Here is a 57671-nt window from a genome sequence, read left to right on the forward strand (position 1 = left end):
CCCGACAGACGTACGTTCTTCTCCCCGTAGGGTGGGGTAAGGATCTATCCTGTCCCCACTTGCCATTGCCTGAGACCAATGCCCCTTCGAAAGGACCGTCAAGACCTGACTCCCGTTTCCCATCGCCTCATATCTGCGAAGCCGCTGTCCTGAAGCGGCAGCTATATCACTTTTTCCTGCCTCAGCAATTGCGCCAGCTTGCGACCGGCCTCCTCCGGGGTATCCCCCTCCACCAGCGTGCAACGCCTCTCGCGCGATGGGGCCGTGAGTCTGACCGTCTCGACCCGGCCAAGTCCGGCCGGTTCCACGCCGAGGTCCGCGAGGCCGAGCACCGTCTGCGGCAGGGCCTTGCCCGCCTTGATGGCCTGCAGGCTCGGGTAGCGCAGGTCGCCCACCTCGCCGGAGACGGTGACCAGCGCCGGCAGCGGCGCCTCCACCACCTCATAGCCGTCGGGCAGTACCCGCTCCACCACCACCCGGCCGTCCGCTATTTCCACCTTCTGGGCCAGGGTGATGGCCGGGATGCCCAGGAGCTGGGCTAGGCCCAGGCCCACCATCCCGGCGTTGGTGTCCGCGGCCTGCCGCCCGCACAGTATGAGGTCGAAGGGGCCCGCCTTTCCGATTGCTGCCGCGAGTAGCCGCGCGGTAGCGAAGGGATCCAGAAGCGCAGCGTCAAGGGCTTCCGCGTCCACCAGGAGGGAGGCGTCTGCCCCGGCGGCTACCGCCTTGAGGATAACCGCCTTGGAGAGCCCTTTTCCCAGCGAGAGCAGGGTAATATTGGCGCCGCTCGTCTCCTTGATGCGGATGGCCGCTTCCAGGGCGTTCTCGTCGAAGGGATTGATCACCGGTGGTATACCGCGCGCGGTGACCCTGCGCTCCTCAGCGTTGATCTCGAAGGAGGAAGGTGGACCTTCGGGGTCGGGGACCTGCTTGGCGCAGACGATGATGTTGATAGCCATGGCACTCTCCCTATTCCTGCATGATTTCCCTGAGCGCGGCGGAGAAGGAGGGGAGCACCTGCCTCCAGTCTCCTACCACGCCGTAATCAGCGACCTTGAAGATGTAGGCGTCGGGGTCCTTGTTGATGGCCACGATCTTTCCCGACTCGCCCATACCGGACAGATGCTGGGTGGAACCGGATATGGCCACTGCGATATAGATGTCGGGGGCGACGACCTTGCCGGTTATGCCCACCTGGCAGGTACTGGCAGCCCAGCCCGAGTCCACGGGCGGGCGGGAAGCGCCCACTGCGCCGCTCAGGATACCGGCGATCTCCGTGAGTTGCGCGAAACCATCCTCGCCGCCCATGCCCCTGCCTCCCGACACCACCACGGGGGCTTCCTCCAGCGGGCACTCCCGGGACTGGAGGACCTCCCTCTCTTTGAGCGACAGCCGGGAGGATGCGGGCACGGCGGTCTCCAGCGGCGTGACCGCCGCGGCGGAGGAAGGCTGCGGCGCTTCGCCCACCCTCGCCCTCACCGTGGCCATGACCTTGGAGGTGCCGACCTTCTGGGTGGCGATGGCGTTGCCGCCGTAGATGGGACGGGTGAGGAGGATGTCTCCGCCGTCCACCTCGAGAGCGACACAGTCGGTCACCAGACCGCAGTCCAGCGAGAACGCCAGACGGGGGAAAAGGTCCTGCCCCAGGGAGGTGTGTCCGGCCAGCAGCACCCGGGGCGGCCGGGATTCCAGGAAAGGGACCAGGGCCCCAACGTAGAGCTCCGGATCGTAACGGGAAAGCGCCGGGTCGTCCAGGAACAGGACCTCATCTGGCCCGTAGAGTGCCAGTTCCTGCGCTGCTTCCCGCACCCCGGCGCCGAGCACGAGGGTGCTGACCCTCTCGCCCAGCCTTGAAGCGAGGTCTCTTCCCAGCCCGATCAGTTCGAGCGTGACTGCTGTCGGTTTTTCCGCCTCTCCAATCTCGGCCAGGATGTAAATGCCTTGCGTGTCCGCCAATGTGATCAAACCTCCTGACGTTCTTTTACCGGGAAGCCTTTATGTATACATAAAACGGCAAACACTTCTCTTTACAAACAGAAGAACACGACCTGTTGCCGCCTACGGATGATGCTAGGACTGAAGCCGCGTTTGAAATATGACTGGCTGTCACATTTTATCAGAGCGATATGCGGCGGTCAATAGATATTTAACATAATCGTATTTTTTGTATGGCGAATCCCTCCGGGCGCTATTCTTCTGGCAGTAAGGGCGTCTTGCTGGTATAAATAGACTGGTGTGCGCGGGACAGGCTCCCCGCGCATGAGCGCTGAAAACACAGACCGTACTAGCGCGAGGCAGTGATGAACGTACTATTCGTACACACCGAACAGGACCCCTATTCACCTGAAAAGCCGCTGGAGATCCTGGAGAGGGTGCAGTTCGGGATATCATATATCTCCTCGGTGCTGAAGCAGGCCGGCCACCGCACCAGGCTGGTCGTGCTGTGCGAGGAGACGGTCGGCACCATCGACGATCATATCGAGGACTTCGACCCCCGCCTAGTCTGTTTCACCTCGGTTTTCACGGAGTACCACATCATCAGCAAGGTGGCGTCGAGGGTGAAGAGGGGCCATCCGGAGCTCTTCACGCTGCTGGGCGGACCCCACGCCACCCTCAAACCCCACGAGTGCCTGGCCGAAGGCACCTTCGACGCGGTCTGCGTGGGAGAGGGTGAATACGCCACCCTCGAGCTGGTAGAGCAGCTGGAGAAAGGCGTCCATCCTTCCGGCATCCCCAACCTGATCCTGGTGCAGCCGGACGGTTCGGTGGAGAGTAACGCGCCCCGGCCGTTCCTGGAGGACCTGGACAGCCTGCCCTTCCCCGACCGCGAGATGTGGGCACCCTGGTGCGCCAACCCCGACTCGCGCCCCTCCGTGCTGGTGGGGAGGGGGTGTCCCTTCAACTGCACCTACTGCTGCAACCACGCCCTGCGCAAGACGGCCTCCGGCAAGTACGTGCGCCTGCGCAGCCCGCATAACGTGGTGCTCGAGCTGAAGGCGATGAAGGAGGCGGAGCCCACCTTCGGCGAGGCCTACCTGGAAGTCGAGACCCTGGGCGTGAACAAGGAATGGGCCATGGATCTCTGTGATGAGCTGCAGGAGTTCAACGCGGGCCTGGAATATCCCATCACCTTCGGCACCAACCTGAGGGTCACGCCAAACGCGGACTACGACGAGCTCTTCGCCGCCCTGGCGAGAGCCAATTTCCGCTTCGTGAACATCGGGCTGGAATCGGGGAGCGAGAGGATAAGGAGAGAGGTCCTGAAGCGGCGCTACTCCAACCAGGACATCATCAGGACAGTGGAGACCGCGAGAAAACACGGGCTGCAGGTGGGAATCTATAATCTCATCGGACTGCCAGGGGAGACGCCGCGCGATTTTCGAGAGACCACGCGGGTGAACCGTGCCTGCCAGCCGGACTGGTTCCTGCTCTCGGTCTTCTACCCGTATCCCGGGACTGAGCTCAGCGACACCTGTTACCGCCTGGGGCTGCTGGACGGACCGGCCGACCCCTACCTGGAGCGCAGGAGGCCAGTGCTGGACATGCCCCAGTTCAGCAAGGGGCAGGTGGGAAGGAGGCGCGACTGGTTCCCCCTGCTCGTTTACGGCGGACACCGCCCCACCAGGGAACTGCTCTGGCTGGTTTCCCTTGCCAAGATATACTCCAACCGCCGTCTGGCGGACCTGCACCGGCGTTTCATGGAGATGTATTACGCGAAAAAGGCGCGCGATTACCGGGATGCACCGGAGATGGTCTTCGCCCGCAGGGAGAGGACGGTCGGAGGCGGGGGGACGGGATAAGCATGGCCGAACACATTCACCAGGTGATCGGTGAGGAGATCAGGAGCATCGCGGGCTATTATTCTGTACTGGAAGAGGGCGTGTTAGAATACAATGGCCGGGAACTGCTGTACCTGGTGCAGATGGCGGCCATCGAGACATCTTGTTGCGGCCGCGGAGGTATGGGGTTCATCCTGGTACCCGGCTACATCAACGCCCTCAAAGCACGGCGGAACGATGACGGCCTGTGGGTATCGGACGTCGAAAGGGTCGAGGGGGAAGAGAATCGCAGGGAGATAACCAGGCTGTTACTTGCGCTCCACCCCGGTTTCCAGCAGGTAAATTTCGCCTGAAGCAATATCGGCTGTTCTTTCAGAGCAAGGTCAAAGGGAAGGGAGGATGGACATGGTCGGTATCACATCATTTGGCGGCTACGTACCCCGCTACCGTCTCAACCGCATGATCGTCTTCGGCAGCATGGGCTGGCTGAACCCGGTGATCATCACCAACGCGCGGGGGGAGAAGGCCGTCGCCAACTTCGACGAGGACTCCATCACCATGGCCGTGGCCGCGGGCATGGACTGCCTCAGGGGCGTTGACCGCTCGAGCATCGACGCGGTCTATTATGCCAGCACCACCGCTCCCTACAGGGAGAGGCAGAACGCCAACATCGTGGCCGGGGCCCTGGGAGCCGGCGAGACGATACGCACCGCGGATTTCGCGGCGTCCCTCAAGTCCGGGACCACGGCACTGCTCTCCGCCCTGGAGTTCGCGGCCGCCAACCCGGGCAGCAAGGCCGTGGTCTGCGCCGCCGACTGCCGCCTGGGAAGGATGGCCTCCACCCAGGAGATGGTCTTCGGCGACGGGGGCGGAGCGCTCATGGTGGGAGACACCGACGTCATCGCCGAGTACAAGGGAAGCCACTCCATTTCATACGATTTCGTGGACCACCTGCGCGGGGCGAGGACCAAGTACGACCGCATGTGGGAGGAGCGGTGGATCCGTGACCTGGGGTACGGCGGTTTCATCCCCGAGGTGGTCAACGGACTGTGCGCGAAGTACGGGCTCAGCCCCGCCGACTTCGACAAGGTCGTCTACCCCTGCTATTACGGCGGGGCGCGCAAGAAGATCAACGCCATGTTCGGCGAGGGAGAGGGCAAAGTCCAGGACGACATGCTGGGGACGGTGGGCGACACTGGCAGCGGCCATCCCCTGCTGATGATGGCGGGGGCACTGGAGACCGCCAAGCCGGGAGAAAAGATCCTGCTCGTATCCTTCGGCAGCGGCTGCGACGCCATGTGGTTCGAGGCCACGGACGCCGTTACCAAGGTACAGGACGGGCGCGGCGTATCGCGCTGGCTGGCCAGGCGCGCCGAACTGGACAACTACCAGAAATACCTGGTGTGGAGGGGCATGGCCCCGCCGGATCTGGGCGTGCGCGGGGAGGTCGACAAAGAGACGCGCTGGTCGCTGGTGTGGCGCAACCATAAGCAGATCCTCGGACTGGTAGGCGGCAAGTGCAAGGCCTGTGGCACCCAGCAGTTCCCGGCGGGACGCATGTGCGCCAACCCCGATTGCGGTGCCGTGGACCAGATGGACGAGGTCTACCTCGCCGACAAGGGAGGGACAATCTTCACCTACACCGGGGACATGCTGGCCGCCTCCCTGAATCCACCGGCCGCATACGGAACGGTATCCTTCAACGGCGGGGGAAGGACAGTCCTCGACTTCACCGACTGCACCGTTGAGGACCTGGCCGTGGGCAACCCCGTCGACTTCAGTTTCCGCATCAAGTTCTACGATCCCAAGCGGGACATCACCAACTACTTCTGGAAGGCGATCCCCGCGGTCGAGGAGGTGAAGTGATATGGCAGAGGGCATCAGGGACAAGGTGGTCATCCTGGGCATGGGATGCACCAGGTTCGGAGAGCGCTGGGACATGAGCGGCGGTGACCTTCTGGTGGAGTCCCTAACCGAAGCCCTGCAGGACGCGGGCATCGAGAAGAAGGACCTGCAGGCGGCATGGCTCGGCGTACACATCGACGAGATCAACATCGGCAAGGGCGGCACCTACGCCAGTACCGCCATGCATCTGCCGCTGATCCCGGTCAGCCGCCTGGACAACTTCTGCGCCTCGGGGACGGAGGCTTTCCGCGGCGCCGCTTACGGCGTAGCCTCGGGGGCTTGCGATATCGCCCTGGCCATCGGGGTGGAGAAGCTCAAGGACACCGGCTACGGCGGACTGCCCGATTCCCCCGCCTTCGGGCAGGAAATGGTCATGATCGGGCCCAACGCCACCGCGCCGGGCATGTTCGCCCAGCTGGCCACGGCCTACGCGGCCAAACACAAGATCTCCATGGACAGGGTGAAGGAAGCCATCACCCATGTCTCCTGGAAGAGCCATCAGAACGGGGCCAAGAACCCCCGCGCCCACCTCCGCAAGGCGGTCACCAAGGAGCAGATCATGGGCTCCCCCATGGTGGCCTATCCCCTGGGGCTCTTCGACTGCTGCGGCGTCTCTGACGGGTCGGCGGCGGCCATCGTCTGCACCCCGGAGATCGCCAAGAAGTTAAAGCCCAACGACCCCCTGGTCAAGGTGAAGGCCCTGCAGGTCGCGGTGAGCTCCGGCGAGGAAGCCATGTACGACAAGTGGGACGGGGCAAGCGTCCTGACCACGCGGGCGGCGTCCAAGCGGGCTTACGAGGAAGCGGGCATCAAGAACCCCCGTGAGGAGATCTCAATGATGGAGGTGCATGACTGCTTCTCCATCACCGAGCTGTGCACCATGGAGGACCTGTGGATATCGCCCGAGGGCGGAGCCCCGGAAGACATCCTCGGCGGATTCTACGACCTGGACGGGCAGATCCCCTGCCAGCCGGACGGCGGCCTGAAGTGCTTCGGGCACCCCATCGGCGCCTCGGGGATCCGCATGATCTTCGAGATGTACAACCAGCTCCTGGGGCGCTGGCCGGAGGACCGGGCGGTAAAGGACCCCAAGTTCGGGCTCACCCACAACCTGGGCGGCGTGCCCAACAACAACGTCTGCTCCATCGCCATCTTCGGCGTGGACTGAGCGAAGTAGAGAAAAAGGGCGCGGCCTGGTCCGCGCCCTTTTTTATTTATGCCACGTTTCCGCTTGCCGACGCCCCGTTCCATAACCCGCCGGTCTGGGCTGCCACGCGCGATCTGTTTCCCGAAGGGTGGTGCCGGGTCTCGAGTCTCGAATCCCAACGCAAAGGGCTTCAGCTATCGCCACAGCGAAACTCCGAGACCCGGCCCCACGTCCCATTACCTCCCACCCAACACCGGGTAGTAATATACTAAGGAATCATCCGGCGGCGAAAGGAAATAAACATGGCCTCGAGGTGGGAGGAGGTGGCGGAGGACTACGACCGCATCTTCCGCAAGGACGCCTATTACTACGACATCCTGGCGATGGTCGCCGACCGCGTGGAGGGGGCGGCCGGCGTCAGGGTCCTCGACCTGGGCTGCGGGACGGGAAACATCGTTGCGCTCCTGAACGAAAGGTACCCCCTGGTGGAGCTCTGCGGGGTCGACCCCGCGGACAACATGGTGGCGCTGGCAACGGACCGTTTCCACGCCGTGCCCAAGGTGCAGATATTGAAGGGGGAAGGCACCAAGATACCGTGTCCATCCGAGAGCTTCGACTACGTCGTCTCCAACCTCGCCCTGCACCACGTCGTGCCCGAGCTGCGCGTGCTCTGCGCGGCGGAGATAGCAAGGGTGCTCAAACCGGGCGGGAGGCTGGTATACTCCGATCTCTTCTGGGACATGCCCGGAGACAGGGAGGACCCCGCGCGCTGCCGCGACATCATCGACAAGATCGTCGCCTACGCGCTCTACAACCTGGAGATAGGGGCGCGCGAGATGATGCTCTTCCTGTTCGAGCAGCTCCCCTTGCACCTGTCGGAGAAGGACGAGTACGTCACGGTGGTCGAGGACTGGCTACAGGCCCTGTCGGAAGGCGGCCTCGCCGGCCTGGAGGTCATCGCCACGCCGCGCCCCGAGTTCGCCTTCAAACTGGTGAGCGGGCACAAACCGCGAGCAAAGGGATCAGGCCTTGTTTCTTGCATGATAGAATAGGATGTCATCAATAAAGCGGCTGGTAGATAGGCGGCAAAATGGAAAGATATGGCATACATACCTGGATATCCGAAAAACATGACCTTACCCCATGGAGGTGGAAATGGACGGGATGGTGAACATGATCGTCTCCACGTACGCCCGCGGACGCATCATCAAGTACTTGAACTGTATGCAGGCTACCTTCGGTACCCTGGAGGGGTACTTGGGAGTGTCTGAGCGCACGGCCCTCACCGCGTCCTGCCCCCTGGAGGGGGGAGGCGCGAGCGAGGGTTCCACCTGCGGCGTGGTCTCCGGCGGATGCCTGGGGATAACCCTGGCTCACCTGGCGGACGTCCTCTCGGGTGAGGCCGGGAAGGGGGAGGCCCTCTACGAGAGGCTGCGCGAATATACGGGCTGGTTCGAGCGGGAGTTCCGCTCCACGCTCTGCCGCGAGCGCTGCGGCGTCGACGTAAAGGAGATAGCGGGTTTCGCCAACTACCTTATCACCGGAAAGGTGGTCACGCGCTGCATAAACCATATCGGCCAGGCAGTGAACCGTCTCATCGAGCTGATGAACCGGCCCCTGGAGGGCGGTGGGGAGACTACGGAACTGGACCGGCGTCTGGCCGGCAGCGGGGGATACTGCGGCGCCGAGGTGCTGCGCGGCGTACGCGCGGACACCGGCTACGGGAGCCTCTTTCTCGAGCAGCTCTCGCTGGGCTTCGACGGCGGTATCGGCCTCTCGGGGGGGCTGTGCGGGGCGCTGGCGGGAGCGCTGCTCCCCATGGGCCTCATATGGGGCATCGACCCCAAGAAGGAAGGACTGGTCGGCACGCTCGTCCCCTTCCTGCGCGGCCACTACAATCTCTACTTCGACCGCCAGGAGCCGGAGCTGTGGGCGGTTGCCAACCCCTTTATGCGCGAGTTCAAGGCCAGGTACGGCTCGCTGGAATGCCGGGACATCGTAGGGCGTTCCTTTACCAGCGGGGGCGAGCTGGCGGAGCACATGGCCGGTTCGGCCACATGCGCGGAGATAAAAGGGTGGTGCCGGGAGCGGACGACGGCGCTCATCACCGCCAACACCGTCTTCTCGAGGTGAGGACGGAGAAGCCGCCGGAAACGGGAGGGAGAGAGATATGAAGAGCAGGGTGCCCGGGATCCTGGGTGTACAGTACCCCGTCCTGCAGGGCGGGATGATCTGGGTCTCCGACGCGGGTCTGGCGGCGGCGGTTTCACAGGCGGGAGGCCTGGGCGTCATCGGCGCCGGGGGTATGGCGGCGGAGACGGTGGAAGAGGAGATCGCGAGGGCCAGGGAACTCACCGACAAGCCCTTCGGCGTGAACATCCCCATCCTCAGCCCGTTCGCCGAAGGCATCTTCGAGGCGGCGGCGCGCATGGGCGTGCCCGTCCTGACCACCTCGGCCGGAAACCCCCGTACCTACACCGACCGCGCCCACGAGGCCGGGATGAGGGTGGTGCATGTGGTGTCCAACGTGCGCATGGCACACAAGGCCCAGGAGGCGGGCGTTGACGTCATCGTGGCCGAGGGCTACGAGGCCGGGGGCCACAATGGATTCGACGAGTTGACCACCATGGTGCTGGTGCCGCAGGTGGTGGACGCCGTGGACGTGCCGGTGGTCGCCGCGGGCGGCATAGGCGACGCGCGTGGCATGGTTGCGGCCTTTGCCCTGGGCGCCGAGGGGGTGCAGCTCGGGACCCGATTCCTGGCCAGCGTGGAGAGCCCGGCCCACCCCCGTTTCAAGGAACTCATCCTGGGTGCCGGAGACTGTTCCACCGTGATCACCGGCCGGTCTTTCGGTCCGGTGCGTGTGCTCAGGAACCAGCTGGCAGAGACGATACTGCAGGCTGAGAGGGAGGGGTGGCCCCCGGAGAAGGTACAGGAGATGATCGGGTCCGGCCGTTCCGTAAAGGCCTGCCTGGAGGGCGACCTGGAAGAGGGCTCCTTCATGAGCGGCCAGGTTGCGGGCATGATCGGGGAAATCAGGAGCGCGGCGCAGATCGTCGCGGAACTGGTCGGAGGATACCGCGAGGTCGCGGCCGGCCTGTCCGATGGAGGAGCATAGGGCTTGAAACTGCACGATACGGCATACACCTCCATCTACGAGAGAGAGGACGAGCACTGGTGGTTCCTGGGACGCCGCAAGGTGCTTGCGGCCCTGCTCGCCGGGGTCGACCCCCCGGGTGACTGGCGCGTGCTCGATGTGGGGTGCGGCACCGGCGGCAACTTCTCGTTCCTGGACGCTTACGGCCACGTGGAGGGTTGCGACTACTCCGAGGAGGCCATCCGTTTCTGCAACCTGCGGGGCACGCACCTGGCGCGCGAGGCCAGCATCTACGAGCTGCCTTACGCGGACGGCTCCTTCGACCTGGTCACCTGCCTGGACGTCATCGAGCACCTGCGCTTCGACCTCCCCGCCTTCCGGGAGCTGCACCGCGTGCTGCGTAAGGGGGGATACCTGCTGGCGACGCTCCCCTTCGGCCCCCATCTCTACAACGATTTCGACTGCCTGGCCGGACACCTGCGCCGCTACACCAAGGCCGAGATGAGGATGCTGCTCGCCGAGGGCGGCTTCGAGCCGCTGCGGCTCACCTGCTACACTTCGCTGGTCCACCCCCTCATCCGTTATTACATGTGGCGGGGGAGCATCACCAGCGGCCGCAACAGGTATACCCAGGGCATGCAGACCCTGATACCTTCGTCGAACCGCGCCCTGACGCTGGCCCAGGACCTCGAGGCGCTCATCGTGTCCCGCTGGGACCTGCGCCGGGGATCGTCGGTGGCCACCCTCGCCGTTAAAAGATAGAGGTCAGCTGACCCCACCGTCGATATCGGAGATGCGGTCCGCCACGTAACGCTGGGCGGAATAGAGGTCGGAGAAGGTCTCGCCGCGAAAGCGGTAGTCGCCGTGGCGTCCCTTGACGCGGATGAGTTCCCTGCCGCTCTTGCGGACCCGCACGCGGTAAAACGTGACCCTTACATAGCCCTGCTCTCCGAGGAACTTCCTCCTCAGAACGATATCCGACATGACCACCTCCTGCTCGCCAACCATAGTATCGTTAAGTGGCCTGCCGCCACTTGAGGCGGACGCAACGGCCGGTGACCGCGGAGACACAGGTTAAAAGTATTAAGCAATAGTTAAGGCATTTACATCCTGGCTGATCCAGTATAGGATTGAAAAGCTGACAGGCTTTTGATCGGGCTAATAACGCTTCGCAGGATGATGGTATCGGGGTACCCGTATACGTAAAGGAGGGAGAGATGGGAGCAACAGAAGAAGCTTATTTCACCCCGGTGGTGCCGATGGACTTCACCTACAACTATCGTGTGGGCCACTATCTTCAGCGCTACCTCGACGGCTTCAAGGAGAAGAAGGTCCTCGGGGCCAAGTGTCCGGAATGCGGACAGGTTGTGGTGCCGCCGCGAAAGTACTGCGGATCATGCAATAAGGTCCGCGAGGAGTTCGTCGAGTTGTCCCAGGAAGGCACGCTGGAGAATTTCACCGTCGGCCACGTAACCCTGGTAAAAGGGAAGTTGAACGAGGTGGAGAGCCCTTACCTCGTCGGGATGATCAAGCTCGACGGGGCGGACAACCTGCTGCTCGCCAGGGTCGAGGGGCTGCCGGTGGGGGAGGCAAAGACGGGCATGCGCCTCAGGGCGGTATGGAAGGACCAGGCCGAGGGGGACTATTCCGACCTCGACCATTTCGAGCCGGTTTAAGGGGGTGAGGGGATTGGATAACAAGGTAGCGATCGTGGGTTTCAGGATGGCCGCCGCGCCGGATATCGAGATCACCCGCGAGCGGCTCGCTTTCAACCTGACCAGGGGGCTCTTCGACGACCTGGGCATCGAGCGGGACGACGTCGGCACCACCATCATCTGCTCCAACGATTTCCTGGACGGGAGGACCATCTCCAACGTCTTCCTCGACCCCCACGTCGGGGCCTATATGAAGGACGAGAGCAAGGTGGAGATGGACGGACTCAACGCCCTGGCCTACGCGGCCATGCGCATCCTCTCCGGCCAGTACGAGACGGCGCTGGTGGCGAGCCTGGGCCTTACTGGCTCGCAGGCAAGCCCCTACCTGCATATCGAATACACCATGGATGCCAGCTACGACCGCCCCATGAAGCTGCTCAACGAGCTCGCGGCGGCGGCCCTGCAGGCGAAGAGTTACCTCGCGGAGCACGGTTACTCCGAGGGGCTGCTGGACGAGGTGGCGGCGAAGGACCTCGCCAATGCCGCCGGCAACCCCAACCAGGCCCGCCGCATGCCCGGCATCACCGCGGAGCAGGTGGCAGCCTCGGCCATGTACTACGAGCCACTGCGCGAGTTGCACTGCTATCCCCCCACCGATGGGGGGTGCATGATGCTGCTGGCGTCCGAGAAGAAGGCCGGGGAGCTTTGCGACAAGCCGGTGTGGATACTGGGCATGGGCCGCAGTACCGACAACTATTATCTGGGTGACCGCGACCTCGCGACCTCGCTTTCGGCTTCCCAGGCGGCCGCGAAGGCCTGCGAGGCGGCGGGCATCAAGGACCCCGCCGGGGAGATCGACTTCGCCGAGATCTCCTCGCTCTTCGCCCACCAGGAACCGCTTTTCGCGGAGGCCATGGGCCTGATGGAGAGCGGAAAGGCGCCCGATGCTTACAGGGCCGGGGATACCGCGATAAACGGCAGGCTCCCCATCAACCCGTCCGGGGGGCCCCTGGGCGGGCACCCCATAAGCTCGACCGGCCTCATCCGGGCCGCGGAAACCGTGCTGCAGCTCCGGGGAGAGGCGGGCGAGAACCAGGTCACGAAGGCGGATGTGGCCCTTGTACACGGGCAGGACGGGTTGTGCGCGCAGCAGAGCGTCGTCTTCGTCCTGGGGACCTGAGGAGGTGGTCTGGATGCGTAACGTCGGGATAATCGGCATAGGATATACACCGGTCTTCGTGAGCAAGAGGAAGGACGTGAATATCCCCGAGATGATCTCGGAGGCGGTGGACGCCGCCTTCGTCAATACCGGCCTCACGCCCGCGGACATCGACGCCATCGTCTTCGGGAACATGCACACCTTCGAGGGGGTGAACCTGCCCCACCTCTGGGCGGCGGAACACATCCGCTCCCTGGGCAAGCCGGTGATGCGCATCGCCACCGGGGGCACCACGGGCATGGCTGCCTTCCACGCCGGCTATTATAACGTGGCTTCCGGGCTGGCGGACGTGGTGATGGTGGTCACCTACGAGAAGCACTCCGAGGGCGATGCCCAGGTGGGCCTCATGGGCATCATCACCCCCGAGCTGATGACCATGCTGTCTGCCGGCATAGACGTCACCGGGGGCAGCGGCATGGGGGCCATCGGGGGCGGCAGCGCGGGGGGCATCTCCTTCCAGGCCTCCTCTTATCTCTATCACTCCGGTGCGGGCATCGAGCACATAGACGCCCAGGCCGCCCTGGAACGACGCAACGCGGCCAAGAACCCCTATGCCCACCTCAAGGACCCCGAGGCCACGGCGGAGAAGATCGCGCAGACGCCGCTGGTGTCGTGGCCCATACGCTTCGGCCATATCTGCCCTACGACGGACGGGGCAACTGTGTGCATCCTGGCCTCCGAGGAGAGGGCGGCCAAATTGGCGGACAAGACGGCCTGGGTGCTCTCGGTGGCCAATTGCGCGTCGGACGCCACCACCGCCAACCTCATCGAGAGCCAGATCACCGACCCCGCTGAGCACCGCCCGGCGGTCATCGCCTCGAGGCAGGCCTACGAGCGGGCGGGCATCGTCGACCCCAAGAAGGAGATCGACTACGTGGAGATCTACAACGGCTTCGCCCACCAGACCCTCATGTACCTGGAGAAGATAGGAATGTGCGAGGTCGGAGAGGCCCACAAACTGCAGGAGGCTGGCGAGCTGGAGATGAGCGGGCGCTGTCCCGTGAACGCCTCCGGCGGCGTGGTCAGCACCAACGCCATCGGCACTTCCGCCCTCAACCGGGTCACCGAGTGCGCCCTGCAGGTCATGGGACAGGCGGGGGAGCACCAGGTGGAGAAGGACGTGCACAAAGCCCTGGCCCACGGGTGGGGCGGTATGATGCAGTACGTGACCATCACCATCCTGGGCGATAAGCCCAAGAAGGGTTAAGGGGGTGCTCATGATGGAAGAAACGCGTGAAGTCCAAGGCACCTGGGACCTCTCTACCCTCAAGTTCCGCATCGAGGGAGTCGGCCTGCGCCGTATGCTGGACGGCATGAAGGAAGGCAAGCTCATCGGGACCAAGTGCCACAAATGCGGCACCGTCTACCTGCCGGGACCCTTTAACTGCCGCAAGTGCCACATCGCCATTAACGAGCCCGCCGAGGTCAGCGACCACGGGGAGATCATGACCTTCACCATCGGCTACGCGGACGTGCGGGGAAACCCCCTGGAAGAGCCCCGCGTCGCCCCGGTGGTGAAGCTGGACGGGTGCGACTCATGGATCATGGGGGTGCTGCAGGGGGTCAAGCCCGAGGATGTCCACGTGGGCATGCGGGTAAAAGTGCAGTGGGCAGAAAACCTGACCGGCTCCCTGCAGGATATGGCGTATTACGTGCCGGAATAGCATGGTGTTCGGGCTCGGGCCCTATTCCGGCCCGAGCCCGGGGCTAACGGTCTGTGCCAGTGGTTCTTTTCCGCCCCGGCGAAAAGGCTGGTCACGTACTGTCGGGTTTCCTGGGCTATGCCCGGGAGGAGGTGATCTCGCCCAGGGCCTGTAGCAGGTAGTCCACGTCGTCGGCGGCGTTCAGGTAGCTGAAGCTGGCGCGCACCGTGCCTCCCGCGAGGGTGCCTATGGTGCTGTGGGCCAGGGGCGAGCAATGCAGCCCGGAGCGGACGCAGATGCCGTACCTCTCGTCCAGGCGCGAGGCCACCTCGGACGAGGTGAAGCCCGCGAGGTTGAGGGAGACCACCCCCACCCTGCTCTCCCATTCAAGGGGCCCGTAGACGGTGGCACCGGGAAGGCGCGCGAGGCCGTCCAGGAAGCGCCGAGTGAGCCCTTCTTCATGGCGGCGGACCTCCCCAACCCCCTTTTCCATGACGAATTGCACCCCTGCGCGCAAGCCCGCCAGGCCAGTGGCGTTGAGGGTCCCGCTCTCGTATCGGTCGGGAAGGAAGTCCGGCTGGGTCGAGCTCTCGGAACGGCTGCCGGTACCCCCGTAGCACAGGGGCTCCACCTCCGCGCCCGGCGCTATATAGAGAACCCCGGTGCCCTGGGGGCCGAATAGTTCCTTGTGCCCGGAGAAGGCCAGGTACTGTATGCCCATGTCCTCCGGGTCCAGCTCGCACCTGCCGGCGGTCTGGGCGGCGTCCAGAAGCAGGGGGATTCCGCGGCTTGCGGCCAGGGAGGCGATGTCTGAAAGGGGCAGCAGGCTCCCGGTGACGTTGGAGGCATGGGTGCAGACGATAAGGCGGGTCTCGGGAAGCAGGGCGGCCCGCAGCGCGGAGACCTGCAGGCTTCCGTCGGGGGAACAGGGCACGATGCTGTAGGAGACGTCCTCACGCCTCGCCATGGCCTCCAGGGGGCGCCATACCGAGTTGTGTTCAAGCGCGGTCATGACCGCGTGCCCCCCTGAACCGAGTACCCCCTGGATGGCGGTGTTCAGCGCCTCGGTGGCGTTCCTGGTGAAGACGATACGTGAGGGGTCCTTGACCTTCAGCAATCCGGCCACGGCATCGCGCGCCAGCAGCACTTCGCGGCCCGCCTGCAGTGACAGGCGGTGGCCGCTGCGGCCGGGATTGCCCCCCGAATCGCGCGCGAAGCGGTCCATGGCCCGATACACCACCTCCGGCTTAGGGAAGGTGGTGGCGGCATTGTCCAGGTACGTGACGCGCAAAGAGGCCTCCTCCTCCGAGGTTCAGAACCGGGACTATGATAACATGCCACGGAACAAGGTAAGAGGGCGGCACGTCAAGAAGTCCTATGGTGCCGAGGCAGCGAAGGCCCAGCTAGACACGGTGCGAGGTAAAGGAAGCGGGCGCCGGAGACGATGTCTTAAGTGACCGCAGGATGCGAGGGAATTGCATGGGTAACAAATCGGCACACAAGCTGCTCGTTCTCTTGGTTGCGGCAGCGCTGCTGCTTGCCGCCTCTTTTGCGTGCGCCCTTCAGGGCGAGGGCAGGGCGCAGGCCCAGGGCACTTTCAACGATATCGGGAGCCAGCCCGCCGAGATACAGGAGGCCATAGGATATGCGGCCGCGGCGGGATATATGCAAGGCTACCCCGACGGAGGCTTCCACCCCGCCGAGGCCACATCCAGGATCGATTGCGCCCGTGCCCTGGTGACCATATCCGACCATGAGGGAGAGGCCGCGGACCCCTCCATAACCTTCACCGACCTGCCCGCGTCCGACCCCAATTTCATCTGGGCGAACCTGGCGGTGAAGTACGGGCTCCTCGACCGTTTAGCGGACGGCTCCTTCGCTCCCGGCCAGGGCGTGCTCTTCGAGCGCGTGGCCATGGGCGCGGCGGCGGCGATGGGCATGGGCGACGCCGCACAGAACGTGAACAGCCTCATCAGCGGCACTCCCTATTACGGCGGGGCCATGGCCGTGTTCATGGACCTCCGCCTCAAGTACCGCTACAGCAAGGTATGGCCGGGATGGACCTATCCCAGGGGAGAGATGGCCCTGACGCTGTACCGAATGGACCACGTGGACAGCTGGCGCCCGTGGTACGTCAGGGACAGCTACAGCGCCGCGCGCTGTGTGCTGCCTCCCGCCACCCCCGGCCAGGCGCAGGCGATGAGCTTCGCATTCGAACGCCTCGGCTGCCCCTATCTCTACGGGGGGGAGCGGGATTCCGAGGGTGGGTTCGACTGTTCGGGCTTCGTCTACAACACCCTCTGTATCCGCATGGGCTACCCCATGATGCGCGTGGCCGATGACCAGGCCCGCGACGACCGCTATCTCTTCGTCCCCAGGGGAGCGCTGCAGCCGGGTGACGCCATATTCTTCTACGACGAGGCCAACGGCAACCCGACCGATTACATCGGTCATGCCGGCATGTACGTGGGCAACGGCCTCTTCATCCACTCCGGCAGCTCCAACGGCGGTATAAGCATCGACTGCCTGGACAACAACGACTACTACGGCACCCACTTCGCGTGGGGCAGAAGGGTGGTGGGTGGCCCGTACAACGACAGGTTCGACACCTACCTCCTGCTCTATAACCCCTCCGGCCAGGAGCTTCCCGTGGACGTACGCTACCTGCGTCCCCAGGCCGCGCCACAGATACAGACCTACGCATTGGCCCCGCATAGCCGCTTCACCGTCCCCGTGGACAACCTCTTCCCCGCCGACGAGGTATCGATGGAAGTCAGCGCGCCGTCGCCGGGAGTGGTGGCGGAGCGGGCCATGTACTTCGACTACGAGGGCTGGGCGGACGGCGGCCATGCCGCGGTGGGGATGGCCCAGGCCACCCTGCACGGCTTTTTCGCGGAGGGCTACACTGGCGACGGTTTCGATACCTGGCTATTGCTGGCCAATCCCGAGGACCGCGTAGCCCAGGTCGAGGTTACCTACCTCCTCGAGGGGGGAGCACCCGTGGTGAAGACCTATGACCTGGCGCCGGCGAGCCGTTTCACCGTCCTGGTCAACGGCGTGGCAGGTATCGCGCCCGGGAACGTGGGCATGAGCTTCCGCTCTCTCAACGGGGTCAAGGTGGCGGCGGAGCGCGCCATGTACTTCAATTACGCCGGCAAGCGCGACGGGCACTGCTCCCAGGCCATAACCGAGACATCGCAGCAGCTCTACCTGGCGGAAGGCTACACGGGGAGTGGCTTCGATACCTGGTTGCTGCTGGCCAACCCGAACACGGCCGCGGCCGAGGTCCAGATCTCCTACCTGGTGCAGGGCGGCCAGAACGTCACTGAGACCAGGACGGTGCCCGCCCAGTCGCGCCTGACCGTCTACGCCGAGGACAAGGTGGTGGACAGCTCCTTCGGCACCACCATAACCTCGCTCAACGGTGTAGGCGTGGTGGCGGAGAGGGCTATGTACTTCGACTACGGCGGGGGGATGCGGGGCGGCCACTGCTCGGCGGCGGTCAAGCAGCCCAGGAACAGCCTGTGCCTGGCCGAGGGCTACACCGGTGGATATTTCGACACCTGGGTCCTCGTGGCCAACCCCAACGGGGGAGACGCCACGGCCCGCCTCACCTTCGCCAGGGAGGACGGGGTCGAGGTGACCAGGGACGTTACCATACCCGCCCTTTCTCGGTTCAGCCTGTGCGTGAACCAGGTCCCGGGGCTGGAGGAGTGCGCCTTCTCCACCCGGGTCGACGCGAACCTGCCGGTATTCGTGGAACGCTCCATGTATTTCTATTACGAGGATTACTCCGGCGGCACCAACTGCCCGGCCCTGCAGGGCCCATCCGAGCACCGTTTCTTCGCCGAGGGTTATACTGGCGGCTAGCGGCGGTCCATGCCGCGGAAAGGAGCGGACCCTCGCCTTGACAGCGCTCAAAGACCGGCCGAGCCTGGAGGAATTCGAGGACCTGGTGGAAGAGGCCCTTGCCGCCTTCCCCGAAGAGTTCCAGCGCCTGGCCTTCGACAATCTAGCCATCGTCGTGGAGGATATCGCCTCACCCGCCGATGCAGACAGCGCGGGTGTGCGGGACCCCATGCACCTGTTGGGGATCTATTCCGGAGTACCTTACACGCAGTGGGGGAGAGACCACTTCGTGCACGCTCCGGACGTCATAAGGATCTACCGCCTGCCAATCCTGTCCGAGGCGCGCACCGATGAGGAGATCCGCGAGAAAGTGCGCAACGTGGTACTTCACGAACTGGGTCACCGCGCCGGCCTGGACGAGAGGAAACTCCGGGACCTCGGCATATATTAGAGCGACCTATCGATGGGGTCAGCCCCTGACATGTGACATTTACTCGATCTGACAAGATTGAAGTAGATACCGCCATTTAAATGTCACATGTCAGGGGCTGACCCCATCAGAGGCTGACCCCGCCGGACAGGGCGGCGCCGAGGGCGCCCACGATCTGCGGGTCCTCGGGGATGGAAAGCGGAAGGCCCAGCCTCTTCTCCAGCAGGGTCGCGAGACAGGGATTGCGCGCCACCCCGCCCGCGAAGACCACCTCCCGCTCTATGCCAACCCTCTTCATCAGGGACACGGAACGGTCGCAGATGGCCTCGTGCAGCCCGCGGGCGATCTCCGGCCGGGGGGTGCCGCGGGCGATGAGCCCGGTCACCTCGGATTCGGCGAAGACCGTGCACATGCTGGAGATCTTCACCTCCGCCTCGGTCTCCAGGGCAATACGCCCCATCTCATCGAGGGACAGTCCCATGGCGGCGGCCATGACCTCGAGGAACTTACCGGTGCCCGCGGCGCAGCGGTCGTTCATCTGGAAGTCGATCACCTTGCCGCCGGGACCCAGGGAGATGGCCTTGGTGTCCTGCCCGCCGATGTCGAGGATGGTGCGGCAGTCGGGAAAGAAGCGGTGGCAGCCCAGGGCGAAGGCCTTGATCTCCGTGATGGTGCGGTCGGCGAAGTTGGCCTGGGCCAGGTGGCGGCCGTATCCAGTGGCCACCAGGACGTCGAAATCCCTTCCCTCCAGGAGCAGGCGGCACTGCTCCAGGGGGTCGAAGGTGGTCTCCACCACCTCGCCGCGCAGGATGTCGCCGCCATCCACCTCCACCAGGGCAATGGTGCGCGAGCCGATATCCAGACCTCCGATGGCCACTGTTTTCTCCAGGCTTTACTCATGGGGGGCGCATGCCCTGCGAGCAGGCAGTTCGCTCCCGGCAGGCTTTCACCAAACGCATGATACCACATGCGCCGGGATCGGGCCGCCTTTACCGGCCTGCCTCCTCTGCATGGAAGCCCGACCGTATAGCTTACAGCTTGTCCTTGCCGCCCACCATCTCGATGAGCGCCTGGACGCGGGTAGAGAGCTGACCTACGTCCTCGGTGCTGTAGTCGGTCTCCAGGTAGAGGAAGGGTATGCCCATCTCCTCCATGTCCTGTTTTACCTTGTAGGCTTCGACGGTATAGGGCCCGCAGAACTGCAGCGCGTAATAGACCACGGCGTCGATGGAATAGTCGCGCACCAGCTCCTTGATGTGCTCGAGCCTCTCGGGGTTGGGGGTGAAGACGGCACAGTCGATGAGCATGTAGCGGTCGGCGATGGCATCGAGCAGCGCGTCCATGTCCGCGGCGCCCTCGTCCACCAGGTGGCGGAAGTAGCGGATGCCGGTACACATCTCGTCCATGGCCACCAGGGCACCGGAGGTCTCGATGATGGACGCCACCTTCCAGTTGGGGATGGCCATGGGGCAGCCGGAGAGCAGGATTCGGGGCCGGTGGGCGCCGCCGATGGATCCCCCGGAAGATTTCCGCTCCTCGAGTTCGCCCGTGAGGGCATCGATCTTCTCCGTCAGCCGCACCGGGTCGTCGTAGAAGGCTATCTGGTTGATGAGCAGGGCATCGCGGCCGGAGATTAACGGCGGGTCGCTCTTGCGCAGTTCGGCCAGGCGCAGCAGGGCCGCGCGCTTGGCGTTGACCACCCTGACCGCCTCGCGCAGGGAATCCTCGGCGATCTTCTTCCCCGTGAGCTCCTCCAGCCGGGAGACCAGGCGTCGCACCTCTTCCCTCCACAGGTTACGGTCCACTTCCGCCTTGCGCTGGGGGAGTTCCATGACGTGGACGGGCTGGAAATCGTTTAATATCTCGTAATACTTCTTCTTGCCGTCGCAGGTGGTCTCGCCCACCAGTAGGTCGCAGGACTCGATGTACGGGCAGACCTTAGCCAGCTTGAAGCCCAGCGAGGACTTGATGAGGGAACATATATTGCGGGGGAGGTATTTCTCGGCCTCCTCCGCCGCGACCTGGGCCCCGGCACAGAGCCCAACGCAGATGCCGCCGGCGGCGATGACCAGCTCCTCCGGTACGTAGGTACAGAAGGTACCCACCACCACGCCACCTGACTTGCGGTGGTCTACGAGTTCCTTGACCCGCAGCCCGTGGATCTCCGAGAACACGAAATCGAAGTACTCCATTCCGGCCGGGCGTCCCTCCTGGCTCAGGATCGCCTCGCCATAGAGCGGCGGCAATACCTCCAGCAGGCCTTCGTGGGCCGCCAGGTCAAGTCCCAGTTCCTCCCACATCCCGTGATAATCGGCCATGTTCCCTCCTGTTCCTGTTTGCTGCTACAACCAGCGTGAGCGGTAAGGCTCGATGCCCGCGAAAACGACGCCGCCCGCATCCAGCGCCACGCGAGCCTCGTCACCCAGTGCGGGCTCTATGCGCAGGGAGATGCCGCAGTCGACGCTGAACTCCCTGGGCGTGTTGATGACCGAGTGCTCTATACCCGCGTCCTTGAGAACTTTTTCGCCCCTCAAAGCCTGGTGGGTGGATTCGAAGAAGATGACGAGGCAATTGTCAGCAACCATAATATTTAATAATAGTAAATATTCAATAAACTTATCATGCCCATAATACACGGCACCGCGGGGGTTGGCAACGGTATCTTTGGTCACGTGTCCCGGCGCGTCATCGCACAAACGATGCATGCCCGCGGGGATGGCCGGGCGCTATCCCCGCCCCGGGATCTATCGATAACGCCGGTCCCAGGGGCCGGGAAGGTAACCGCGCTCTATGTGTGCGGTCATGAGAGGACAGCAGAGGGAACAGGGGAGGTGTACGGGGCTTTTCTCGCCTATTCTCCTACTTCGCAGGGGACGTTGATCAATCTGTCCATCATGGGAAGGTCGAGGAAGAGCTTCCTTGTCTCCTCGTCGGAGAAGAGGATGAGGTCGACAAAGCCCCCATAGATATGGCGGCTTTCGTCCTCAATGGGCTTTCCCATGTATAATCTTTCGATCTCATCTTCGCTGTACATCGGCCTCAACGTTTCTCTTTAGTAAAACATACTTCGTTATCATAGTAATATTCACTAAACCGCGTGTCAAGTTATTCCACTTGACATAGAATATCACGCTCACCTGCGCAAACGTTCCGCTACGCCTCGCCTTATGCCTACCCCGCTGCGGCCACGAGCAGCGGCATCCGGGGAAGTTCCGGAGACTTCTGCGGTTCCTCCGTTCCGAGGGGCGGTGACTCCTTGCCATGGCGGTCTTCACCGTGGAGGTTCCTCTCCTCGAACGGCTTTCCCAGGTACATGCACTCCACCTCATGATCGCTGTACATCGTGTTCACCCCGTTTCATATAGAATAACAATTTCTAAGTTAAGAGTAATATAGAGAAACTTTTCTGTCAACAGTCATGATTGGGTATGAAGATAGAACAATTGTTATTTTCCAGATATGCAAGGTTATAGTATTTTCCCGGATCACGGTCTATTCTATACAATAGAGAAAACAACGTTTCCGAGGGGGTGGAGCATGGAGGACATCGGGGGTAAGTTAAAGGAGCTGAGGCAGAGCAGGAAGCTCTCCATCCGGAAAGTATCCGAGGCGACGGGATTCTCCATCTCCTTTCTGAGCAAGCTGGAGAACGGCAAGAGCAGCATCACCATTAAGAACCTCATCAAGTTGACGAACTTCTACGGCGTGACCCTTGCCGACATCTTCTCGGACGAGACGGCGCGCAAGATCGCCTTCCGCAAGGAGGAGAGGAAGAAGGTCGACAGCCCGGAATCACTGACCCTGGAACTCCTCGTGGACGAGACGGGTGTCGAAATGGAACCCCTGCTGGGAACCTTCAAGGCGCACGCCAGATATATCGACCCCATAGAGCACGGCGGGGAGGAGTTCGCCATGGTACTGAAGGGCGAGTTCCGTTTCGAGCTTGGCAGCACCGCCCATCACCTGCGGGAGGGCGACTGCGTCTACTTCCAGGGGGCGCAGTCACACGGCTGGGAGAACCTCTCGGGTGAAGAGGGCAGCCTGCTCATGGTCATCACCCCGCCCAGCGTCTGAGCGCTCACGCCCCGGCACCATGCGCGAGTACCGCGTGGAGGCGGTCTCTGCGGTGCCGCCGGATGCCGTCACATATCCACGTGGCCTTCACCACCGGATTTTACCGTGCTGGAACCGACGGGACAGCTCACCCCGTTTAACCCCGGCTCTCGCAGGTAAGAATGGTATTCGGAAGACGGGGGCCGCAGGATGGCCCGACATCCCGCGGTGGCCAGGAGCCAGGAGGTAAACCATGGTGGAGGAAACGGCGGTAGAGGAGAACGGGGCGGTCTTCAGGAAGCTGCGCATCTTCAACGGCGTGGTCGGCGCTGTCCTGCTGCTGGAAGGGATCCTCATGCTCCTCCTGAGCAACGACAGCACCCTTCCCATGACCACGAATTACCTCAAGAGCGATCCCTTCACGGGCGGGTCCCTGCTACCCCCGGACTTTATCGCCAACGTGAGGCTGGGTCCACTGGTGGCGGCCTTCCTGCTCCTCAGCGGACTGGCCCTGCTCCTGCTCACTCTGCCGCGCATCAATGGGTGGTACGTGAAGAACTTGAAGAAAGGCGCCAACTATGCGCGCTGGATGGAGTATTCCATCACCTCATCGCTGATGCTCGTGGTCATCGCCATGCTCTCGGGCATGTTCGACCTGAACAGCCTCATCCTGCTCTTCTTCCTCAACATGACAATGATCCTCTTCGGCTGGATGATGGAGCTACACAACCAGACCACGCGGAAGACCGACTGGACCGCCTTCTACTTCGGCTGCCTGGCGGGGATCGTGCCCTGGGTGGTGATCGCACTCTACTTCTTCTCGGCCGTGGCCGAGCCCGGCGCCCAGGTGCCCACCTTCGTCTATTTCATCCTCCCCATCCTCTTCGTGTTCTTCAATATCTTCGCCATCAACATGGTGCTGCAGTACAAGATGGTGGGGAAGTGGGGCGATTACCTCTATGGGGAGCGGGTCTACATCATCCTCAGCCTGCTGGCCAAGTCGGCCCTGGCCTGGCAGGTATTCGCCGGCACCCTGCGCGGTTCCTAAGCGCGGGGATCGTCTGGCCTGGTATGCGAAGAGAGAAGGCGGCCCCCGTCGAGGGGCCGCCCTTCATCAACAAACACCTAGTGCTTGTTGATGAACTCCACGCAGCGGTCGATGATGAGCCGCTTGTCGTTGTCGAGGGTGGCCACGTGGTAGGAGTCCTCAAGCCACACGATCTCCCTGTCGGTGGAGCTGACGTGCTCGAGGATATACGGCCCGTTGGCGGTGGACACCACGTGGTCCTCGCGGGAGGAGAAGATGAGGATGGGGGCGGTGATCCTGGCGATGTCCGCCTTGACGGCCTTCATAAGCTTGTACAGTTCCGCGGCGGCGGGCACCGGCACTTTTTCGTAGCAAGCTTCCTTGGCGGCAGGGTCCTTGATGTCGCTCCCGACTCCCGGGATGGTCTTGAGCACGTATTTCGCGATGGGGGTCAGCGGCAGCATGGGATTGAGCTTGGAGACGGCGGCGTTGATCGGCATGAGGCCGGCCACCTTGTCCGCGTAGCGTTCCCCCAGATAGCAGGTGATGGTGCCGCCCATGGAGAGCCCGGTCACGAAGACCTTATCGCAGCGTCCCAGCAGTTCCTGCAGGCCCTTCTCCGCCTCGCCGGTCCACTCCTCCCATTTGCGCGTGCTCATGTCCTGCACCGAGGTGCCGTGGCCGGGCAGGCGCGGCCCCAACACCGTGAAACCCGCTTCCGCCAACCCCTTGCCCAGGGGCAGCACGCTCTGGGTGCAGCCGGTGAAGCCGTGCACCACCAGCACCCCCGTCTTGCCGCCGTCGAAAGAAAACGGCTCGGCATCAGGCCATACTTCCTCCGCCATGGTAGCCTCCTTATTCCACGTCGCAGGCCATGTCCTCGCGAGCCCAGTCCAGGCTGCGTTCCACGGCCCTCTTCCAGTCCCTGCGCATCGACGCCACGCGCTCGGCCGCGGCCGGATCGGGCAGGGCCTCGCGGTCCAGTTTCCACCGCTCCTCTATCTCTTCCGTGCTCTTCCAAAAACCCGTCGCCAGCCCGGCCAGCAGCGCCGCCCCCAGCGAGGTGGTCTCGGAGATGACCGGGCGGCGCACCGGGACCCCCAGGAGGTCCGCCTGGTACTGCAGCAGCATGTCCATGACGCTGGCTCCGCCGTCCACGCGCAGCTCCCGCAGGGGGATGCCCGTCTCCTCCCGCATGACCTCCACCACGTCCATGGTCTGCAGGGCCATGGACTCGATGACGGCACGGGCGATATGCGGCCTTCCCGTCCCGCGCGTCATGCCGATGAGCAGGGCACGGGCCTCAGGGTCCCAGTACGGTGCCCCCAGCCCGACCAGGGCAGGCACGAAATAGACCCCTCCCGTGTTCTCAACCTGCGCGGCCAGCTCGTCGATGTCTGAAGCCCTGTCTATTATCTTCAGGCCGTCGCGCAGCCAGTTGACGGCGGCGCCGGTGATGAAGATGGAGCCCTCCATGGCGTAGGTTACCTGCCCCTCCATGGACCAGGCGACGGTGGTCAGCATGCCTTTCTCAGAGAAACGGGGCTCGCCCCCGATGTTCATGAGCACGAAGCTGCCCGTGCCGTAGGTGTTCTTGGTCATACCTGGGCGGAAACAGGCCTGCCCGAAGAGGGCGGCTTGCTGGTCACCGGCGACCCCGGCGATGGGCGCCGTGATGCCCAGGAAGGCCTGGGGGTCCGTGTCCCCGAAAATGCCGCAGGACTCCCTGACCTCGGGCAGCATGGACATGGGCACCGCGCACATCCCGGCCAGCTCTGGGTCCCAGGCGAGGTCGCGGATGTTGAAGAGCAGGGTGCGGCTGGCGTTGGAGACGTCGGTGGCGTGCACGCGGCCCCCGGTGAGCCGGTAGATGAGCCAGGAGTCGATGGTGCCGAAACAGAGCTCCCCCGCCTCGGCGCGCCTGGCTATCCCGGGCTCGTTCTCCATCACCCAGGTCAGCTTGGTGCCGGAAAAGTAGGGGTCGAGCACCAGGCCGGTCTTGGCGCGCACCTTCTCCTCGAGACCATCGTCGACGCAGCGGCGGCAGATGTCGGCGCTGCGCCTGCACTGCCAGACGATGGCCCTGCGCACCGGCTCGCCGGTGGCGCGATCCCAGATCACCGTGGTCTCCCGCTGGTTGGTGATGCCCACCGCGGCGACGTCCGCGGCGGTCGCGCCCGCCGCGTCGAGGGCCTGGCGCGCCGCCTCGCAGGTACGCTCCCATATCTCCAGGGCGTCATGCTCCACCCAGCCTGGTTGGGGGTAATGCTGGGCGAACTCCAGGGATACGCTGGAGAGGGGCTGCTGGTCGCGCCCGAAACACATGCACTTGGTCCCGGTCGTGCCCTCGTCGATGGCAAGGACGATCACTCGCCGCCTCCTCGTCTCGGGGGCTTCAGCCTATTCCACGCCGGGAAGGTCGCCGTTCCCCGGGCCTTCCTCGTAGTCCTCCTGGAGCTGCTCGTCCTCGAAGTCCAGGCTCTCCTGTGGCGCGGGTTCCTCCTCCGCCTTGCCGCCCGCGGCTTCCGCCCTGCGGTCTATGAAACGGCGCTCGCGCCCCTTGGTGTCGAGGCCCAGGCGGTCCAGGAGGCGCGGCAGGCTGTGGAAGACGACCCCGGTCGGTGCCACCTCCACTTCCCGCTGCAGCAGGTCCCGCAGTTCCTTCTCCAGGTAGCGCTTTGATATTCCCTCGGCCGGAGAGACGTGGAGGTACAGCTCGTCCAGGTCGAAGGGGTCGTCGTTGTGCTTGCGCAACTCCAGTTGCCACTCCAGGACGTCCTTGTGGCCGGACAGCAGGGGGTAGAAGGCATTGAGGTCCACCAGGGTGCCCTTGAGCTTGGTCAGCTCGAACTCCTTGTAGTCTGAGGTGCGGGCGATCTCCAGTCCCAGGCGGGGCAGGGAACGGCCGCAGTACGGGCAGGGGGCCAGGTCCAGGCCTCCCTTTACCATGTCCCCGGTGCGGAAGCGCAACAGCACGCTCCCCCTCCAGTCCAGGGTGCTGTAGACTATCTCGCCGTCTTCCCCCGCGTCCATCCGGTTGCCACTCTCGGGGTCGATGATCTCCACGATCTCCATGTCCGGGAAGAGGTGGTAGCCGGAGCTCTCCTCTTTGGAGAGGGCTGAAGCCCGGCACTCGCTCCATGCCACTCTCCCCTCGGTGAAACCGTAAGTCGAGACCACCGCGGCTTTCTCCGCTCCCACCTTGCGCAACAGTTCGAGCATCTTCCCCTTGAGCCCGGCGGGCAGACCGTCGCCGCCCATGATCAGGGTATGGAGCCCGGAGAAGTCGCGCCGGTCGTTGGCCGCAAGGCGCAGGAGGTGGTAGGCATAGCTGGGGGTCGCCGCGAGTACCGTGGCCTTGAGGCGCTCCACCGCCTCCAGGATGCGGTAGGTGCCCAGGATCCTTCCGCCCCCCGTATGCAGGGCCGGCACCCCCGCCGCCTCGGCGGCGAAGTAAGTCATCCAGAACGCCAGGTGCGGCGCGAAGGGGAAGGCGTTGATGAGCATGTCCTCGCGCTCGAGCTCCAGCAGTTCGAAGAGCCTTCTCCCTGCCTCCCGCATACGCCGCAGGTCGTAGCCGGTGTAGAGGATGGGGGTGGGCAGCGCGGTGCGGCCGATGGTGAAGTGATAATGGACGGGCAGGAACTCGTCGTCGATATACTGGGCATAGCCCTTCTTGCCGCGGGTGAACCTCATATAGCGCTGCTTCAATTGCTGGGATGCTTTCACCTCGAAGCCGGGCCGTGACGGCGGGCGCAGCACGATGGAGTAGGGGATATCGGGGTCCTCGGGCAGGGGGGCGATATCCGCCTTGGTGGTGAAGGGGATGCAGGACAGGTCCTTTATCGTCTTGATCACGCCCGGCTTGATGCGGTTGTAGTCGAGGAGTTCGCGATAGTACGGGCTGTATGGATAGACCAGCTCCCGGATGAAGCGGACCAGGTGCTGCTCCTGGGCGGCCTGGTATTGTCTGACCGGCAGATGGTCCCAGAGTGTCTTCGGCATATGCGATCTTCCCCTCCCGTATGATGCGCCGCCTACATGAAATACAGGATGACTTGAGCCCGGTTCCTGATAATCGATAGTATCACGAAAACGAGGGGATATGCAGCACCAGGGTCGCAGCCGCCGCAGGCGCCGTTTCCGCCCGCGGTGGTCTCCAAAGGAAGAGGGGTGCGGCCCCCCGCACCCCTTAAGAGATACCTTCACCCGCCGATGCCGCGGGCTCCAGTGCTTCAGGTGGCCCCGCAGGGCAAGGGTCTGCAGCCCTCGGAACAATGAGCCACCCGTGGAACCGTGAAACGCTTCATCTGAGCACCTCCTTTTCGCGGTCAGCTCTTGCTTTTCGAAATATCATCAGGTCACCGGCCCGCTCCTCCCCGGGCAGGCCTCCATGTAACCCATCATCAGGAAAGGTTTCCTCCTCAATTGACTTTATAACATATCTCGCATTCACCGACGACGCCGTTCTTTCGCACCTCCTGTAGGCTAGCCTTGCGATTGGAGACGCGCGAGATAGAAAAGAGGCCCGTGGGGACGATGGGGCAGAGCGTCGGTTCGCCCTCGGCCTTGAGCAGCTCGTTGCCGTGGCAGATATGGCACCCCTTGACCTCGATACTCAAGTCCGCTCCTTCACCCTTGACGTTTACGGAATCGCAGAAGCGGAGTTCATCCTGGAGGTAGTCCTCCAGGGCACGGTTGAACCGGTCGCCCTCGAGCTTGACCCCGGTCCTGGCGCGGAACTCCTCCGCCCACTCGGAACCTATCTTCGATTTCAGTTTCTCGACCTCCTTGGCGTTCGCCTTTACCACAGCCCGGTGATATCTCTTGAAGAACTCCCGGTCCATCTCCTCCATCTCTTTCCTCCTTCGGTCAGACCATCTTCACGGCGCCCAGCTCGCAGGCATGGGAGCAGTCGCCGCACAGACGGCATTTCTCCAGATCTATGGCGATCCTGCATTTTTCTCCCGAGCCGTTGCCGCCCGGTATGATATTAAAGGCGCCGTGCTTGCAGAACCTTGCCGCCTTGCAGTCGGTGCAACGCTCTGCGATATCGCACCTGTCCCTGTCTATCCACGGCATCTTGCTTCGCATTGTGATCTCCTCATATACCTATGGGGGTATATTACCCCGCTCTGGTCTGGTTATACGATGATTTATATCACCGGGCACAGTGCCCCGGTAAGCAGTACTGCCAGATGCGGGGTTTAATCGTGTTCGAAATGTGGTACATTGAAGTATAAGAGGCAAAGAAGATCAACTCCCGAGAGCGAGCGAGATTGCGGGGATCTCCGCGGCATATGCTGAGATAGGCTCTTCTCGGGAGTTGTCTTTTACGCTCTAGCCCTCCAGGTGTTCGGGCTCGATACATTGTCCGGCCCGGCGACAAGGCTGATCGTCGTCGCAAGCTCCTCCGAGCACCTTGCTCGCCGGGCAGGTAGCAGTGCAGGAGCTGTTCGCCCGAACACCTGTCGTCCCGCGCCGTGGTTATTGTTTAAGACAACCGGGCGGACGATTTACCGCATCATTCACCTCAATGCGCGCGCTGCGACCGGCTATGGGTAGTTCTCCGGACCGGTGCCGCCTAGAGGGCGGAGCGGAGGATGCCGACCAGGTCCTCCAGGACGGTGTCGCGGGGGTTGGAGGAGCGCAGGCGGGTGTTGAGGAAGGCATCGGCGGCGAGGGTCTCCAGGCTCGTCTCCGCTACCCCGGCTTCCTTTAGGCCGGCGGGGATGGGTAGGCTGGAGACCAGCTCCGCAACGGCGGCGGCGGCCTCCCCGGCCGCGCGTGGGGCGGGAAGCCCGGTCACATCACGGCCCATGGCCAAGGCCAGCTCCCGGAAGAGCTCCGGACAGGCCTCCAGGTTGAAGCGCATGACCTGCTCCAGCAGGAGGGCGTTGGCCTTGCCGTGATGCACGCCGAAATGGGAGCCGACGGCGTGGGCGAGGGCGTGGGCCACCCCGAGACCGGCGGAGGTAAAGGCCATCCCCGCCAGGAAGGAGGCCATGGACATGCCGCGACGCGCATCCGCGTCCGAGCTGTCTGCGCACGCCCTCTCCAGGTTAGCGAAGACGAGCTGCGTCGCCTTGAGCGAGAGCGCCCGCGTGGGCTCCCAAGCGCGCCGCGCCACGAAGGACTCCACGGCATGGGTCAGGGCATCCATCCCCGTCGCCGCCGTCAGCTCGGGGGGCATGGACAGGGTTAGCTCCGGGTCGATGACGGCCAGTACCGGGTAGAGGTTCTGGCTGACGATGGACATCTTCTGGCGGCGTTTACCGCCCGTTATCACTGCGGCCCAGGTCACTTCGCTGCCCGTGCCGGAGGTGGTGGGCACGCAGATCAGGGGAGCGGAGCGGCGCGGGATGCGTCCCACGCCGTCCCAGGAAGAGACATCCCCCTCGTTGTTCATCCGCGCCGCGATGACCTTGGCGGCGTCCATGGGACTACCGCCCCCCAGGCCGATGATGAAGTCGCACGCGTGCTCCCTGCAGAAGGCCACGCCTTTTTCCACTGTCTCCACGCCGGGATCCGATTCCACCTCGGCGAAGTGTGAGATCGCGATCCCCACGCCCCCCAGCGCCGCACCAATGGCCTCCACGGCGGCGCCGCGAGAGGTGGGGCCGGACCCGGTGACCAGCAATGCGTGCTTGCCGAAGTTCCTGGCGAAGGCGGCGATCTCCCGCAGGCTACCTTCACCGAACACCACCTGGACGGGGAAGCGATAGGTATTGGTGGCCAAACTCATCCCCCCTCGCTCTTATTGTGGGATTTATCGACGTCGCCAGGGCATAAGTTTAACTGCCGGGAAGGGCGGGAGTCGCACCCCCTCGAATATTCTATTGTCAAGATCGTCACCGGCGTCCATCGGGCCGGTGCCGTCTGCGCGGGCAGCGCGTGGTGGCAGCCCCGGGCCAGCACCAGATAGGATGAAAAGAGCGGTTCAGCCGATTATTGGGGCACACTGGGGAGGTGAGCGGAGGTTGAACGGAAAGGATGTGTCATCCGCCCTCAACGCATCTCTGCTCCTCGATGGCGAGGACAGGATCCTCGAAGGCAACCGGGACGCCGAGGCATTCCTGGAGAAACCCCTGGAGGAAGTGCGCAAGGTCCCCCTGTACAAGGCGAACCCTCCCCTGTATTCCGCCCTCAAGGAGCTGCTCGCCAAGACCAAGCGAGGTCGCGGGGTGGAAGACTATGCCATGGCCTACAAGGTAGGCAAACGCCTCATGCGCCTGAACATAAACATGTCTCCATATCCCCTGGAGGCCCTGGGCACCACCGGCACACTGGTGACCATAAGTAGCGTTGGGATACGCCCGGCGCCGGAAATCCGTGCGCCCCGGGAGGAAGCGCTGCCGGAGCCCGCACCCGAGGAAACCCTGGGACTTCCCCAGCTCCTGGGGATACTTACGGAGCCGGCTTTCACCCTCGACCTCGACGCCAATTTCACCTATGCCAACCCGCCCATGTGTGGCTTGCTCGGCCACGAGCAGGACGAGCTGTTGGGCAGGCCCCTCTCCTTCTTCATGCTGCGGGACGAAGCCAAGCGGTCCCTGGAGTCCCTGGTGGAGGCGGCCCGCGCCGCTCCCTGGAGGGGCGAACTCGAGTTTCACCGCGGTGACGGCACCAGTTCGTTCATCGCGGTGACCATAACCGCGCTCAAGACGACCCGTGGGAAAGTGAACCGGCTCCTTGGCATCGGGCGCGACCACACCACCGAAGCGCGTCTACGCCGGGAGAGGGAAGACGAGCTGCTGAGGATGTGGAGCATGCTCGAGCGGGTGGGCTCGGCGCTGGTCTGCTTCACGCCCGATCTACGCGTAACGCTCCTCAGCCATAGCGCGGAGGAGGCGCTCGCGACCAGCAGCGACCGCGCCATCGGCACACCCCTGCCCGACCTCTTTCCCGCGGACGTGCGGCCGGAGGTGACCACCTTCCTGGAACGCGCCGTCGGGGGCGAGGAGGTCAAGGACGCCATGGTGGAGGCGGGAAAGAAGATGGAGCGGCGCTCGCTCTTTTTGAGCGTCAAGCCCGCGGTGGTCCAGAACGGCCGTACGCGCGAATACATGGCCATCCTGCGCGAGGCGGCGCGTGAGCTGTCGGAGATGGAGGAGGCGGAAGCGCTGCTCAGGGTGGCGAAGAGGAAAGAAAGGGTCCTGGAGCTCGCCTTGAGCGCCACGGACCTCCCCGCTTTCACGGAGCAGCTCCTGCGGGGACTGCAGGATGAGTTCGGAAGCACAGCCGCGGTGCTGTACACGGTCGAGAGGGGCCAGGCATCACTGCGCGCGCGGCTCGGCCTGGAAGATGCGGAGGCGAAACCCCTGTCCACCTTGAAGCTGCGCCCCGGACATGCCAGGCTCTGCGGGATGCTGGTGAGGCTCAAGGTCGAGATCCACGGCGGCGTACCCAGAAAGGGATGGGATGAAGTCCATTCGTTCATAGAGAAGGCCGATGCCGTGCTCCCCATCCTGAGGGAGAGAAGGTGGCGCAACCTCATCGTCTTCCCGTTGCGCAGGGACGGGGAGGCCGTGGGGGCGATCGGCCTCGTCGACTGCGATCCCGCCAAGGTCGATATGGTCGAGGACGCTGCATTTACCGCCATCGGCGAAGCGGCTGCGGTTGCCGTGGGGGCTTTCGAGGGTAAAGGCGCCGGGGATGCCGTAGAGGGTGCGACGGGTTGGGAGCCCGCGGTTCCCGTGACGCCCGCCGCCGCGGCCACGCCGGAAGCTCGAAGGGAAGCTGCTACTCGGCCAGAGCAGATATCCGCCGCGGATGCGGGTGGGGTAGCGGCGTCGGGTCCGGGGCCGGAGCGGGGAGAGACCCGAGAGCCCGATCTGGCGACGGCGCCGGCAAGGGGGAAGGAGCACGACTATTTCGAGATCGCCAGGGAGCACAAGGAGGGCGAGTCCCCCGACAACCTGGCCCTCTTCGGCGAATCGACCATGGAACGCACCATGCCCTCCCCCAAGGGCATCGACCTGGTGGCCTTGCTCTGGGAGATAAAGGACTATTTCGGCAGGGGAGACCGCAAGGGAGAGATCTTCCTCGAGATAGAGGACGACCTTCCCAAGCTGCATACGGACAAGCGCCTGCTGCGCGAGACGCTGCTGCAACTCATCGACAACGCCCGCAAGTTCTCGCCTCCCGACACCCCGGTGATCCTGGGGGCGGAGAGGTGGGGGGACGAGGTCCTGCTGCGCGTGGAGGACCAGGGGGCGGGCATCTCGGCGCAGCTGGTTGAGGAGATCATGCGCTGGGACCCGGAGGAGGCGGGGGATGAGGGCAAGCCGAGGATCGAGGTGGGCGGGCTCTACCTCTGCCGCAAGTACGTGGCGGCCATGGGCGGTGACTTCTCCATCAAGGGCAAGCAGGGCGAGGGCACCACCGCCTTCGTGAGGCTGCGCGTGCTGCCGTTCATCGGGGAGGCCCCGTGATCCCGGAGGTAAGGATACTCGGGGTCTGCGGCAGCCCGGTAAAGGGGGGCAACGCCGAGGCGCTGCTGGAAAAGGCCCTGCGCAGCCAGGACGCCGCGGAGGGCGTGAGCTGGGAGATAGCCTCCCTCGCCCGCGCGGACGTGCGGGACTGCATCCACTGCAACTGGTGCCTGCGCAAACAGGAGGGCGAGCGCCGCTGCGCCCAGGACGATGGCATGACCGCCCTGTACCCCCGCGTGGAGGCCGCCGATGTGCTCATCTTCGCCTCCCCGGTCTATTTCGGACGCCTTTCGGGCCACCTTGCCGCCTTCATCGACCGCCTGCGCCCGTACGTTCACGGCAACGTCTCCAGGGGCATGCTGCGCAACAAGGTGGGGGGGTCCATGGTCGTGGCCTGGTTCCGCATGGCGGGTCTGGAGATGGCCCTCATCACTATGAACCAGTTCTTCTACGCCGTGAACATGGTCATCGCCTCGTCGGAGATGGGGCTGCAGGGCGGCTCCTCCTTCTCCTCCCTGGGGGGAATGGGGATGCGCGACGGCGACGACCGGCTGCTGGTGCTCCGGGACGACCTGGGGATAGCCAGCGCCACCTCCACCGTGGCCCGCGCCGTGGAGCTGGCCCGCATCGTCAAGGCCGGCACCGCCGCCCTCTCTTAGAGGTCAGGCCCTGTCCCTTGCATACCCCGGTACATAATGGTAAATATTACCAAAGACAAGCTCTCTTAACAGGCTTCATGGCGATCCCATTCTTGTAATCGTCCGTTTATGCGGTCGTATTAAACAGGGGGTCGCTTCCTCTTGACGGGGGGACCCCCCCGTATTAATATAAGACCAACCGGTCGGTCTAAGAGCAAAGGTGCAGCATGGCCAGGTCTTTGGGGATCAGGAAGAACCCGGTCAAGGACGAACGGGAGGCGGCCTTCAAGCAGGCTGCCCTCAAGGTCTTCTCCTCCAAGGGGTACCACAAGACCACCATGTCGGAGATCGCCATGGAGGCCGGTTTCGGTAAGGGCACCCTCTACTGGTACTGGAGCTCCAAGGAGGAACTATACTTCGCCCTGGTCGAGGAATCACACAGAGAGTTCGTAGCCCTGGTTGCGGCAGCTGCACAGAGGGACGGCAACGCCCTCGAAAAACTGCTGTGGCTGGGCAACCAGGTCACCGACCTCCATTACCAGCACCGCGACTACACCAAGCTCTCCTGGAAGATGCGCGCCGAGGAGGCGGAGGCCTTCTCCCCCCAGTACGTGGAGCGGCTCCACAGCAACAGCGCGGAGATCAAGGAGAAGCTCGAGGAGATAATGTCCCAGGGCATTGAGGAGGGCCTGCTGCCGCAGGTCGATTCGTACTATCTCGCGTGCATGCTGCTGGGGCTCATGGAAGGCATGGAGATACAGTGGCTCGAGGATCCGGACTCCTTCGATCTGCGCACCGCCATGCGGATAGCGCTGCAGCTCTCCGGGTTGCTGGTGAAGAATGTAGAGGAGCCGGCGGGGAAGGAATGATGATATACCTGTTGGTCTGGGGGATGTGGAAAACACGCCGTTCGAGGAACGGATGAAATAGATATCAAGAGACGAGAAGCTCATATGCGTGGTTTATCCAGGAAGTAACAGGAGGTAGGAGAGATGTCCAGACTGGTTGTCTTAGGCGGTTGCGGAGCGGTGGGGAGTACGGCGATGCGCTACCTCGCCCCTACCGATTACTACGATGAGATCGTGGTGGCGGACAAGGATATCGCGGCGGCACGCGAGCTCGCGGCCGAACTCGGCGAGGGCAAGGTGAAGGCTTTCGAGCTCAACGCCGACGATCCCCAGAACCTGAAAGAGGCCATGGCCGGCGCCGATGTCATCCTCAACTGCGTGGGCCCCTTTTACAAGTACGGACCGCCCATCCTCGAGGCGGCCGTCGCGGCGGGCATAGACTACGTGGATATATGCGACGACATGGACGCCACCGAGATCATGCTGGAGATGGACGGCAAGGCGAAAGAGGCCGGCATATCCGCCCTCATCGGTATGGGCAGCTCCCCTGGCATGGCCAACGTGCTGGTGAAGCTCACGGCGGAGACCCTCCTGGACAAGGTGGACTCCGTGGATATCTACCATGCCCACGGCGGAGAGGACGTGGAGGGGCCGGCGGTGATCAAGCACCGCTTCCATTCCATGGAGATCGACATCCCCATGTTCCTGGACGGCGAGTACAAGACGGTGCGGCTCTTCGAGGAGAGCGGCCGGGCCCTGGAGGAGGAGACCGACTTCCGCGACGTGGGCACCTACCCCGTTTACGGCTATCCCCACCCCGAGACCATCACCCTCCCCAAGTACATCAAGGGCGTGAAGCGCGTGACCAACCTCGGGCTGGTCATCCCCGTCTCCTACGCCAACCTCATCAAGGACATGGTGAGGTTGGGGGTTACCTCCGACGAGCCCCTGGAGGTGCAGGGGCAGCAGATAATCCCCCGCGAGTTCGCGGTGGCCTTCGTCATCTCCCGCCGCGACGGCCTGCTCAAGGAGGCCGGCATCGACTTCGCGCGCGGCTGCCTGAAGATAGTGGTCAAGGGGGAGAAGGACGGGGAGGCGTCGACCTACGTCTTCCAGATGTCCTCCAGCGGCATGGGCATGGGCGAGGGCACCGGCATCCCGGCCGCCATGGGCGCCATCATGATGGGCCAGGGCAAGATAACCCTCAAGGGCGCCTTCCCTCCCGAGGCGGCGGTCAACCCCGCGGACATGATCCAGCTGGCGGGAGTGCTCATCAAGTCCTCCGGCAAGGGAGACAGCGCCCCCATCTATATCGAGCAGATCGACGCAGACGGCAAGGTCAACGTAATAGACCTCAAACTCTAGGGCGGCGGCCGCGGGCGTAGAATAGGGGAGGCGGACAGATAAAGACGCGTTTCCCGGCAGGGAGCACGTCCGAGAGGAGAGGACTGGTGCTTTAAATGGGCGATAATAGATTCATCGTCAGCCATGACGTGGGTACGGGCGGCAGCAAGGCCGTGCTAACCGACCTCGCCGGCAATATAATCGCATCCAGCTTTGAACCCTACCCGGTCTCTTACCCGCAGCCCAACTGGGCCGAACAGGACCCGCGCGACTGGTGGAACGCGGTGGCCGTGAGCACGCAGCGCGTCATCAAGGAGAGCAAGATAAGCCCCCGCCAGGTCGCCGGGACCGCCTTCGCCACCCAGATGCTGGGCGTGCTCCCGGTGGACGCGTCCGGGAACCCCCTGCGCCCCGCCATCATCTGGCTGGACAGCCGCGCCGACGAACAGGCCGCGCGGCTGGTGCGGCGCTTCGGTGGATCCCGCGTGATCATGACCCTGGCGGGGGCGGTGCCCTCGGGCAAGGACGTCATTTGCAAGGTGCTGTGGATCAAGGAGAAGGAGCCGCGTATCTGGGAGGACACCCACAAGATCCTTGACGTCAACGGCTACCTGGTCTACCGCGCCACCGGCAACATGATCATCGACCATACCGGCGCGGGGGTCACCGGGTTCCTCAAGAACAAGACCCGCGATTGGGACCCCCTCTTCGCGAAACTGCTCGGCGTGCCCCTGGAGAAGATGCCCGACGTGAAGAGCTCAGTCGAGATCGTCGGCCTGCTCACCAAGGAAGCCGCGGCCGACATGGGCCTTGAGGCGGGGACACCGGTGGTCGGGGGCATGGGCGACGTGCCCGCGGCGGCCACCGGTTCCGGCGCCCTGGAGGACGGCGACGCCCACATCTACCTGGGCACCTCGGGCTGGCTGGTCATCTCCACCTCGAAGGTGAAGAACCTGGGCAAGAACGGCATCGCCACCGTGGTCTCCGCCGACCCGGAGATGTTCATCATGATCGGGGAGACGGAGACGGCCGGCGCTTGCCTGAAGTGGTTCGCGGAGAACTTCGCCACCGCGGAGGAGACGGAGAGGGCCCGGCGGGCGGGGGGCGAGATGGCCATCTTCCCCGTCCTGGACGAGGTGGTGGAGGGGGTGGAGACCGGCTCCAAGCGCCTGCTCTTCACGCCCTGGATGTTCGGCGAGCGCGCCCCCATCACCGACACCACCCTGCGCGCGGCCTACGTCAACCTCTCACTCGAACACAAGCGAGAACACCTGCTGCGCGCCATCTACGAGGGGGTGGCCTTCAACTTCCGCTGGCTTGTAGACGCGGTGGGCAAGGCGGGATTCGGATGCCGCACCCTGCGCGCCATCGGCGGCGGGGCCCGCTCGGACGTGTGGATGCAGATAATGGCCGACGTCACCCGGCGCGAGGTGGAGGCGGTCCAGACCCCGCAGGAGGCGGGGGCCGTGGGCTGCGCCATGGCGGTGGCGGTGGCCTTGAAGGAATATACGAGCTACCGGGAGCTGAAGAAGGTGGTGGGGGTGCGCAGGACCTTCGAGCCCGACCCGGCCTGCTGCACCGAGTACGAGGAACTATACAACGTGTTCCGCTGCCTGCACGGCAACCTCACCGGCGTCTGCCGCATGCTCAACGAGCCGGGGCACGCCTGCAAGGCGGATATCTAGGAAGTCAAGGAGGAGAGAGATGCTGGATTACGAAGCACAACCGAAGGCGATACCCGAGAGCATTGACTACGGCGACTTCATCATCGCCACCTATTACGCGGCCCTGCCGCGGGACATGATCATGTACTACCTGGCGCCCTTCCTGGCCATCGAGCAGTCCACGGGCACCTGGACCGCCGTCCCCGGTGAGACACCCGAGGTGAGGGCCAAGCACGTGGCCAAGGTGGTGGGCATCCACGAGGTGCCCTTCTTCGAGTTCGAGGTGCCCAGGGAAGTGGAGGAGCGCACCTACGTGGTGCAGGTGGCCTACCCCTTCCGCAACATCGAGCACCAGATACCCATGCTGCTCACCGCCGTGGTGGGCAACATCTCCATGGGCGGCAAGATCAAGCTGCTCGACCTGCATTTCCCCAAGCGGTACACGGAGGGGTTCGGCGGCCCAAAGTTCGGCATCGACGGCATCTACGAAGCCCTGGGTATCAAGGAGCGCCGCCCCCTCGTCAACAACATGATCAAGCCCTGCACCGGCTACTCCTGCGAGGTGGGCGAGAAGCTCTTCTACGAGGTGGCCCGCGGCGGATGCGACGTAATCAAGGACGACGAGCTCATCGCGGACATGGCCTTCAACCGCTGCGAGGACCGGGTGAGGGCGTACATGGCCATGGAGAAGAGGGCCTACGAGGAGACGGGCGAGCACACCCTGTACATGGTGAACATCTCCGACAACCTGCCCAAGATGTTCGAGACCGCCAAGCGGGTGGTTGACGCCGGGGCCAACGCCATCATGGTCAACTACCTGGCCGTGGGGCTGCCGGCCCTGCAGGCGCTGGCCGAGGACCCGGACATCAACGTCCCCATCATGGCCCACATGGACTGCGCCGGGGCGCTCTACGAGTCGCCCATCTCGGGCATCGCGTCCCACTTGGTGCTGGGCAAGCTGCCCCGCCTGGCGGGGGCGGACGTGGTCGTCTTCCCGGCTCCCTACGGCAAGGCGCCCTACCTCAAGGACCGCTTCGTGTACACGGCGGACGTCATGCACTATCCCATGCACGACATCAAGCCCATGATGCCCATGCCCTCCGGCGGCATCACCCCGGACATGGTCCCGGTGTGCGTGGCGGACATCGGCCCGGACATCATGATCGGCTCGGGTGGCGGCATCCACGCCCATCCCATGGGTCCCACCGCGGGGGCCATCGCCTTCCGCCAGGCAATCGAGGCCACCAAGTGCGGCATCCCCATCCACGAATACGCCAAGGACCACCAGGAACTGGGAGTGGCGCTGGGACTGTGGGAAGGCACCTTCTCCGAGACCACCGCGGCGTGCGGCCTGGATGAGACGATCGAGTCGATAGCGGAACACTGAGAAAAAGCGGACTCGCGACCTGCTTCCGCTACACCGTCGCACCTCGCTTATGCGATGCAGGCTGTCGGGCGTGGTTGTTCAGACTATGTGTGCCTACTTCTTGTCGAGTTTCTCCAGCCGCAGGGCTTTGAAGCCGAAGTAGACCACGGCCAGGATGATCATGAAGTTGATGAGCACGCCGATGAAGTGGCCGTAGTTGAAGACGGCGTCTCCGATGGTGAAGGTGAGGGTGTCCAGGCTGCCCTGCCCGAGGATGGCGCCGATGATCGGGTTGATGAGGTCGTTGACGAAGGCAGAGACCACGACGGCGGTGGCGGTGCCGATGATGAAGCCGATGGCCAGACCCACCACGCCCTGTTTCCTGAGGAAATCGACAAAGCCCGCCAGGCCCTTCTTCTTCTCCTTCTCAGCCGCCGCCTTTTCCGCCTCGTCCGCATAGGGATAGCCGCAGGTAGGACAGGCTGGCGCGAGTTCCGAGACGTCTTTGCCACAGTCCGGACACTTGGTCAAAGGCATGGGATCCCCTCCTTATAAAGAAATCAGAAATATTTCAGGTGACATTCTATCTTATAGCCGTATGCGATGGAAGAACTTGGGGCCGTATCTTCGACCTTCAATCCCCGTGCAACGTGCGATCAGGGTGTTGCCTCTGCTTGGGGACAGAAGATCTAAGATACGACCCCTGCAGGGCTCCTATAAAGCCAGGCGTTCCTCCGCCTCCGGCAGGATCAACTGGCTTCTGGGCACGTACATGGTCATCATGCTCCTGCCGGGAGCGACCTCCCGTATCCGCCGCGATATCGCGTGCTCGCCCAGGGTGAGCCGGGCGCCGCCCGGCCTGAAGCTCCTCCCCAGGGAGGCGGCGATGCCGTTCACCTGGGTGCGCAGCAGCTCCCGCTCCTTCACCGAGAAGAGGGTGTAGTCGAAGTAGGTCTTCATGCGCGCCGGGTTCTTCTTCACCTCGAGGGTGAGGATATGCTCCCCCTTCTCGCCCAGGGTGCACTTGACCCAGTCCGGGTCCTCGCTGAAATCGATGTCCGCGATGAACTTGGGGAACCCCCAGATATCGATGCCCGCGCGCAGCCCCACCTCGGAGGTTAGCGGGAGCTGCCAGATGAAGGCCTGGAAGGAGAGGGAGGCGGTCATGCGCAGCACCGGCAGGAGCGGCGGATTGAAGCGTGGCTGGTAGCGAACGGGCACCATGATGATGAACTCCCTGTAGGGTCCGATGGTGGTATCGCGATAGTCCGCCGCCATGAACCCGAGCAGTCCTTTGCCGGGGTATACCTCCGCAGGCACCAGCTTGGAGGAGGGCAGGAGCTCCTTCAGCTTGAGGGTCGGGGCGGTGAACACGCCCACGGCGGCGAAGACCTCGTGGTAGAGTATGGGCACATCGCAGGTGCCCCCGGTTATCTCCACCGCGTGCTGCTCGACATCCTCGAGGAATTTGCTCTCCATAGCGCCCTCCTATAGCCAGTCAGCCACCGCCGGCACCTCCACCTTCTTCTGCCTGCATTATAATGATTTGCCCGCCCGGTGGAAAAGGTAAACCCGCCGCGCACCCCGCTCAGTATTTGACCAGGGTGCCGTTCCTGCGGGCGTAATGCACGGCGAGTCGGAAGAGGACGAGGCTCAAGGGTATGAGCACCACGGTGATGATCCCCAGGGCCAGGAACTCCTGCCACAGCGTGGAGAAGCCCTCGCCCTTGAGCAGCGCCCCGCGGATGCCCTGCAGGGACCAGGTGATGGGCAGCAGGTAGGAGAAGAAGCGCAGCCATGCCGGGAGGACGGAGACGGGATAGAAGACGCCACCTAGGAAGATGGACAGGCTGCTCACCGCCATGTTGATGGGGTCGCCGCGCTTGAATACGATGATGAAGCTCGCGGAGATGATGCCCAGGGAGGCATAGGAGGCGATGGTCAGGACGAGCAGGAGCAGGGCGGCGGGATAGTTCGCCCCTGCGAAGGAGACGCCGAAGAAGACGCCCACCACCAGGAAGGCCAGCACCGAGACGGAGGTGAAGATGAAACGCCAGATGGAGGAGGAGAGGATGATGGTGGCAAGGGAGGTGGGGGTGGACATCATCGCCTCCAGGGTCCCCATGAGCTGTTCCTCCCGCACGCTCTCGGCAAAGGAACCCAGCCCGGTGCGGAGGTACATGGCCATGGCTATGCCCACCAGGGCGAAGGAGAAGTAGTCGTCGGCGGTGTCGTATACGGCGGCGGGGTCCACGATCTTGCCCAGGAAATAGAAGACGGCGACGGCGAAGACCACGCTCGCCAGTGAGAGGAGGAAGTTGAAGCGGTAGCTCGTCTCCATGAAGAAGTCGCGCCGCAGGAACGCGCGGGCTTTTCTCATGGCCGGACGCCCCCCTCCGCCGCATCATCCCGCCGCACCAGCTCCACGAAAACGTCGCCCAGGCCGGCGCCCTCTCCCAACTCGCGGCCGGCCAGCTCCATCAGCCCCGCCAGGGTACCCAGGTAGAGCAGGCGGCCACGATGGAGCAGGGCCACGTCATCACACAGGCGCTCCGCCTCGTCCATGTCCTGGGTGGCCAGCAGCACCGTCTTCCCCATGGCGCCCACCAATTCGCTGCGGACGAAATCCTGCAGGGGGTAGGCGGCGTCGGGGGAGAGGGAACGGGTGGGTTCGTCCATGAGCAGGACCTCCGGGTCGTGGAGAAGGGCGCGCGCCACCGCCGCCTTCTGCCTCATGCCGGTGGAATAGTCCGAGAAGGGGACGTCCAGGTATTCCCGTATTCCCGTGAGTTCGCCAAGCTCCTCGATACGCCGGTCGGCCGCGGCGCGGTCCAGGTCGTGCAGGGCCGCGAAGAACTCCAGGTTGCGGCGGCCGGAGAGGCGCCAGTAGAAGCTGCGCTCCTCGCTCATCACCATCCCCATGCGCCGGCGGATCTCCCGGCCGCGATGGAGGGGGTCCTCGCCCAATACGCGCACCGCGCCGGAGGTGGGCAGGAGCAGGCTGTAGCAGATCTTGATCAGGGTGGTCTTTCCCGCCCCGTTGGTGCCCAGCAGCCCGCAGATACTGCCCCGACGCACGCCGAAGCTCACACCGTCCAGGGCCCGGACGCTGCCCTGTTTCCACGAAGGCAGGAAGAAGGAGCGCCATCCCCGCGGCGCCCGCGGGTAGTCCTTCACCAGTTCGGTAACGGTGAGCGCGGATTCGGGTTCATCGACTTGAACGGACAAACCGGGCGTCCCTCTCTTCCAGAGTGCGAACAACACGACAAGGCTACTCTAATCTACTACAACTCTAAGCGATAACCTTCCGGTCGATGCCGAAGCATAGGATCTCCCTCCCTGTTCACCCAGGTGTGGGTAGTGTCCCGCGGGCTTCATGCCCATAAGAAAAGAGGCGGATGATCCGCCTCTTCCCGGTAGCTCGACCAGTGAGCCGTTCCCACTAAACGACTACATTATAACATGGCCGTCGGAGATCCATGTCCTTTCCTCTCGTTATACTGGCCAGAGGATGGTGGGCCCCCGGTAGCTCAGCGGGTAGAGCAGCGTTCCCACTAAGCGTTGGTCGAGGGTTCGAATCCCTCCCGGGGGACCACACCCAAACCTTTGGAAACCGAAAGGTCCATTGACAGGGATGGTGATCCTGGAGGAACTACGGTGGAAGAAGGGGGGCAGGTACCCACCATCCTATTCGCAATGATTAGAGGCGTTTCGCGAGCGAGGAAAAGGGCGACAGAGCGGAATACTCCACCAGGGTGGCCATGGCGCGCGAGGTGGTTTCGACGCCCAGCTCCTCGACGGCGGCGGGCGGGTTGAGCCCCGCGGCCACCAGCATGCCGACGCGGTCTCTGCCGGGGGGCACTTCCATCAGGGGTTGCCCCGGCCTTCCCAGCTGCACCATCTCGCACAGGCGCGACCCCTTCATCTCCTCCAGGAGGGAAGACGCGGCATCCAGCGCGGAGGCCGGTATGAGCCGGAAGGAGGCGCAGATGCGCCCCGCGCCTCCCGCAGCCGCCGCGTGCACGCTGGTCATCCTGCCCTTGATGAAGATCTCGACGGGGTCGAGGGTGGAGCCGGAGTATGAGATGATCTCCGTGAAACGGCTCGGCCTGCCGCCCCTCAACTCCAGCAGGCCGCCGAAGCTGGAATCCACGGGGATGCCGTGGCGCAGGAAGATGGAGTTGAGGGTGACGCTGCATACCGTCCCCCAGCCAACCGCGCCCTCCGGTATCTCCTGCCCTCCCACGCGCTCACCCGGCCCGGCGCGCAGCACCAGGTCCGACAGGCACAACCCGGCCTCGAAAGCGGGACGCATGGCCTGTATCGCCTGGACCTCCTGCTCGCGGGGGAAAAGGGTCACGTTGATGACCAGGCGTCCCGAGCGGGAGGAGAGGTCGAAATCGGCCTGGCATGCGAGGTCGTCTATGCGCGCGTTCACGAAACCGATGCGGTCCACGGCGAGGGCGCTGTCGATCTCGTCTAGGCCACGCTGGGTGAGCACCCTGCCGCTCCTGCCCACCAGGCGCGTGTAACCCCGCTCGTCCAGGTGCAGGAGGTGATAGCGGACGGTGCGTTCGTTGAGGTCGAAGCCGCGCAGGGCAAGCTCCCGGGAGAGCGCCCGCGCTCCCAGTGGACCTCCGGCCTCGCGCAGGATCTCCAGGATGGCCAGGGTCTTTCTTTCAAGCGCTGCGTTGCTGTTGCCCATAACGGCAATAATTCTCCTAACTATACGTTGACTATATAACATAAATCGGGTTAAATAGGCAATAGGTAACCTATAACCTACAAAGAATGACGGAAGATAAAAGAAAAGGTATGTGAACTACGCGCTCGCTGCATTAAAATTCTTTCGTTATCCGTGACCTCTTGATAGGACAGGTGATTCGCGTGATGAGGATAGTGCCGCGGGAGGAGTACTGCATCGGGTGCCGCCTGTGCGAGGTCCACTGCATCGTGCAGCACTCCAGGAGCAAGGACATCATCAAGGCCTTTAAGAAAGAGAAGCGTCCGGTAAAAAGGGTCGAGGTCGAGGAGGAGGGGCATGTCTCCTTCGCCCTGCAATGCCGCCACTGCGACGATGCGCCCTGCGTCACCGCCTGCCTGTCGGGGGCCATGCAGAGGGACCCGGAGACCGGCGTGGTGACCAACGATACCGAACGCTGCGTGGGATGCTGGACCTGTATCCTGGTCTGCCCCTTTGCGGCGGTGCGCCGTGACGAGGGGGAGAGGAAGGTGGTGGGCAAGTGTGACTTCTGCCCCGACCTGGACACCCCGGCCTGTGTGGCCAACTGCCCCAACGAAGCCCTGATCATGGTGGAGGAGTAGAGATGCTCACGTACGATTACGCCATCGTGGGGAACTCGGCCGCGGCCATCAACGCCGTCGAGTCCATCCGAGCCCGGGACGCCGCGGGCAGCATCGGCCTCTTCTGCGAGGAGAAGTACCGCTGCTACTCGCGCCCGCTCATCTCCTACCTGGTGGCGGGAGATATCGATACAAAAGGGATGTATTACCGGCCCGGCACTTTCTATAGGAGGATGGGCGTCGACTTCCACCCCGGCGAGCGCGTCACCTCCGTTTCCAGCTCGAAGAGGACCATCACCACCGCTGGAAGGGAGAGGATAAAGTGGGGGAGCCTCTTGCTGGCCACCGGGTTCACCCCGTTCATCCCCCCCATCGAAGGCCTGGACGAGGTGGAGCATATCACCTTCATCTCTTGGGATGACGCGAGGGACATGCTCAGGCTGACCGCGAAACCCGTCCGCGCCCTGGTGGTCGGGGCCGGCCTCATCGGCATGAAGGCGGCGGAAGCCCTGCACGCACGCGGGGCCCGGGTCACGGTAGTCGAGAAGCTGGACCGCGTCTTGCCCCTAGCCCTGGATGACAGGGCCTCGGAGCTGGTCGCCGAGCGCTGCGGCGAGGCTGACATAGAGATACTGACGGGGTCGAGCGTGGCTCTGCTGCACGGCAGGGGGGGGCACGGGGGCACGGCCGTACTGGACGACGGGGCCGAGATGGAATTCGACCTCCTGGTCATGGCGGTAGGGGTCAGGCCGCGCACCGAGCTGGCGGAGGCCATGGGCCTTCCCTGCGAGCGCGGGATCGAAGTGGACGAATACCAGCGTACGAAGGTAAGGGACATATACGCGGCTGGAGACGCCGTGGCGGCCATGGACATCGTGCTGGGGAGGCCGTCCATCAATGCCCTTTGGCCGGTGGCCGCGCTGCAGGGTAAATACGCCGGCATGAACATGGCCGGGGACGAGAGGGCCTATCCTGGCTGCAACTCCATGAACGCGGTGGAGTTCTTCGGCCTGCCGGTGCTGTCGGCGGGAATCGTCAATCCCCCCGCGCAGGGCTACCAGGTCATCGTGCGCCAGGACGAGGACGGATACCGCAAGGCGGTGCTGCAGGGTGACGTGCTGGTGGGCATGCTCATGGCGGGGAGGATCGAGCGGGCCGGCATCCTCACCAGCCTCATCCAGGAGAGGGCTAACGTGAGGCGGGTAAGGAACTCCCTGCTCGACGAGGGCTTCGGCCATATACATCTCCCCCGCGCGGTGAGGAGAGAGCGGATCGAGGAAGCCGTGGCCGGCCTCAAGGCGGCCGGAGCGGACAGAGGCCGGGGGGAGTGAGATCATGCTGAGAGGTGTGCACATAAGGGACGACAAGGATTTCTCCGGCTGCTCCATATTCGGGATGATGAACGCCGCCGGCGTGAAGTTCACCGGGGAGCCCATGATCACCGCCATCGCCAACATGAAGGAGCGCAGCAACGGGCTGGGAGGCGGCTTTGCCGCCTACGGCATCTATCCGGAGTACGCCGATCTCTACTGCTTCCAGATGATGTACTCGGACGAGGCGGGCAGGCTGGATGCGGAGGGGTTCCTCCAGGCCAACTTCGTCATCGAGCAGGCCGAGGTCATACCGACCTCCGCGTGTGAGGGGGTCAGCGACGCTCCGCTGCTGCGGCGCTATTTCGTGCAGCCGCGCGAGAACCCGGCCCTCGCCTGCGAGCTGGAGGACCTGGACGATTTCGTGGTGCAGGCGGTCATGCATATAAACGCGGAGATCGACGGCGCCTTCGCCTTCTCCAGCGGCAAGAACATGGGCGTGTTCAAGGGCGTGGGCTTTCCCGAGGACATAGGCCGCTTCTTTCGACTGGACGAATACGAGGGCTACATCTGGGTGGCCCACGGCAGGTTCCCCACCAACACCCAGGCTTGGTGGGGCGGCGCTCACCCCTTCAATATCCTTGACTGGTCGGTGGTGCATAACGGCGAGATCTCCTCCTATGGCATCAACCAGCGCCACCTGGAGATGTACGGGTACAAGTGCACGCTCTTCACCGACACCGAGGTCATCGCCTACGCGGTGGACCTGCTGGTGCGCCGCCACGGGCTGTCCATAGCGGACATGGCCAGAGTGCTGGCGGCCCCGCTGTGGGAGGACATCGACCGCATGCCGCCGCGGGAGAGGGAACTGCACTCCGCCCTGCGGCAGACCTACGGTTCACTGCTGCTCAACGGGCCTTTCAGCATCATCGTCTCCAACATGTCACAGATGGTCGGCCTCACCGACCGTATCAGGTTGCGGCCCCTGGTGGCGGGGCGCAACGGCGAATGGATGTACCTGTCCTCCGAGGAGGCCCCCATGCACCTGGTCGACGATGCCATCGATGACACCTGGATCCCGTCGGGCGGTGAGCCCATCATATTCCAGCTCGAGAAGACCGACGCGAGCCGGGAAAGAGAGAGCGTATCGAGCGCGGCCGCGCCGGCCTGAGCTCCTGGAGGTGTGCATAGGAATGAAGAGCTATATCATACCCGAGTTCCTGGTGGACAGGGACGACCACCGCTGCATCCGCTGCGAGGTCTGCGTGCGCCAGTGCGGTTTCGACGTGCACTACTACGACGAGGAAGATGATGAGGTCTACGTCGATGAGAACAAGTGCGTAGGGTGTCTGCGCTGCGTCACCCTCTGCCCCACCAACGCCCTTGTGGTGCGCGAGAACCCCACCCAGGTGCCCGGCAACGCCAACTGGAACCGTGAGGTGCTCCATAACATCTACAAGCAGGCGGAGACGGGGGGCGTGCTGCTCACCGGCATGGGGTGCGACAAGGACTACCGTAACTACTGGGACCGCATCACCCTCGACGCCAGCCAGGTGACCAACCCCTCCATCGATCCCCTGCGCGAGCCCATGGAGCTGCGCACCTATCTGGGGGCAAAGCCGGACGCACTAAAGATAGGCGGCAGGAAGGGAAAGGCATCCCTGCAGACCGCCCTGTCCCCGCAGCTGCGCATGGAGACACCCATGATGTTCTCGGCCATCTCCTACGGCGCCATCAGCTACAACACCTGCGAGTGCCTGGCCAGGGCGGCCACGGAGATGGGCACTTACTACAACACCGGCGAGGGAGGCCTCCACCGCGACCTCTACAGGTACGGAGACCATACCATCTGCCAGGTGGCTTCGGGGCGATTCGGCGTGCACGCCGATTACCTGGAGGTGGCTGCCGCCCTGGAGATAAAGATCGGGCAGGGCGCCAAGCCCGGCATTGGCGGGCACCTTCCCGGGGAGAAGGTGAGCGCGGAGATATCGCGTACGCGCATGATCCCGGAGGGGACGGACGCCCTTTCGCCCGCCCCCCATCACGACATCTATTCCATCGAGGACCTGGCGCAGCTCATCTACGCCCTCAAGGAGGCCACCCACTGGGAGAAGCCGGTCTCGGTGAAGATAGCCGCCGTGCACAACTCCGCCGCCATCGCCTCGGGCATCGTGCGCGCGGGAGCGGATATCGTGGCCATCGACGGCATCCGGGGGGGCACTGGCGCGGCGCCGACCATGATCCGCGACAACGTGGGCATCCCCATCGAGCTGGCGCTGGCTTCCGTGGATTCCCGCCTGCGCGATGAGGGCATCCGCAACCGGGCCAGCATCGTGATCGCGGGAGGGATACGCTCCTCGGCGGACGTGGTCAAGGCCATCGCGCTGGGCGCGGATGCTGTGTATATCGGCACCGCCGCCCTAGTCGCCCTGGGGTGCCACGTGTGCCAGAAATGCTATACCGGCACGTGCAACTGGGGCATCGCGACCCAGGACCCCTACCTGACCAAGCGCCTCAACCCCGAGGTGGGGACCAGGCGGCTGGTCAACCTGCTCACGGGGTGGTCCCACGAGATCATGGAGATCCTGGGGGGCATGGGGATCAACGCCATCGAGAGCCTGCGCGGCAACCGCCTGCGGTTGCGCGGCGTCGGCCTCACCCAGGAGGAACTGGACATCCTGGGGATAAAGCACGCAGGAGCATGAGGGAAGAGAAATGTTAAATATCTGGAAAAAGGAACCGATAAAGCGGGAGCGGAGTCGAAAATAATCTGAGAAGGGAAAACCCATCGCGGCGGAGAAATAGCCACATGGAGGAAGAAGTAATGCGAGCAAAGGGGATGTTGCGTCTATGAAGATCGAAGTGGATCACCACGCTGGCCTGCCGGGAGTGTTCAGGCGCAGGGACGACATGGTGGAGATCGACGCCGGCCAGCTCCATTACCGGGAGCTGAACAACATGGTCAAGGGCGCGGTGGCCGAGGGCGCCGAGGAGATCGTGCTGGAAAACATCTACGGCCAGCGTTACATAGGGTCCGGGATCCGGAAGCCGGTAAGGATAGTCGTGCACGGCGTGCCGGGGAACGACCTGGGCGCATTCATGGACGGCCCGAAGATCACCGTGGAGCGCAACGCCCAGGACGGCGTGGGCAACACCATGAACAGCGGGGTCATCGTGGTGCACGGGCGGGCCGGCGATATCGTGGCCATGGGCATGCGCGGCGGAAAGATATTCATTAAAGACAGCGTGGGCTACCGCGCGGCCATCCATATGAAGGAATACCGCAAGCACAAGCCGGTGCTGGTCATCGGCGGCCAGCCCCAGGACTTCCTGGGGGAGTACATGGCTGGTGGAGTGGTGGTCGCGCTGGGCCTGAACGGCAATGGCAACGGAGCGAAGTTCACCGCGAAGCATATCGGAACGGGGATGCACGGCGGCCTCATCTTCCTCCGCGGCGAGGTGGAGGAGTATCAGCTGGGCAAGGAGGCGGCTTGCGCTCCCGCGGGAGAAGAGGACATCGCCCTCATCCGGCAGTACGTGGAGGAGTACACACAACTTTTCGGCGGCGATGTCGAGGACATACTGGGTTCCCGCTTCGTCAAGCTATGGCCCAAGTCGTCCCGTCCCTTCGGTGGTTTGTACGCTTACTGAGACAGGTTAGAATAGAAAAGGCTTGTGTGAGCCGGCGCAGGCCGGCTCTTTTATTGATCCGGCCATGCAGGCAGATCCGCCCGCGGCGAGCGCGGAAACCCGGCACAGGCAGTCGCCGGACGCGGTGCTGGAGCGAGGAAGGAGATCGATCCTCAGCCCGGGGTGCTGGCATGAAAGTATTCCTGCAGTGTGACGAGGACAGAAAGGAATATTTCCAGGATATCCTGGAAACCGACTTCACGCTGGACACGCTGCCCGTTGGTGGGTTCGGGGGGCCCGTAGCCGGGGACGTGGTCTTCGCGGACCTGGCCACTCGTACCGAAGATTGGCGCGGCCGCCTGGACGCGCTGCGGCGCGAGCTCGGCGACGAGGTCAGGCTCATGGCGGTGCTGCGCTTCGAGCAGATCCGCGCCCTGGACAGCGGTATACCCCTGGATGATTTCGTCGCCGACGGGGTCACGGGCGAGGAGATAAGGGCGCGCCTGCGCCTTTTATGCGGTGGCGACAAGACGCCAACCGTTCCCGTGGGAGAACTTGAACTCGACGAAGACCGCTACGAGGTGAGGGTGGGGGGTGCGCAGGTCGACCTCACCTTCAAGGAGTTCGAGCTGCTGCGCTTTCTCATGTCCAGGCCCGGTAAGGTCTTCACCCGCGAGATGCTCCTCGAGCAGGTGTGGGGATATGACTACTTCGGAGGCGCCCGCACCGTCGACGTGCACGTCCGCCGCATCCGTTCCAAGATCGAGCGCGAAGGCCATGTCTATATCCGCACCATCCGGGGCGTGGGCTATATTTTCGAGCATGTCCCACCATCCTGATTCTGGAACCCAGGGGGTTTTCCGAAGCTGCGGGCTGACAGGACACCCGCCCTGGGCATCATCAGATGCGGCCCGCCTTAATATGCCCGAAACACGATAGCCACGGGAAATTAACCTTGCGGCAAAACACCCGAAACAGCTGCCTTCTAGACTGTAGCCATCAGAAACGCTACATGGTGACAGAAGGAGGTCATGATCATGAACCCGGCTACGAGGAGGTGGGGGCCGCTCGTTTTGGGAGTGCTGCTCTGCTTCGTACTCCTGCTCGTCCTTGGCGGGGCTCCGAGGGCCGCAGCCGATGCCAGCGGCGGCGAGACCGGCGATGGACAGGATCTAGGGGATTCCGACCTGGCCGAGGAGGTCGGGCACAACAAGATCGCCATCAACTTCATGTGGGTGTTTCTCGGGGCCATCCTGGTCTTCTTCATGCAGGCCGGGTTCGCCATGGTGGAGACCGGCTTCACGCAGGAGCGCAACGCCGTACACGTGATGATGACCAACTTCACCATCTTCGCCGTCGGGACCATCGGTTATTTCCTGGTAGGCTACGCCCTCATGTTCGGCGGAGTCGGATCCCTTGCCACGTTGGGAGGTGCCGAGATCCTCAACGCCAAACTCGAGGTGGCCAAAGGATGGTCGATCCTCGGCTTCAAGGGCTTCGCTCTCGCAGGAAGCGGGGTCTACGATGTCGGCATCTTCATGTTCTTCCTCTTCCAGGTGGTTTTCATGGACACCGCGGCAACTATCGTTACCGGTTCCATGGCCGAGCGCTGGAAGTTCAAGGCCTTCCTGGTCTACGGACTGTTCATGTCCATGTTCCTCTACCCGGTATTTGGGCACTGGGTCTGGGGGGGCGGTTGGCTTTCCCAACTCGGTTCGAATATCGGGTTGGGGCATGGTTTCGTTGACTTTGCCGGTTCTTCGGTCGTGCATGCGGTGGGTGGGATATGCGCCCTGGCAGGCGCGATGGTCATCGGCCCGCGCATCGGGCGTTTCGACCGGGACGGAAAACCGCGCGCCATACCGGGACATAACGTGCCCATGGCCATAGTCGGTGTGATCATCCTCGTCTTCGGCTGGTTCGGCTTCAACTCCGCCAGTACCTTGTCTGGGGGGGATCTGAGGATGGCGGTGGTGGCGGTGAATACCCTGTTGGCCGCCTGTGCCGGTTGCCTTACGGCCATGTTCTTCATGTGGAAGAAGTACGGCAAGCCCGACCCCTCCATGACCGCCAACGGCATGCTGGCGGGACTGGTGGCCATCACGGCTCCATGCGCCTTCGTCCCCGCGTGGGCGGCGCTGGTCATCGGGGTGGTTGCCGGTCTTGTGGTGTGCTTCGGCGTGTTCGCCCTGGAGAGATGGGGGATAGATGACCCGGTCGGGGCGGTCGCGGTGCACGGCTTCAATGGCCTGTGGGGGGTTCTGGCCGTGGGGTTGTTCGCAGATGGCACCTACGGCCTCGGTCTCAATGGCGTGGAGGGCGCGGTGAAGGGACTGTTCTTCGGCGATGCCGGCCAACTGGCGGCCCAGGCTATCGGTGCGGTGGCCTGCGCGGCATTTGTCTTCACGTTCTCCTATGCATTCTTCCGCATTCAGGACCGCGTGCAGGGAATCCGGGTTTCCCCCCAGGAAGAGGTGGACGGACTGGACGTGCACGAGATGGGTATCTCGGCATACATACACGATGGGCAGATGCGCCCGCCCCTCGCGATACCCATGCTGTCCTCCGCCGATCAGGACGTCACGGATTGGGTTGAAGCTGGATGAAAAAGGTGGAGGCATTGATAAGGCCGGAGCGTATGGAGCCCGTAATGGACGAGCTGCGCGAGCTGGGTTACCCGGGACTGACCATCACCGAAGTCAGGGGACACGGCAAGCAGAAAGGGCTCCTGCAGAGATGGCGGGGCGCTGAATACCACGTGGAGTTCCTGCCCAAGATAAAGATCGAGGCGGTTGTCCTCGACGAGGATCTGGGGAAAGTGGTCGGTGCCGTGGTGAGCGCTGCACGCACCGGCTCCATCGGAGACGGCAAGGTCTTCGTTCACGATGTGGCTGACGTAGTGCGCATCCGCACCGGAGAGTCGGGTCAGACCGCCGTCTGAACCGGAGAGCGTTTAACACGGTCGAAACACAACCGTAATGGCGATTTAACGGAGCCATAAAACCCCGGAAACATACCTCTTATAGGCTTATGGGACAGGATATCGAGAGACCGGAAAAACACGGGCAGGTGGAAGAGCATGAAGTTGATAGATCCGCCATATGTATGCAGGGCAAGCGAAGCTCATAAGGGGGGTGAAGCTACTTGAAGAAGCTGTTGCTGGTATTGGGCATCGTGGCCGTGCTGCTGGCGCTCTTCACCGTCCCCGCACTGGCCGAGGGGGAGGGGGACACCAGGATCGCGGAGAGTGTCGCCACCTCGCTGGATACGGTCTGGGTGTTGATAGCCGCGGCACTCGTCTTTTTCATGCAGGCCGGTTTCTTTTTCCTGGAAGGTGGGCTGACCAGGTCGAAAAACGTCGCCAACGCCATGCTCAAGGGAGCCATGGACTTCTGCCTCGGAGCGCTCGTCTTCTGGATGATCGGCTTCGCTTTCATGTTCGGCCTGGACCGCGGCGGTTTCGTGGGGTCCAGCGGGTTCTTCACCAACATGGCCAGCTCGGACTGGAACGGCCTGCCCCTCTATGTTTTTCTGCTCTTCCAGATAGCCTTCGCGGGGGCCGCCGCCACCATCCTGGCGGGTGGAATCGCCGAGCGCTTCAAGTTCAGCTCCTATTGCATCGCCACCATCGTTATCACGGGGGTTATCTACCCGGTGGTAGGGCACTGGATATGGGCCGAGGGAGGATGGCTGTACGAACTGGGCATGCTGGACTTCGCCGGGTCGACGGTGGTACACACCGTCGGGGGGATCTGCGCCTTGGTGGGCGCCTGGATGGTTGGGCCGCGCATCGGAAAATACAATGAAGATGGCACGCCGAATGCCATCCCCGGCCACAACATCCCCATGGCCGCCCTGGGCACTTTTATCCTCTGGTTGGGCTGGTATGGCTTCAACCCCGGCAGTACCCTTAAGGCTTCGCCGGCCATCGCCACCATCGCCATGACCACCACCCTGGCCGCGGCCGCAGGCGGAAGTGTGGCCATGTTCATCACCTGGATCCGTTACGGCAAACCCGACGTCAGCATGTCCTTCAACGGCACCCTGGCCGGACTGGTGGCGGTGACGGCGGGGTGCGCCTATATCAGTATGGCCAGCGCCCTGATCATCGGCGTCGTCGCTGGTGTGCTGGTGGTGTTCGCGGTGGAATTCATCGACCGCAAGCTGAAGGTGGACGACCCCGTGGGCGCCGTATCCGTGCATGCCGTGAACGGCATCTGGGGAACCATGGCCGTGGGCCTGTTTGCCCAGGCCTCCTTCGGGGAAGCGAACGGGGTTGCGGCGGTCAATGGCCTCTTCTTCGGTGGGGGAGTGGTCCAGCTCGGCAAACAACTCCTGGGGATTGCCTCCGTGGTGTCATGGGTGGCGGTTACCGCCTTCATCCTGTTCTTCGTCCTTAAAAAGACCATAGGCATCAGAGTTGACGAGGAGGGCCAGAGGGAAGGCCTGGACATAAGCGAACACAACCTGGAAGCATACCCGGACTTCCAACCCGCGATATACGAGAAGGGAGTGATATAGCATGAAGAAAGTGGAGGCGTTGATCCGGCCCGAGCGCCTGGAGACGGTCATGGACGAGTTGCGCAAGCTGGGCTACCCGGGCGTTACCATCACAGAGGTCAAGGGGCATGGCAAGCAGAAGGGCATCACCCACAGGTGGAGGGGAGCCGAGTACCGTGTGGAGTTCCTGCCCAAGATCAAGGTCGAGGCGGTGGTATTGGATGAGGACATGGGCAGGGTGGCCGGTGCTGTGGTCAGGGCCGCCCGCACCGGGTCTATCGGCGACGGCAAGGTCTTCATCTACGATGTGATGGATGCGGTGCGCATCCGCACTGGGGAGTCGGGGTTCAACGCGATTTAACACGGATTTAACAATGCGGAAAAGGAGCGGAAACACGGCCGTTAGAGAATCGGGGACGAGGGTATAGATAGTAGAGATAGGCTCGAGACCAAGGAGGAGAGACCATGACGACCAAGGACAAGGAATATGTCCTCAAAACGGCCCGGGAGAACGACGTGCGTTTCATCCGGCTGTGGTTCACCGACATACTAGGGTTCCTCAAGAGCTTCGCCATCACCATCAGCGAGCTGGAGGAGGCCCTGGAGGACGGGATGGGATTCGACGGGTCGTCCATCGAGGGGTACGCCCGCATCGACGAGAGCGACATGATGGCGATGCCCGACCCCAGCACTTTCGTAATCCTGCCATGGAGGCCGCGTGAACACAACGCCGTCGGGCGCATGTTCTGCGACATCTTGAAGCCGGGCGGCGAACCCTATGACAAGGACCCCCGCTACGTGCTCAAAAAGAACCTGGCCCGGGCCGCAGAGAAGGGGTATACGTACTACGTCGGGCCGGAACTGGAGTACTTCTACTTCAAGTCGCCGGATTCCACGGAAGTACTGGACCGGGGCGGCTACTTCGACCTCACCCCCCTGGACGTGGCCAGCGACCTGCGCCGCGACACCGTTATCGCCCTGGAGGAACTGGGCATAGGGGTGGAGTACAGCCACCATGAAGTCGGCCCCAGCCAGCACGAGATCGACATGCGATATACCGATGCGTTGACCATGGCCGACAACGCCATGACCTTCCGCCTTGTGGTCAAGGAGATAGCGCTTCTGAACGGGGTCTATGCCACCTTCATGCCCAAGCCGCTCTTCGGTCACAACGGCAGCGGCATGCATACGCACATGTCGCTCTTCGAGGGAGATAGAAACGCTTTCTATGATCCCGGGGACAAGAACCACCTCTCGGATACGGCCAAGAAGTTCATCGCCGGGCTGCTGAGACACGCCCCGGAGATCACCCTGGTGTGCAACCAGTGGGTGAACTCCTACAAGAGGCTGGTGCCGGGGTACGAGGCCCCCGTCTACCTCTCCTGGGCGGTGCGCAACCGTTCCGACCTGGTGCGCGTGCCCGAATACAAGCCGGGCAAGGAGAAGGCCACGCGAATCGAGTTCCGCTCGCCGGACCCCTCCTGCAACCCCTACCTCGCCTTCGCCTGCATGCTCGCCGCAGGCCTGGAAGGTATCGAGAAAGGGTACGAGCTGGCCGATTCCGTCGAGCGCAACGTCTACGAGATGGACGAGGAGGAGAGGAGGGAGCTGGGCATCGAGCAGCTCCCGGAGGACCTCTGGGAAGCCATCCAGAGGGCGGAGGGCAGTGAGCTGCTGCGCAGGTGCCTGGGGGATGAAGTCTTCGCATCACTCATCGAGAACAAGAAGATAGAGTGGGAGCGTTACCGCGCACAGGTCACCGAGTGGGAGATGCAGAACTACCTGCCCTTACTCTAAAGTCTAAGGGGTCAGGTCTTGTTTATTGGATACTCCGGTATGTCAGCGGTTATCGTACCTATGCCCGTTTGTATGCAGCAGGTTTACGCTACTTACCATATTATGGGATACAAAAAACAAGACCTGACCCCATGACCAGGATAGGATCTCGATATGAGGATCGCACTGGCCCAGATCAACACCGCCGTGGGCGACCTCGACGGCAACCGAGAGCTGGTGGTGGAGAGGCTGCGCACCGCGGAGGTCCAGGGGGCCGACCTGGTGTGCTTTCCCGAACTCGCTTTGAGCGGGTATCCGCCCGAGGACCTGCTCCTCAAACGGGATTTCCTGGATGCGTGCGCGCGGAGCCTGGATGAGCTGGCGCGTGAAGTGGGGGACACCGCGGTCCTGGTGGGGACCCCCGAGATGTGCGAGGATGTCTTCAACGCCGCCGCTGTCCTCTACCGTGGCGAAGTGGTAGCCATATACCGTAAAAGGTATCTCCCCAATTACGGCGTCTTCGACGAGAACCGCTACTTTGCCGCCGGCGAGGAAGGCCTGGTGGTAAAGGTAGGCGGCGTCAGGGTGGGCGTGACTATCTGCGAGGACATCTGGTATCCAGGGGGTCCCCTGGAGACGGAGGTGGCGTTTGGTGGAGCCGAGCTGGTGGTCAACCTCTCCGCCTCCCCGTTTCACCGCGGTAAGCACAGGGCCAGGGAGAAGCTGGTGGAGGCGAGGTCCATCGACGCCATGGCCATGGTGGCCTACGTGAACTGCGTCGGGGGCCAGGACGAACTGGTTTTTGACGGTGGCTCCATGGTCTGGCATCCCTGGAAAGGAAAGCTCGCCTCCTCGCCCCTTTTCGAGGAGGACATCCTCCTGCTGGACGTGGATACCACCGGCTTGTGGGCGCACAGGATGACCGAGCCCCTGCACAGATATGCGAGACGGGGCGCTCTCCGTGGACCGATGCGGGTCCTAGAGCTGGGCGGACAAGAGGGTCAGCCGGCAGGAGAGCGTCCTTTAATCCCAAGTGCCGCGGAGACCATTTCGAAGGAGGAGGAGGTCCTGAGGGCCCTGTTCCTGGGGTTGCGCGACTACGTGCGCAAGAACGGTTTCACCGATGTGGTCTTCGGGCTCTCGGGGGGGATCGACTCGGCGCTCACCGCGGCGATCGCCGCCATGTCCCTAGGCCCGGAGCGCGTCCACGGCGTATTTCTCCCCTCCAGGTTCACCTCGGCCGTCTCTCGCGAAGGCGCGGAGAAGCTGGTCTCATCCCTGGGTATTTCGCTGGAGATATATGACATCGACGAGTTACTGGAGACCTATACCGATCAAGCGGGAGACAGCCTGCGGGGGCCCGGGCAGAGCGTGGCCATGGAAAACCTCCAGGCACGCATCCGGGGCAACCTGCTCATGAACATCTCCAACAGCCGGGGCTGGCTGGTGCTGGCCACCGGCAACAAGAGCGAGTTCTCCATGGGCTACTGCACCCTCTACGGGGACATGGCCGGCGGTTACGCGATCATCAAGGACCTGCTCAAAAGCGAGGTCTATCGCATCTCCCGCCACATCAACGAGAGGGAGGGGAGAGAGGTCATCCCCGCCGTCATCCTCGAAAGGGAGCCCTCCGCCGAGCTCAGGGAAGACCAGAGGGACACCGATTCCCTTCCGCCCTACGAGACCCTCGACCCCATCCTCGAGGACTATATCGAGAACGGACTCAGCATCGGAGAGATGGCCGCCAGGGGTTACGACCTGGAACTGGTGCGGGAAGTGGTCCGCCGCGTGGACGCCAACGAGTACAAGCGCCGGCAGGCCCCGGTGGGGATCAAGATCAGCCCCCGGGCCTTCGGGCGCGACTGGCGCCTCCCCATCTCGGTTCAGCGCCGCTAAACTCTTTCGTCTGGGGGTCAGTCACCCATGTCGCGCGGCCGCGACACCACCGAGGACGAAAATGCTAGTCGCTATTTTCAGGGCAGGTCTTGTTTCTTGGATACTCCGGTATGTGAAGCGAGGTTATTCACAAAAGCCCTGTTGCGAACGGCAGCTT

The 57671-nt window shown here is 63.4% G+C and carries 54 protein-coding genes and 1 tRNA gene; 35 read left to right on the forward strand and 20 right to left on the reverse strand.

What is annotated here, in order from left to right:
- Nucleotides 1–161: 161 nt before the first annotated feature.
- Complete coding sequence (locus tag AB1384_13535) at nt 162–959, reverse strand: electron transfer flavoprotein subunit beta/FixA family protein (protein ID MEW6555293.1); 798 nt, start codon at nt 957–959, stop codon at nt 162–164.
- Between the two features lie 10 nt (nt 960–969).
- Nucleotides 970–1956, reverse strand: coding sequence for an electron transfer flavoprotein subunit alpha/FixB family protein (locus AB1384_13540; protein ID MEW6555294.1), 987 nt, complete (start codon nt 1954–1956; stop codon nt 970–972).
- A 344-nt stretch (nt 1957–2300) separates the two neighbouring features.
- On the opposite strand from AB1384_13540, the gene AB1384_13545 reads away from it, so the two are divergent.
- The 8 genes from AB1384_13545 to AB1384_13580 all read left to right on the forward strand — a co-directional run bounded on the left by AB1384_13545 (nt 2301) and on the right by AB1384_13580 (nt 10690).
- The gene (locus tag AB1384_13545) at nt 2301–3800 is read left to right on the forward strand and encodes a radical SAM protein (protein MEW6555295.1); all 1500 of its coding nucleotides are present in this window, start codon (nt 2301–2303) and stop codon (nt 3798–3800) included.
- Between the two features lie 2 nt (nt 3801–3802).
- A complete protein-coding gene (locus tag AB1384_13550) occupies nt 3803–4132 on the forward strand; it encodes a hypothetical protein (GenBank protein ID MEW6555296.1) in 330 nt (109 codons plus the stop codon).
- A gap of 52 nt (nt 4133–4184) precedes the next feature.
- A complete protein-coding gene (locus AB1384_13555; GenBank protein MEW6555297.1) occupies nt 4185–5645 on the forward strand; it encodes a zinc ribbon domain-containing protein in 1461 nt (486 codons plus the stop codon).
- Nucleotide 5646: 1 nt separating this feature from the next.
- Nucleotides 5647–6852 (forward strand): acetyl-CoA acetyltransferase, encoded by a 1206-nt coding sequence (locus AB1384_13560; GenBank protein MEW6555298.1) that lies wholly within the window; start codon nt 5647–5649, stop codon nt 6850–6852.
- A 281-nt stretch (nt 6853–7133) separates the two neighbouring features.
- Nucleotides 7134–7883, forward strand: coding sequence for a class I SAM-dependent methyltransferase (locus tag AB1384_13565; protein ID MEW6555299.1), 750 nt, complete (start codon nt 7134–7136; stop codon nt 7881–7883).
- 103 nt (nt 7884–7986) lie between these two features.
- Complete coding sequence (locus AB1384_13570; GenBank protein ID MEW6555300.1) at nt 7987–8964, forward strand: C-GCAxxG-C-C family protein; 978 nt, start codon at nt 7987–7989, stop codon at nt 8962–8964.
- A gap of 37 nt (nt 8965–9001) precedes the next feature.
- Nucleotides 9002–9949 carry a nitronate monooxygenase gene (locus tag AB1384_13575; protein MEW6555301.1) on the forward strand — a complete coding sequence of 316 codons (948 nt, stop codon included), beginning with the start codon at nt 9002–9004 and terminating at the stop codon, nt 9947–9949.
- A gap of 3 nt (nt 9950–9952) precedes the next feature.
- Nucleotides 9953–10690 carry a class I SAM-dependent methyltransferase gene (locus AB1384_13580; protein MEW6555302.1) on the forward strand — a complete coding sequence of 246 codons (738 nt, stop codon included), beginning with the start codon at nt 9953–9955 and terminating at the stop codon, nt 10688–10690.
- A gap of 3 nt (nt 10691–10693) precedes the next feature.
- Here the strand turns inward: AB1384_13580 and AB1384_13585 are convergent, their stop codons facing one another.
- Nucleotides 10694–10912, reverse strand: coding sequence for a hypothetical protein (locus AB1384_13585; protein ID MEW6555303.1), 219 nt, complete (start codon nt 10910–10912; stop codon nt 10694–10696).
- Between the two features lie 233 nt (nt 10913–11145).
- Between AB1384_13585 and AB1384_13590 the strand changes: the two genes are divergently transcribed.
- Genes AB1384_13590 through AB1384_13605 form a run of 4 tightly spaced genes read left to right on the forward strand, consistent with a single transcriptional unit; the run spans nt 11146 to nt 14466 of the window.
- Complete coding sequence (locus tag AB1384_13590) at nt 11146–11604, forward strand: Zn-ribbon domain-containing OB-fold protein (GenBank protein MEW6555304.1); 459 nt, start codon at nt 11146–11148, stop codon at nt 11602–11604.
- A 13-nt stretch (nt 11605–11617) separates the two neighbouring features.
- The gene (locus AB1384_13595) at nt 11618–12763 is read left to right on the forward strand and encodes a thiolase family protein (GenBank protein MEW6555305.1); all 1146 of its coding nucleotides are present in this window, start codon (nt 11618–11620) and stop codon (nt 12761–12763) included.
- A gap of 13 nt (nt 12764–12776) precedes the next feature.
- Nucleotides 12777–14009 carry a hypothetical protein gene (locus AB1384_13600; GenBank protein MEW6555306.1) on the forward strand — a complete coding sequence of 411 codons (1233 nt, stop codon included), beginning with the start codon at nt 12777–12779 and terminating at the stop codon, nt 14007–14009.
- A gap of 10 nt (nt 14010–14019) precedes the next feature.
- Nucleotides 14020–14466, forward strand: coding sequence for a Zn-ribbon domain-containing OB-fold protein (locus AB1384_13605; GenBank protein ID MEW6555307.1), 447 nt, complete (start codon nt 14020–14022; stop codon nt 14464–14466).
- Nucleotides 14467–14581: 115 nt separating this feature from the next.
- Here AB1384_13605 and AB1384_13610 read toward each other — a convergent pair whose 3' ends face one another.
- On the reverse strand, nt 14582–15736 hold the full coding sequence (locus AB1384_13610) for an aminotransferase class V-fold PLP-dependent enzyme (protein ID MEW6555308.1): 1155 nt from the start codon (nt 15734–15736) through the stop codon (nt 14582–14584).
- 188 nt (nt 15737–15924) lie between these two features.
- On the opposite strand from AB1384_13610, the gene AB1384_13615 reads away from it, so the two are divergent.
- A complete protein-coding gene (locus tag AB1384_13615; protein MEW6555309.1) occupies nt 15925–18315 on the forward strand; it encodes a C40 family peptidase in 2391 nt (796 codons plus the stop codon).
- A gap of 37 nt (nt 18316–18352) precedes the next feature.
- Nucleotides 18353–18745, forward strand: coding sequence for a metallopeptidase family protein (locus AB1384_13620; protein ID MEW6555310.1), 393 nt, complete (start codon nt 18353–18355; stop codon nt 18743–18745).
- Nucleotides 18746–18851: 106 nt separating this feature from the next.
- Here the strand turns inward: AB1384_13620 and AB1384_13625 are convergent, their stop codons facing one another.
- The 5 genes from AB1384_13625 to AB1384_13645 all read right to left on the reverse strand — a co-directional run bounded on the left by AB1384_13625 (nt 18852) and on the right by AB1384_13645 (nt 22066).
- A complete protein-coding gene (locus AB1384_13625) occupies nt 18852–19601 on the reverse strand; it encodes an acyl-CoA dehydratase activase (protein ID MEW6555311.1) in 750 nt (249 codons plus the stop codon).
- A 154-nt stretch (nt 19602–19755) separates the two neighbouring features.
- Entirely contained in the window at nt 19756–21042 is a 1287-nt protein-coding gene (locus AB1384_13630; GenBank protein ID MEW6555312.1) for a double-cubane-cluster-containing anaerobic reductase, read from the reverse strand.
- 24 nt (nt 21043–21066) lie between these two features.
- Nucleotides 21067–21309, reverse strand: coding sequence for a DUF3343 domain-containing protein (locus AB1384_13635; GenBank protein MEW6555313.1), 243 nt, complete (start codon nt 21307–21309; stop codon nt 21067–21069).
- A 266-nt stretch (nt 21310–21575) separates the two neighbouring features.
- Nucleotides 21576–21758 (reverse strand): hypothetical protein, encoded by a 183-nt coding sequence (locus AB1384_13640; GenBank protein ID MEW6555314.1) that lies wholly within the window; start codon nt 21756–21758, stop codon nt 21576–21578.
- Between the two features lie 137 nt (nt 21759–21895).
- Nucleotides 21896–22066, reverse strand: coding sequence for a hypothetical protein (locus tag AB1384_13645; GenBank protein ID MEW6555315.1), 171 nt, complete (start codon nt 22064–22066; stop codon nt 21896–21898).
- Between the two features lie 195 nt (nt 22067–22261).
- Between AB1384_13645 and AB1384_13650 the strand changes: the two genes are divergently transcribed.
- Both AB1384_13650 and heR read left to right on the forward strand, forming a co-directional pair.
- The gene (locus AB1384_13650; protein MEW6555316.1) at nt 22262–22798 is read left to right on the forward strand and encodes an XRE family transcriptional regulator; all 537 of its coding nucleotides are present in this window, start codon (nt 22262–22264) and stop codon (nt 22796–22798) included.
- A 232-nt stretch (nt 22799–23030) separates the two neighbouring features.
- Complete coding sequence (heR, locus tag AB1384_13655; GenBank protein ID MEW6555317.1) at nt 23031–23825, forward strand: heliorhodopsin HeR; 795 nt, start codon at nt 23031–23033, stop codon at nt 23823–23825.
- A gap of 77 nt (nt 23826–23902) precedes the next feature.
- Here heR and AB1384_13660 read toward each other — a convergent pair whose 3' ends face one another.
- From AB1384_13660 to AB1384_13685, 6 genes are all read right to left on the reverse strand, one after another.
- Nucleotides 23903–24649, reverse strand: a complete 747-nt coding sequence (locus AB1384_13660; GenBank protein MEW6555318.1) for an alpha/beta fold hydrolase — start codon at nt 24647–24649, stop codon at nt 23903–23905.
- Nucleotides 24650–24659: 10 nt separating this feature from the next.
- On the reverse strand, nt 24660–26174 hold the full coding sequence (gene glpK, locus AB1384_13665; protein ID MEW6555319.1) for a glycerol kinase GlpK: 1515 nt from the start codon (nt 26172–26174) through the stop codon (nt 24660–24662).
- Nucleotides 26175–26204: 30 nt separating this feature from the next.
- Nucleotides 26205–27809, reverse strand: a complete 1605-nt coding sequence (locus AB1384_13670; GenBank protein ID MEW6555320.1) for an AMP-binding protein — start codon at nt 27807–27809, stop codon at nt 26205–26207.
- A 419-nt stretch (nt 27810–28228) separates the two neighbouring features.
- Nucleotides 28229–28660, reverse strand: a complete 432-nt coding sequence (locus tag AB1384_13675) for a hypothetical protein (GenBank protein MEW6555321.1) — start codon at nt 28658–28660, stop codon at nt 28229–28231.
- Nucleotides 28661–28676: 16 nt separating this feature from the next.
- On the reverse strand, nt 28677–28898 hold the full coding sequence (locus tag AB1384_13680; protein ID MEW6555322.1) for a 4Fe-4S ferredoxin: 222 nt from the start codon (nt 28896–28898) through the stop codon (nt 28677–28679).
- A 490-nt stretch (nt 28899–29388) separates the two neighbouring features.
- On the reverse strand, nt 29389–30543 hold the full coding sequence (locus AB1384_13685) for an iron-containing alcohol dehydrogenase (GenBank protein ID MEW6555323.1): 1155 nt from the start codon (nt 30541–30543) through the stop codon (nt 29389–29391).
- A 241-nt stretch (nt 30544–30784) separates the two neighbouring features.
- Between AB1384_13685 and AB1384_13690 the strand changes: the two genes are divergently transcribed.
- From AB1384_13690 to AB1384_13715, 6 genes are all read left to right on the forward strand, one after another.
- The gene (locus AB1384_13690) at nt 30785–33238 is read left to right on the forward strand and encodes a PAS domain-containing protein (protein ID MEW6555324.1); all 2454 of its coding nucleotides are present in this window, start codon (nt 30785–30787) and stop codon (nt 33236–33238) included.
- A complete protein-coding gene (locus AB1384_13695) occupies nt 33235–33897 on the forward strand; it encodes a flavodoxin family protein (protein MEW6555325.1) in 663 nt (220 codons plus the stop codon). Before AB1384_13690 ends, AB1384_13695 begins: the two co-directional genes overlap by 4 nt.
- Before the next feature lie 206 nt (nt 33898–34103).
- A complete protein-coding gene (locus tag AB1384_13700) occupies nt 34104–34745 on the forward strand; it encodes a TetR/AcrR family transcriptional regulator (protein MEW6555326.1) in 642 nt (213 codons plus the stop codon).
- A gap of 123 nt (nt 34746–34868) precedes the next feature.
- On the forward strand, nt 34869–36089 hold the full coding sequence (locus AB1384_13705; protein ID MEW6555327.1) for a saccharopine dehydrogenase NADP-binding domain-containing protein: 1221 nt from the start codon (nt 34869–34871) through the stop codon (nt 36087–36089).
- A gap of 95 nt (nt 36090–36184) precedes the next feature.
- Nucleotides 36185–37753: an FGGY-family carbohydrate kinase gene (locus AB1384_13710; GenBank protein ID MEW6555328.1), complete on the forward strand. Its 1569-nt coding sequence runs from the start codon at nt 36185–36187 to the stop codon at nt 37751–37753.
- Between the two features lie 19 nt (nt 37754–37772).
- Nucleotides 37773–39119, forward strand: a complete 1347-nt coding sequence (locus AB1384_13715) for a RuBisCO large subunit C-terminal-like domain-containing protein (protein MEW6555329.1) — start codon at nt 37773–37775, stop codon at nt 39117–39119.
- 93 nt (nt 39120–39212) lie between these two features.
- On the opposite strand, the gene AB1384_13720 is transcribed toward AB1384_13715, so the two are convergent.
- The 4 genes from AB1384_13720 to AB1384_13735 form a co-directional block, all read right to left on the reverse strand.
- On the reverse strand, nt 39213–39635 hold the full coding sequence (locus tag AB1384_13720) for an MscL family protein (GenBank protein MEW6555330.1): 423 nt from the start codon (nt 39633–39635) through the stop codon (nt 39213–39215).
- A gap of 177 nt (nt 39636–39812) precedes the next feature.
- The gene (locus AB1384_13725) at nt 39813–40577 is read right to left on the reverse strand and encodes an acetoacetate decarboxylase family protein (protein ID MEW6555331.1); all 765 of its coding nucleotides are present in this window, start codon (nt 40575–40577) and stop codon (nt 39813–39815) included.
- 109 nt (nt 40578–40686) lie between these two features.
- Complete coding sequence (locus tag AB1384_13730; protein MEW6555332.1) at nt 40687–41478, reverse strand: ABC transporter permease; 792 nt, start codon at nt 41476–41478, stop codon at nt 40687–40689.
- A complete protein-coding gene (locus AB1384_13735; GenBank protein ID MEW6555333.1) occupies nt 41475–42326 on the reverse strand; it encodes an ABC transporter ATP-binding protein in 852 nt (283 codons plus the stop codon). Before AB1384_13735 ends, AB1384_13730 begins: the two co-directional genes overlap by 4 nt.
- 291 nt (nt 42327–42617) lie before the next feature.
- Here AB1384_13735 and AB1384_13740 point away from each other — a divergent pair.
- Nucleotides 42618–42693 (forward strand) — tRNA-Ser (locus tag AB1384_13740).
- A 105-nt stretch (nt 42694–42798) separates the two neighbouring features.
- Here the strand turns inward: AB1384_13740 and AB1384_13745 are convergent.
- Nucleotides 42799–43803 (reverse strand): NrpR regulatory domain-containing protein, encoded by a 1005-nt coding sequence (locus tag AB1384_13745; protein MEW6555334.1) that lies wholly within the window; start codon nt 43801–43803, stop codon nt 42799–42801.
- Between the two features lie 182 nt (nt 43804–43985).
- On the opposite strand from AB1384_13745, the gene AB1384_13750 reads away from it, so the two are divergent.
- The 12 genes from AB1384_13750 (at nt 43986) to AB1384_13805 (ending at nt 57514) form a co-directional block, all read left to right on the forward strand.
- Nucleotides 43986–44423: a 4Fe-4S dicluster domain-containing protein gene (locus tag AB1384_13750; protein MEW6555335.1), complete on the forward strand. Its 438-nt coding sequence runs from the start codon at nt 43986–43988 to the stop codon at nt 44421–44423.
- Between the two features lie 2 nt (nt 44424–44425).
- Complete coding sequence (locus AB1384_13755; protein ID MEW6555336.1) at nt 44426–45733, forward strand: FAD-dependent oxidoreductase; 1308 nt, start codon at nt 44426–44428, stop codon at nt 45731–45733.
- A gap of 4 nt (nt 45734–45737) precedes the next feature.
- Complete coding sequence (locus tag AB1384_13760; protein ID MEW6555337.1) at nt 45738–46883, forward strand: glutamine amidotransferase family protein; 1146 nt, start codon at nt 45738–45740, stop codon at nt 46881–46883.
- A 22-nt stretch (nt 46884–46905) separates the two neighbouring features.
- The gene (locus AB1384_13765) at nt 46906–48417 is read left to right on the forward strand and encodes a glutamate synthase-related protein (GenBank protein MEW6555338.1); all 1512 of its coding nucleotides are present in this window, start codon (nt 46906–46908) and stop codon (nt 48415–48417) included.
- Between the two features lie 205 nt (nt 48418–48622).
- Nucleotides 48623–49363: a hypothetical protein gene (locus AB1384_13770; protein ID MEW6555339.1), complete on the forward strand. Its 741-nt coding sequence runs from the start codon at nt 48623–48625 to the stop codon at nt 49361–49363.
- Nucleotides 49364–49533: 170 nt separating this feature from the next.
- Nucleotides 49534–50181 carry a winged helix-turn-helix domain-containing protein gene (locus tag AB1384_13775; protein MEW6555340.1) on the forward strand — a complete coding sequence of 216 codons (648 nt, stop codon included), beginning with the start codon at nt 49534–49536 and terminating at the stop codon, nt 50179–50181.
- 198 nt (nt 50182–50379) lie between these two features.
- The gene (locus tag AB1384_13780) at nt 50380–51948 is read left to right on the forward strand and encodes an ammonium transporter (GenBank protein ID MEW6555341.1); all 1569 of its coding nucleotides are present in this window, start codon (nt 50380–50382) and stop codon (nt 51946–51948) included.
- The gene (locus tag AB1384_13785; GenBank protein MEW6555342.1) at nt 51945–52283 is read left to right on the forward strand and encodes a P-II family nitrogen regulator; all 339 of its coding nucleotides are present in this window, start codon (nt 51945–51947) and stop codon (nt 52281–52283) included. Before AB1384_13780 ends, AB1384_13785 begins: the two co-directional genes overlap by 4 nt.
- A gap of 242 nt (nt 52284–52525) precedes the next feature.
- Nucleotides 52526–53863 (forward strand): ammonium transporter, encoded by a 1338-nt coding sequence (locus AB1384_13790; GenBank protein MEW6555343.1) that lies wholly within the window; start codon nt 52526–52528, stop codon nt 53861–53863.
- 1 nt (nt 53864) lies between these two features.
- A complete protein-coding gene (locus tag AB1384_13795) occupies nt 53865–54203 on the forward strand; it encodes a P-II family nitrogen regulator (GenBank protein MEW6555344.1) in 339 nt (112 codons plus the stop codon).
- A 104-nt stretch (nt 54204–54307) separates the two neighbouring features.
- Entirely contained in the window at nt 54308–55639 is a 1332-nt protein-coding gene (locus AB1384_13800; protein MEW6555345.1) for a glutamine synthetase family protein, read from the forward strand.
- Nucleotides 55640–55792: 153 nt separating this feature from the next.
- Nucleotides 55793–57514, forward strand: a complete 1722-nt coding sequence (locus AB1384_13805; protein ID MEW6555346.1) for an NAD+ synthase — start codon at nt 55793–55795, stop codon at nt 57512–57514.
- Nucleotides 57515–57671 lie beyond the last annotated feature (157 nt).

The organism is Actinomycetota bacterium (genome assembly GCA_040757835.1).
In the GTDB taxonomy this organism is placed as follows: Bacteria; Actinomycetota; Geothermincolia; order Geothermincolales; family RBG-13-55-18; genus SURF-21.

What these genes read in the sequence shown, in the direction of transcription:
- AB1384_13680 (MEW6555322.1), bottom strand. Translation starts at nt 28,898, where the DNA reads ATGCGAAGCAAGATGCCGTGGATAGACAGGGACAGGTGCGATATCGCA.
- AB1384_13775 (MEW6555340.1), top strand. Translation starts at nt 49,534, where the DNA reads ATGAAAGTATTCCTGCAGTGTGACGAGGACAGAAAGGAATATTTCCAG.
- AB1384_13760 (MEW6555337.1), top strand. Translation starts at nt 45,738, where the DNA reads ATGCTGAGAGGTGTGCACATAAGGGACGACAAGGATTTCTCCGGCTGC.
- AB1384_13805 (MEW6555346.1), top strand. Translation starts at nt 55,793, where the DNA reads ATGAGGATCGCACTGGCCCAGATCAACACCGCCGTGGGCGACCTCGAC.
- AB1384_13550 (MEW6555296.1), top strand. Translation starts at nt 3,803, where the DNA reads ATGGCCGAACACATTCACCAGGTGATCGGTGAGGAGATCAGGAGCATC.
- AB1384_13795 (MEW6555344.1), top strand. Translation starts at nt 53,865, where the DNA reads ATGAAGAAAGTGGAGGCGTTGATCCGGCCCGAGCGCCTGGAGACGGTC.
- AB1384_13570 (MEW6555300.1), top strand. Translation starts at nt 7,987, where the DNA reads ATGGACGGGATGGTGAACATGATCGTCTCCACGTACGCCCGCGGACGC.
- AB1384_13640 (MEW6555314.1), bottom strand. Translation starts at nt 21,758, where the DNA reads ATGTACAGCGAAGATGAGATCGAAAGATTATACATGGGAAAGCCCATT.
- AB1384_13635 (MEW6555313.1), bottom strand. Translation starts at nt 21,309, where the DNA reads ATGGTTGCTGACAATTGCCTCGTCATCTTCTTCGAATCCACCCACCAG.
- AB1384_13605 (MEW6555307.1), top strand. Translation starts at nt 14,020, where the DNA reads ATGATGGAAGAAACGCGTGAAGTCCAAGGCACCTGGGACCTCTCTACC.
- AB1384_13630 (MEW6555312.1), bottom strand. Translation starts at nt 21,042, where the DNA reads ATGGCCGATTATCACGGGATGTGGGAGGAACTGGGACTTGACCTGGCG.
- AB1384_13785 (MEW6555342.1), top strand. Translation starts at nt 51,945, where the DNA reads ATGAAAAAGGTGGAGGCATTGATAAGGCCGGAGCGTATGGAGCCCGTA.
- AB1384_13565 (MEW6555299.1), top strand. Translation starts at nt 7,134, where the DNA reads ATGGCCTCGAGGTGGGAGGAGGTGGCGGAGGACTACGACCGCATCTTC.
- AB1384_13615 (MEW6555309.1), top strand. Translation starts at nt 15,925, where the DNA reads ATGGGTAACAAATCGGCACACAAGCTGCTCGTTCTCTTGGTTGCGGCA.
- AB1384_13705 (MEW6555327.1), top strand. Translation starts at nt 34,869, where the DNA reads ATGTCCAGACTGGTTGTCTTAGGCGGTTGCGGAGCGGTGGGGAGTACG.
- AB1384_13725 (MEW6555331.1), bottom strand. Translation starts at nt 40,577, where the DNA reads ATGGAGAGCAAATTCCTCGAGGATGTCGAGCAGCACGCGGTGGAGATA.
- AB1384_13730 (MEW6555332.1), bottom strand. Translation starts at nt 41,478, where the DNA reads ATGAGAAAAGCCCGCGCGTTCCTGCGGCGCGACTTCTTCATGGAGACG.
- AB1384_13770 (MEW6555339.1), top strand. Translation starts at nt 48,623, where the DNA reads ATGGTGGAGATCGACGCCGGCCAGCTCCATTACCGGGAGCTGAACAAC.
- AB1384_13715 (MEW6555329.1), top strand. Translation starts at nt 37,773, where the DNA reads ATGCTGGATTACGAAGCACAACCGAAGGCGATACCCGAGAGCATTGAC.
- AB1384_13660 (MEW6555318.1), bottom strand. Translation starts at nt 24,649, where the DNA reads ATGGCGGAGGAAGTATGGCCTGATGCCGAGCCGTTTTCTTTCGACGGC.
- AB1384_13645 (MEW6555315.1), bottom strand. Translation starts at nt 22,066, where the DNA reads ATGTACAGCGATCATGAGGTGGAGTGCATGTACCTGGGAAAGCCGTTC.
- AB1384_13720 (MEW6555330.1), bottom strand. Translation starts at nt 39,635, where the DNA reads ATGCCTTTGACCAAGTGTCCGGACTGTGGCAAAGACGTCTCGGAACTC.
- AB1384_13560 (MEW6555298.1), top strand. Translation starts at nt 5,647, where the DNA reads ATGGCAGAGGGCATCAGGGACAAGGTGGTCATCCTGGGCATGGGATGC.
- heR (MEW6555317.1), top strand. Translation starts at nt 23,031, where the DNA reads ATGGTGGAGGAAACGGCGGTAGAGGAGAACGGGGCGGTCTTCAGGAAG.
- AB1384_13650 (MEW6555316.1), top strand. Translation starts at nt 22,262, where the DNA reads ATGGAGGACATCGGGGGTAAGTTAAAGGAGCTGAGGCAGAGCAGGAAG.
- AB1384_13575 (MEW6555301.1), top strand. Translation starts at nt 9,002, where the DNA reads ATGAAGAGCAGGGTGCCCGGGATCCTGGGTGTACAGTACCCCGTCCTG.
- AB1384_13585 (MEW6555303.1), bottom strand. Translation starts at nt 10,912, where the DNA reads ATGTCGGATATCGTTCTGAGGAGGAAGTTCCTCGGAGAGCAGGGCTAT.
- AB1384_13755 (MEW6555336.1), top strand. Translation starts at nt 44,426, where the DNA reads ATGCTCACGTACGATTACGCCATCGTGGGGAACTCGGCCGCGGCCATC.
- AB1384_13710 (MEW6555328.1), top strand. Translation starts at nt 36,185, where the DNA reads ATGGGCGATAATAGATTCATCGTCAGCCATGACGTGGGTACGGGCGGC.
- AB1384_13555 (MEW6555297.1), top strand. Translation starts at nt 4,185, where the DNA reads ATGGTCGGTATCACATCATTTGGCGGCTACGTACCCCGCTACCGTCTC.
- AB1384_13590 (MEW6555304.1), top strand. Translation starts at nt 11,146, where the DNA reads ATGGGAGCAACAGAAGAAGCTTATTTCACCCCGGTGGTGCCGATGGAC.
- AB1384_13800 (MEW6555345.1), top strand. Translation starts at nt 54,308, where the DNA reads ATGACGACCAAGGACAAGGAATATGTCCTCAAAACGGCCCGGGAGAAC.
- AB1384_13780 (MEW6555341.1), top strand. Translation starts at nt 50,380, where the DNA reads ATGAACCCGGCTACGAGGAGGTGGGGGCCGCTCGTTTTGGGAGTGCTG.
- AB1384_13765 (MEW6555338.1), top strand. Translation starts at nt 46,906, where the DNA reads ATGAAGAGCTATATCATACCCGAGTTCCTGGTGGACAGGGACGACCAC.
- AB1384_13670 (MEW6555320.1), bottom strand. Translation starts at nt 27,809, where the DNA reads ATGCCGAAGACACTCTGGGACCATCTGCCGGTCAGACAATACCAGGCC.
- AB1384_13600 (MEW6555306.1), top strand. Translation starts at nt 12,777, where the DNA reads ATGCGTAACGTCGGGATAATCGGCATAGGATATACACCGGTCTTCGTG.
- AB1384_13700 (MEW6555326.1), top strand. Translation starts at nt 34,104, where the DNA reads ATGGCCAGGTCTTTGGGGATCAGGAAGAACCCGGTCAAGGACGAACGG.
- AB1384_13745 (MEW6555334.1), bottom strand. Translation starts at nt 43,803, where the DNA reads ATGGGCAACAGCAACGCAGCGCTTGAAAGAAAGACCCTGGCCATCCTG.
- AB1384_13545 (MEW6555295.1), top strand. Translation starts at nt 2,301, where the DNA reads ATGAACGTACTATTCGTACACACCGAACAGGACCCCTATTCACCTGAA.
- AB1384_13535 (MEW6555293.1), bottom strand. Translation starts at nt 959, where the DNA reads ATGGCTATCAACATCATCGTCTGCGCCAAGCAGGTCCCCGACCCCGAA.
- AB1384_13675 (MEW6555321.1), bottom strand. Translation starts at nt 28,660, where the DNA reads ATGGAGGAGATGGACCGGGAGTTCTTCAAGAGATATCACCGGGCTGTG.